This window comes from Paenibacillus lacisoli, assembly GCF_030580655.1.
GTDB lineage: Bacteria > Bacillota > Bacilli > Paenibacillales > Paenibacillaceae > Paenibacillus > Paenibacillus lacisoli.
Genome location: NZ_JAUQTB010000001.1, coordinates 1 through 57,671, shown reverse-complemented (window position 1 = coordinate 57,671; position 57,671 = coordinate 1). Strand labels below are relative to the sequence as shown.

Below are 57,671 nucleotides of genomic sequence, written 5' to 3'. Positions count from 1 at the left end.
AGCATTCATTGTTATTCTGTTTTCTCTGGACCGCCGCCGCGGACTGCTGCCCATTCGTCTGCTGTTGGTCGGTATTGCTGTCGCTGCAGGAATGAGTGCGGTTACGCTTCTGCTCTCCCTTAAGCTCGATGAAGAAACATATACGTTCGCTGCCCGCTGGCTGGCCGGCAGTGTGTGGGGAAGGGACTGGATTCACGTGCTGTCTTTACTGCCATGGATCGTCATTCTGGGCGGTGTTCTCTACGGGCGTTCCCGGACACTGGATTTGTTCTCACTTGGGGACGATCTTGCAGCAAGCGTAGGCAGCTCGGTCACCCGCAACCGGCTAGTGATGCTTCTGCTTGCAGTAGGGCTATCCTGTGCCAGTGTATCGATGACAGGAAGTATAGGTTTTATCGGATTGATCGCGCCGAATATCGCCAAGCGGCTGGTAGGTCCCGCGCATCGCTATATGCTGCCTTTGTCTGCTTGTATCGGAACGATCATCCTGGTTGCAGCAGATACGATCGGACGATCGATCTTCCTGCCGAATATGATTCCTGCCGGCGTGGTTGTAGCCGCGGTCGGAGGCCCCTATTTTCTTTACCAGCTTATGCGAGTTAAGAATTGACCTGAAGTACGGAGGCAAGTTCAACATTTTGATCTAGGAGACTTAATATGAACCTTTATAATAAACGTTATTTTGTAATTTTGTCTGTACTGCTGCTGCTGATACTGTCTGCCTGCGGTCAGAGCTCCAAGGACCGTGCTTCGGACCCAAAGACAGGTGAAGCACCTGGATCGAACCAGCGGATTGCATCGCTCTCCATCCATGTTACGAATAACCTGCTGGCGCTGGGGATAAAACCTGTCGGTTCGGTCATTGGCGGCGATGTGAAGGATTTTCTTCCTCACGTGGCAGACCAGCTGCAAGGAGTCACCAAGCTCGGAGCCGCAGCCGATCCGGATATGGAGGCACTGCTCTCACTGAAACCCGATGTCATCTATATAGATTCGACATTATCGGGCACAGACAAGGAAAAATATGAGAAAATAGCTCCGGTCGTCGCCATTGATCTGGATGAAGGGACCTGGAGGGATCAGCTGCAAGAAATTGCTGTAAAGCTGGGGAAAGAGAAGGAAGCTCATCAGTTTATAAAAGACTATGATGCCAAGGCTGAGAAGGTTCAGCAGCTTATCCATGATGAGCTGGGTACGAATGCCAAAGTCATGGCGGTCCGTCTGACTGCCAAAGAGCTTCGTGTAATGAGCACCAAACGTCCCCTCGGACCGATTTTGTATCAGGACTTGAAGCTGAAAATGGCAAGTGGAGTGGAAAAGATCGATAACTCCAAACCGTTTGAGGTGATTTCCAAAGAGGTTTTGCCGGATTATGATGCAGATGCGATTTTCGTGATTGTCAGCAGCGGCACTAAAGCCAAAAATGCATTCGGCGATCTGGAGAACAGCGCACTTTGGAAGAACCTGAAAGCTGTGAAGCACAACCATGTCTATGTCCTTGACGGTCAGAAGTGGCTGGATTATTCGGCGATCGGCCAGAACTTGGCTCTGGATGATGCAGAGAAACTGTTCACCAAATAAAATAAGTTCGTGGATTACAAAAGCCCTGCAGTGTCTTTTCGCTGTCGGGCTTTTTTGTTCTGAAACAGGTCGAACGGCCTTCTGTTTGCACATTTTCATAGTCATTGCGTCTCTTTTCTGAAAAAAGGGTAAAAACTAATGAGGTTCCTGCGGGGACATAATGTTTATTACGTGTCGGAAAGGAGCAACACAACATGGGTAAATTAATTTTTGTTTCCAACCGATTGCCTGTCACCGTGAAGAAGAATGAGACGGACATCGAATATAACAAGAGCATTGGAGGACTTGCAACCGGGCTCAAAAGCTACCACGAACAAGGAAACAGCGTATGGGCAGGCTGGCCAGGAATTTCGGAGGATGTGCTGCAGGATGAGGAACAGAACACGATTTCTGCCAAGCTGCAGGATGATTACAATTGTTTGCCCATTTTCCTCTCCGAAGAAGATATCGAGCTTTATTATCATGGGTTCAGCAATGAAACCATCTGGCCGTTATTTCATTACTTTACAAGCAATACTCAATATAATCAGGATACCTGGGAAGCATATAAACGGGTGAATCAAAAGTTTTTTGATACCCTGGATGCTGTTATTGAACCGGACGATACAATATGGATTCATGATTACCAGTTAATGCTGCTGCCGCAGATGATTAGGGAAAAATACCCGAATGCGCAAATCGGTTTCTTCCTACATATTCCGTTTCCATCGTATGAGATCTTCCGTCTGCTGATCTGGCGTGAAGAGATCCTGCAAGGTCTGCTCGGCGCCAATCTCATCGGGTTTCACACCTTCGACTATGTACGCCACTTCCTGAGCAGTGTACGTCGTCTGCTGGGCATTGAGAACAATATGTACAAGCTCAATTACGAGACGCACACCGTGCGTGTCGACGCCTTCCCGATGGGGATTGATTATGACTATTTCTTCAAATCCGATCCGGAAGACAAGCTCTCCGATGAGCTGCGTGATTTCATTGCTAATACCGGGGACGTGCAGAACATTATCTCGATAGACCGTCTGGATTATACGAAAGGGATTCCTGACCGCATCAAGGCTTTCAAACGTTTCCTGAAGGAATACCCGGAGTACCACGAGAAAGTGCGCTTAAATCTCATTGTAGCTCCTTCACGCGTTGAGGTAGAGACCTATGACAATTTGAAAAAACAAATCGAGGTATTGGTCAGCCAGGTGAATGGTGAGTTTGGCACCGTCAACTGGATGCCGATCTGGTTCTTCTTCCGCTCCTTCAGCCAGGATGATCTGATTACCTTCTACCGTCACAGTGATGTCCTGCTGGTTACACCGCTGCGGGATGGAATGAACCTGGTAGCCAAAGAATATATCGCCTCCCGGAATGACTACAAGGGCATGCTGGTCATGAGTGAGACGGCCGGAGCGGCCAGTGAGCTGGGTGAGGCAGTTATCGTTAATGCCAATAATCATCGGGAGATCGCCAATGGAATCAAGGCTGCATTGGATATGCCGGATGCAGAGAAGATCGAGCGCAACAAAATGATGCATCGCCGTTTATCACGCTACAACGTTAAATTCTGGGCGGACGAATTCATTACGGCTCTCAAAAACACCGATTCCGAGCAGATCGAGGATAAACCGGTTCTGAAGCTGAATGAAGGGTCTGAACTTGAGCTGGCCTATAAACAGGCTGAACAGCGTCTGCTGCTGCTGGATTATGATGGTACACTGGTTGGCTTCAAGCCTACACCGGATCAGGCCAAACCGGATGCTGAGCTGAGAAGTCTCCTTACCGACGTAACCCGTGATCCGAACAATACAGTCGTTATTATCACCGGTCGTGACCGGGATACGATCGAGAATTGGCTGGGGGACCTGAATCTGTATATCATTGCTTCGCATGGTTTGTGGTTCCGTGAGCCGGATGGTGACTGGATCAAGACCATAAATGTAGATAATGAGTGGAAAGAAACGATACGGCACATTCTAGAAATGTATACGGACCGCATGCCAGGCTCACTGATTGAGGAGAAGGAATTCTCTTTGGCATGGCACTACAGACAATGTGAACCTGACGTTGTCGGGTTAAAACGTGACGAACTGCGCGACGCGCTTCTCTCTATTACACAGTCCATGAGTCTTGGCGTACTGGAAGGCAACAAGGTTCTTGAGGTCAAAGACGGACGGATTAACAAGGGTCAAGGTGTGCATTTGCTAACCCGTGATCATAACTACGATTTCATTCTGGGGGCAGGAGATGACCATACGGACGAGGATCTGTTCGCTGCACTTCCGGAAGAGGCATTTTCCATCAAGATCGGGTCTGCGAATACCTTGGCGAAATACCGTCTCAAATCCTTCAGAGAAATGCGTACGCTGCTCCGCCGTTTGGCGAAGGCAAGTGAGGAACAGTCCGAGACTGCAAAATAACCTTTCATTCAATGGATACAACTAGAGGAGGAATCATCATGAAAATTCGTAAAGCGATTATTCCGGCAGCGGGTATGGGAACCCGCTTCCTTCCTGCGACCAAAGCGATGCCTAAAGAAATGCTGCCGATTGTGGACAAACCTACGATCCAGTATATCGTCGAGGAAGCCGTGCAATCCGGAATTGAGGACATTATTATCGTAACAGGAAAGAGCAAACGGGCAATTGAGGATCATTTTGACAATTCCTTCGAGCTCGAGCATAACCTGGCTGAGAAGCGCAAATGGGACCTGCTGGACCAGGTGCGAGAAGCTTCCGAAATGGCGGATATTCATTACATCCGTCAAGGAGAGCCGAAGGGGCTGGGACATGCGATCTGGTGTGCCCGCAAATTCATCGGCAATGAACCTTTTGCCGTGATGCTGGGCGATGACATCGTGGAAGCAGAGGTTCCCTGTCTGAAGCAGATGACCGACGTGTTCGACAAGTATCAGTCTTCGGTGATCGGAGTTCAGCCTGTTCCTTGGGAGCAGGTATCCCGCTACGGGCTGGTCGATGGTGAAAAGCTGTCCGAACGCGCCTTCAAAGCCAGACGTTTTGTCGAGAAACCCAAGCGTGAGGATGCGCCTTCAAACATGGCCATTCTCGGACGGTATATCCTTACACCGCGGATCTTTGACATCCTTGGCGAGATGCCGGCAGGGGTAGGAGGCGAAATTCAGCTGACAGATGCCCTGGAGCAGCTGGGCCAAGAAGAAGAGATGATTGCTTACAACTTTGAGGGCCACCGTCATGATGTGGGAGAAAAGCTGGGTTTCATTGAAACGTCCATCCACTATGCACTGCAGAACGATGAGATCAAAGACGATCTTATGGCGTATCTGCAAAAGATTGTGCATCCGGCCCAATAAGCTCTCTGCGGTTTGGACAGATATTCTGAATTTAGCTCGTTTAAAGTTAACAGCCGGTACTGTTCCTGCTCATGCAGGTTCAGTACCGGCTGTTTTTTTTCGAAAACGGTTACCTGATCATTATTCGTTGACTATCCTCCGTTTGCTTCTATAATGTGATAGGGGACATGAAGTCTTGCAAAATCAGCAGCCTAGAGCGAGCAGAAAGAAACGGATAGGTGAATCGGTAGTATGGTTTTATTAGGAGCTTTGGTTAATGGAGTCTCGGTCATCGTGGGCAGTCTTCTTGGAAGAATGCTGCAAAGGATACCAGACAGTCTGAAAGATACCATCATGAAGGCTATGGGCTTGGCCATAATCATTCTTGGTATTCAGATGGGGATGAAAAGCGAGCATTATCTGCTCGTCATTATTAGTCTCGTAGTTGGAGGTATAGCTGGGGAGGTAATCGCTATAGATCATCGTCTGAACCAGCTCGGCAGCTGGATCGAATCCAAGGCGGGCAGTTCCCAAGGGAATGGTATATCACAAGGATTCGTAACAGCAACTTTAGTTTTTGTTATAGGTGCCATGGCGATTGTTGGCTCTCTTGACAGCGGAATTCGCGGCAATCATGATGTGCTGTTCACCAAATCCATTATGGACGGCGTAATTGCTGCCATTCTGGCAACGACTTTGGGAATTGGCGTACTGCTCTCCTTCGTGCCTGTTGTTCTGTATGAGGGTGGAATTGCCTTGTTTGCTACCCAAGTTCATCGCTTTGTGCCAGATGAATTGATGAACCAGTCGATTAACGAAATGACTTCGGTAGGCGGCATTATGATTTTGGGGATCGGAACTAATCTTCTGGGAATTACCCGGATTAAAATAGCTAACCTCATTCCGGCAATACTGGTAATTGTCATCATCATGTATCTGATGTAGAAATCGTGTGAATGGATAACCGCGAGAGAGCAGGGACATGATAATATCGTATGATTACATATCCCACTTGAGCAGCGAGGTGCACCATGTCCAGAAATTGCGATGCCGGTCCGGTCAAAAGTCAACTGAAACAGCAGCTGGAGCAGGTCACCCGCCAAATCCAGCATTTATCGTCAGTTATTGATCATGAAGGGGAATGTCACCTGGCTGATTTTGAACACATTGGTGATGCATACCGGAAGGCGGAATCGTTGGCCGCATCTTTTTACCTGCAGTGCTATTTGTCTGCTTTTACATCCCATTATGAAGTGTTGTCTATTTCTTTGCAGCATCTGATGGACCGGCGGCATGGTGCACTGATCGTCATCCAGAGAAAGGACCCGCTGGAGAGCCTGATCCATTCAGGTATTCCTCTTGGTGCTCTTGTTTCCTATTCTTTGCTGGAAGCCATCTTTTATCCAGGTAACCCGCTGCATGACGGTGCTATTCTCATTAAGGAAGATGTTATTGTCTCTGCAGCTAACGTGCTGCCCCTGTCTTCCCTGGTCATTCATGACAAAAAAATCGGCACCCGTCACAGAGCAGCATTGGGATTGACCGAGAAATCGGACGCTGTTGTGCTGGTTGTGTCCGAAGAGACAGGGAAAGCCTCTTTTGCCTATAAAGGTGCTCTTCATCCCATCAGTCATCTTGAGCATACGCTTCTGCCTGAAACACCCACGGTATAAAGCTACAAATAGCAGGTAACACAAAGCTCCTGAATTCAGGAGCTTTTTTGACTTTTCTTGCCGTTTACCGCCTATGCATGCATCATTAAATGGATCCCTGTCTTAGACACACCTTCTGTGCTTATGATACAATATACCCTTAGTTTTTTTGAGGGGTTGATAGAATGCAGGATTGGATTGACTACGTGATCACGCTTGGATGGACCAGAATTGGAGTGGCTGCAGGAATACTTCTCATGGGAGTCATCCTCGCTAGGGTGTTAAGCCGCTATGGCGCCGCCGTCATTCGCCACCGCTGGCTTGCACATCCAACCATATCCAGCTGGAGCTATGCTTTTGAGAAACCGGTACGTGCACTCATCATCGTGCTGAGTTTATACCTGGCCATCTATACTCTTTCGGATTCCTCATGGGCCGGACTTCGGATACTAGGGAAGTTATTCCGTTCGACGGGTGTAATCTTGATGAGCTGGGGGTTTTACCGTTTGTCGGCATCCTCGTCCCTCTTACTGGAGTCAATCAGTAGACGAATCGGGCTGGATGAATCCAGTATGCTGATCCCCTTCCTATCCAAGACGATCCGGGTTGTGATGATCATCATCTCGGTAACGGTTGTAGGAGCAGAATGGGGCTTTCAATTTAACGGGTTGATCGCAGGCATGGGTCTGGGAAGCCTGGCCGTGGCACTGGCAGCGAAGGAAACCTTAAGCAACATTCTGGCAGGCATTGTGATCATCACGGAGAAGCCATTCTCCAAAGGAGATTGGATAATGACTCCAAGTGTTGAAGGAATTGTTGAGGATATTACATTCCGCAGCTCACGGATTCGCACCTTTGCGGACTCACTTGTGACGGTGCCCAATGCTACCATTGCTGATCAGCCCATAACCAACTGGAGTAAAATGGGCAAGCGACGCATAAATTTTACCCTCCATGTTGAGTTGAAAACGGACCCGGTCCGGCTGCAGACGGCAGTAGAACGGCTGGAAGCCGCCCTGCAGGATGATCCAAGAGTGGCACCTGGACTGTTAATGGTACGGTTCAACGAATTCAGAGAAAGTGGACTGGGCATCTTTTTTTATTTTTTCACCAATACAACCGTTTGGGCCGAACACCTGACAGCCAGACAGGAGCTCAACTTCATGATTATGCGTATTCTGGATGAAGAAGGAGTCCGGCTTGCTTATCCGGCACAGCGTATCTTGATTGAAGAAGAGAAGGCATTCGTCGGTTCGGCTGTCTGAATCTGAATCATAGTAAAAAGTAACTCAAGAATGACGCCATGAAGCACACCTTTGCAGGGTGTGTTTTTTGTATGCGATAATGGATCTGGAATCATAATGAAGGAGTGTATGAACATGGAAAACATAGTGAATTGGCAAAAAGGGACGTGGACCGTTCAACCCGAGAAAGTTGAACTTACAGAAGACGGTATGATTGTCCAAGCTGCAGAAGGAAGTGACTATTGGGAGGAAACGATGTACGGCTTCAAGCACGACAATGGCCATGCCCTGTTAAGCTCATGGGAAGATAACTCAGCTGTAGAAGTGTCCTTCAAGCTGGATACGTTCACCGAATTATACGACCAGGCAGGATTAATGCTATGGAAAGGCACGCAGCAGTGGATCAAGGCAGGCATCGAGATCAATGACGGTCAGCCTAACCTGGCTGTAGTGGTTACGAACGGGTGCTCAGATTGGTCATTGTCCCCAGTACCGGACTGGAAGGGTCAGCAGGTGACCATACGGGCTTCGCAGATGAATGATGCTGTTATTATTCGTGCTGCTGGCGAGGATGGGCATTGGAGAACGATCCGTGTAGCCCGTTTTACCCGTGAGCCTGGCAGACAGGCAGGGCCTTTCACCTGCGGACCGACAAGAGCCGGACTCCGGGTCTTGTTCACCCGCTGGGTACATACGGCACCTGACAAGGATATTCATGAAGATCCTCCATTCCTCGCAACCGCTCACAAATGAGAGCGTCCTCATACATTGATAGGCGGTCGAGCGTATCTCGATTGCTTATCGATGTAAACGATGATCCATGACATTTGTCATACTCCTCACTTGACGTTTATGACTTCTGAATACGGGGTGAAACCTCTAAAATCAGAAGTAGAATCGCGTGGGAACCGGCAGATGAGCCGGAACGTCACAGTGAAGGAGAGTTCAACATGACCACCCCGAATCCGCTTCACCTCAAAAAAGAAGTTGCCCCATTCGAAAAAACGAATCTGAAATCAAGTATCATCCAGATGGTAAATACCATAGTGCCACTGATTGCACTATGGGCCGCGGCTTATTTCGCCTTGTCTGTGTCCTTTTGGCTGGCACTGCCGCTTACGATAGTTGCCGCTGGTTTTGTTATCCGCACGTTTATTATCTTCCACGATTGCTGTCACGGTTCGTTCTTCAAGAGCCGGCGCGCTAACGATATCATAGGCACATTAACAGGTGTCATTACGCTCACTCCCTATATGCAGTGGAAATACAGCCACTCTGTTCACCATGCTACCAGCAGCAATCTGGATAAACGCGGAACCGGTGATATCTGGATCATGACGGTTGACGAGTATACAGAGGCACCTTGGTACGTAAAGCTCGGTTACCGCTTTTATCGTAATCCGTTTGTATTGTTTGGTCTTGGACCGATTGCCGTCTTTCTGATTCAATACCGTTTTAATCGGAGAGGGGCCAAACGCAAGGAACGGACGAATGTGTATGTTACGAACCTCTTCATTGTTCTTCTTTATACTGCCCTTTGTCTTCTGGTAGGTTGGAAAGCATTTCTGCTCATCCAATTACCCGTCTTCTATACGGCAAGCATGCTGGGAATCTGGTTGTTCTATGTTCAGCATACCTTTGAGGATTCTTATTTTGAAAATGAGGAAGAGTGGTCTTATGTTCAGGCTGCAGTAGAAGGAAGTTCTTACTACAAGCTTCCCAAAATGCTGCAATGGATGACCGGGAATATCGGCTTTCATCATGTTCATCATTTGAGCCCTCGGGTACCGAATTATTATCTCGAGGATGCACATGAGGCGACTCCGCCGCTGCAAAAAGCGACGACGATCACCATCACTTCAAGTTTCAAAGCCATCTCATTTCGTCTGTGGGATGAGCAAACCAAATCATTTATGAGTTTTTATTCCTACAGAAAGCTGCAGAAAAACTCGCAAATCAACACGAATAGACTGAAACAGCAGCAAAAAGGTGCCTGACCCAGGTCGTTAAGAATCAGCTAAAGGAATGAAATCCATCGCTGTAGAGGATATACTGGTAGTAACGCTTTTCCCAGCTCATCAAGATGTTTGGGATAAATGAAAACCGATTTTCTCAGATGGCAAAGGTGAACGAATGAATAAATGGCAGGATATCTTTCGCAGAAACACAGGCATGAATCTGTATGTATGGCTGGTTTGTTTTATATTGCCTTTTTACTTTATCATCGGATCATTCTCCAAGGGTCATGTCGTATTCGGTGTGCTGGTCGTTATTATTTTCTTCAGTTCGAATCTGCTCTCCTTGATTTTCAAGGGGTGGCAGACCTACCTGTGGTACGGAGTGCAGATTAGCATCTCCGCTCTTATGGGTGTGTTGTTCGGATTTGTGTACTTCTCGTTGTTTCTGGCCTTCTTTATCGGGAATATTCAGAATAAAGCAGGCTTTATCACACTTTATACCGTACATCTGGTCAGTACACTAGGTATGATCTACTACAGCCTTTTTACAAATAATGAAGTCGTTATTACCCAGCTGCCATTTGTACTCATCAGTCTGATCGCAGTTATTCTGGTTCCTGTCAATACGCATAACAAAAATAAACAGGATCAGCTGCAGGGCCAGCTGGAGCATGCTAATAAGCGGATCTCCGAGCTGGTGAAGCTGGAAGAACGACAGCGGATTGCACGTGATCTGCATGACACGCTCGGCCAGAAGCTTTCTCTGATCGGCTTGAAAAGTGAATTGGCCGGCAAACTGATTACCCGGAATCCCCGCCAGGCCCAGGAAGAGATGCGCGACGTCCGGCAGACCGCACGCACAGCCCTGAAGGAAGTGCGTGAAATGGTTACTCAAATGCGCGGGACGAGGCTGGAGGACGAACTGTTCCGGGTGGAACAGATTTTGAAGGCAGCAGACATCGAATCCGTAATCGTGTGGGAGCATGAACCAAGTGATATATCACTCATGACTGAAAATGTACTGAGCATGTGCCTGAAAGAAGCCGTTACGAATGTCGTCAAGCACAGCGAGGCTACAATATGCAATATTTCGATCCGTCCCAGCCGCACCGAACTTGTCCTGCGGGTAAAAGACAATGGAATTGGCATCCATCTGCAGCAGGGAACCTATCATGGCAATGGGTTAAGGGGAATGCGGGAGCGTCTGGAATTTATCAACGGGAGTATGTCGATCAATTCTTCGCAAGGAACGGATTTAATCATTGTTGTACCGAATGCGGTACAGCGGCAGGTATAATTCAAGCTTCCGGCTTTTAAACTCACCAACAAAGGAGAGCGTGCAATGATTCGAATAATTATAGCTGAGGATCAGCGTATGCTGCTTGGTGCGCTGGCCTCACTGCTCGATCTGGAGGATGATATGGAAGTCATCGGCAGAGCGAGTAATGGCGAGGAGGCCCTGCAGCTGGTTCACAAGCATCAGCCGGACATCTGTATTATGGATATTGAAATGCCGGCCAAGAGCGGTCTGGATGCGGCGGAGGAGATGAAGGGAAACAGCAGCTGTAAAGTGATTATCCTGACGACCTTTGCCCGCAGCGGTTATTTCGAACGTGCACTTAAGGCAGGCGTCAGCGGCTATCTGTTAAAAGACAGTCCGATTGAAGAGCTGGCACAGACGATTCGCAGCGTCATGGCCGGGCGGCGCATCTATGCTTCTGAACTGGTCGATGACGGGTATGGCGAGAAGAATCCTTTGACCGAGCGGGAAAAGGAAGTCCTTGAACTCATCGCAGAAGGCAAGAATACAAAGGAAATTTCCAGTGAGCTTTTTATAACTACCGGCACGGTGCGAAACTATGTATCGGTTATTCTGGACAAGCTGAACGTGAGCAACCGGATCGAAGCCATTAAGCATTTTAAGGAAAAGGGCTGGTTTAAGTCCCATTAATCAATGGGTGCCTTAGCAAGCAACATAAACATATTATGTGTGGAAAGTGTGCGATGAAGCGTACACTTTTTTGTGTTTATGCACCCGTCCAAGCAAAAGGATCACTTACGCATACCGTGATTTGTATACGGTAGGAGGGGGATCCGATGCCAATTTCAGATCGTTATAAATTACAGCAGAGTGCACCTGTTGTGCTGGAAGGCAATAGGGAAGAAAGTGTTAATTTATCGCTTCAAGCACAGCCCGCGGCTTCGGTTGGCCAGATCCAGGGTACTGTAGCTGCGGCTAATGGTTCAAGAATTGAAGGGGCAACTGTCCAGTTATTTAATTCTCAGGGAGCACCGATCCAGCATGTGAACAGCAACCCTCAAGGTCAGTTTGTATTTCCCGATATTCAGGTGGGTTCTTATTTTATTACTGCTTCTGAACCGGGGTACCTTACGCCGCTTCGCACCCCATTAAGTGTCAGTCAGGGTCGCTCAACAACGGTGACCATTACGATGCAGACCGATACGGCTGCGACAACGGGAGCAGTTTTTGGAATCGTCCGTGACAACGCCACGAGCCAGCCCATAAATAATGCTACAGTCAACCTGTTTCAAACAAGCGGTTCAACCATTACCCAGCTCGGTTCCGTTACTTCTAACGCATCCGGACAGTATCTCTTTGCTAATCTGGCCAGCGGTACTTATTATGTTCAGTCCTCTATCTCCGGATATCTCCCTAATCAGAGTGCTCCAGTTGGCATTTCGGGAACCGAATATGCTCCGCTTGACATTAACCTGGCTGCAGATCCAAATGCCAATACAGGAACACTGAGCGGAATTATAACCGATTCATCGAGTGGTGCTGCCGTCCCTGGTGCTCTTGTCGCATTATATGCAATTAATAACGGAGTGGAAAATGTGGTTCAGATTACAAGAGCCAATGAGGGTGGCCTGTATTTGTTCGGTGACCTGGCTGCGGGCACGTATCGAGTTAAAGCTACCGTACAGGTGAATACATGATTAAACAAAGGTCTTTGCTGACCGAGAGTTCGCTTGTGCAGGTTGAGTCAGGTAAAGAACTCTGGCTTCCATTACAGCTAAAATTGAAAAATCGTGATCAACAACCAGCAGCAGTCAAACGCCGGATTCGCTTCGTGATCGGTCTGGATGTCAGGAAAAAGGGGAAGGTCTATCGTAAAAGATTGCAATTCAGTGTTTATCCGGGAGGTCCCATAGATTCTGTGTATTGGAGAAGTAAAGAAAAGACGAAAATTAGGAAGCGCAGCAGAACTCGCTGCAAACCATCGGTAGATGTTAGTCTGAGAGTCTCCATAAGAAGTCAGCGGCGTACTCGTAAAAAATGCTTCAAGGCCAGCTTGTAATTCTTAATTTTAGCCAAAAGGCGAACATCTCTGAATGATCGTCTTTTTGATGCTTTATTCTAAATATTTGATAGAGTAATGTTGCCCTTATTCACCTCATCAGCCTCAGATGCCGATATCATAGTGTGTAGAAGAGTTTTAATATACTAAATCCATATCATAAGGAAGTGAAAGATTGAAAAAATTAATAGGTACTTTTCTTCTGACAACCGCAGTTTTGCTGCCGAGTTCCTCTGCATTTGCGGCAAGTCCATTCTCAGATGTTGAGAACACCAAATATGCCTGGGCTGCAGATGCTGTTCGTTTTATGATGGAGAAAGGAGCCGTTAACGGATACGGGGATGCCTTCAGACCTGACAAGACAATTACGAAAGCAGAATTTGTACATATGTTTCATAAGCTTTTTCCGGAAATTGATTATTCGAAAGGAAAAATTTCGGAGTTTGCAGACGCACGTAGACACTGGGCCCATAACGATTTTGCTGCCGTATTTAATGGAGAATATGTCTGGCCCTTTGCTGAAAAAGTAGGCGGGATTTATCCGAATTATCAATTTTATATTCAGCCCAATAAGCCATTAACACGCTGGGATGTGATGATGATCGCTTCGATTAAGACCGATCGTGCGAATCAGACACTACATCCCGAACTTCAGGAAATTGTGAATGCCGCAGCCCAATACAAGGACATTAAAGTTCGGCCATCCAGTTACTATGATAATTTCTCCGCTTATTATCCGGTCCTTTACATCAATAAGACAGCAGCGGGATACGAATATGACGGCGATTCACAGGGGATGAAGGCGGAAGCGTTCTATACTTTAACCCGGATGGGTGTGATGACGGCTGATCATGGATATCTGCGTCCTGCAGCACTAGTGACCCGTGCAGAGGCAGTCACGATTCTGCAGCGACTGTACGAGGCGAAAGCTCAATGATTGTTTGACAAACTTAGGGTGAGATAACTCTGAAGAAATTTATCTTGCAAAACGTGCTGCTTGGCAGCACGTTTTTTCTATTTTGAATAATACAGCTTGACAAGTCGGATGAGGGAAGAATATAGTTTAAATTGTTAATCGTAAAAATTACTATTAACGAATTGTACAGCCATAAAGCTGCTTAAAATAAGGAGATGAGGATATGGATAATCAATATGCTGTACCTGTAACCGTATTGAGCGGATATTTGGGATCTGGTAAGACCACGGTGTTAAATCACATTCTCCACAATCGGGAAGGCCTTCGAGTGGCTGTCATCGTGAATGATATGAGTGAAGTCAATATCGATGCCTCACTGGTTCGAGGTGAAGGAGCACTGTCCCGCACGGAAGAGAAGCTGGTGGAGATGTCCAACGGCTGTATTTGCTGTACATTACGTGAGGATCTTTTGAGAGAAGTGCAGAACCTTGCTCAAGAAGGGCGATTTGATTATATCCTTATTGAATCCACTGGCATCAGTGAACCTGTGCCGGTAGCCCAAACCTTTACATACGCAGATGAAGAATCAGGGATTGACTTGACGGGAATTGCCAGACTGGATTGTATGGTAACCGTTGTGGATGCGAACCGCTTTTGGCATGATTTTGCTTCAGGACAATGTTTGCTGGACCGGGCAGAAGATGTGGTTGAAGAGGATCTGCGTGATGTCGTTGATCTTCTTATCGACCAAATTGAGACCTGTGACGTACTGCTGTTAAACAAATGTGATCTCGTCGAAGAAAATGAACTTCGCAAGCTTGAACGTGTACTCCGCAAGCTTCAGCCGACAGCCAAGCTGATTCGTACGGTACACGGAGAGATTCATCCTTCGGAGATATTAAACACCGGTTTGTTCGATTTTGAGCGCATCCGTTCATCCGCCGGTTGGATACAGGAGCTTAACAAAGAATCCCATACGCCTGAAACCGAGGAGTATGGTATCGGGTCCTGGGTATACCGCAGACGAAGACCCTTTCACCCGGCTCGCCTTGCAGAATTTATGAATGAATGGCCGGAAGAGGTTGTGCGTGCCAAAGGGTTCGTCTGGCTGGCTGCAGCTGGAGATATTGCTGCAACACTAAGCCAGGCAGGATCCTCCATTCAGTTCGGGCCTGCTGGTTATTGGGTAGCATCTCTGCCTAAGGCTGACCAGGAGTTGATTTTGAAGGAAGAACCCGAAGTCCTGAAGCGTTGGGACCCAGAATGGGGTGACCGGATGACTGAGATCGTCCTGATCGGGATTCAGATGGATCGTGAGCGGCTGGAGCTGTCTCTGGATCAATGTCTGCTGTCGGATGAAGAGATGCCTATGGAATGGAACCACTTTAACAATCCACTCCCATGGCCTGTTCAAACTTCATAATATAAGAGGGAGGCTAAAGGAATGGCTAAGAAATCAAAAATCGTGAAGCAAAAACAGAGACAAGCAACCGTAAGCCGTTATGCTGAGCTACGCAGGGAACTGCATGCTAAAGGGGATTATCTGGCCTTGCAGAAGCTTCCGCGTGATGCGTCACCAACCCGGCTGAAGAATCGGTGTGAACTGACAGGCCGTCCCAGAGGCTATCTGCGTAAATTCAAAATATCCCGAATCGCTTTTCGCGAGTTAGCACACCGGGGACAAATCCCTGGCATAGCCAAGGCGAGCTGGTAAATGCTTGTTTAAATGAATGGTGCGAGGATACCCTAAATGTGAATTAAGGTTGACAGAGATATGATGTCTGGATATAATAACCATAATTTCAAATCTGCAAATGTAATGATTAGAAATAGTAGAAGTTGGATGACCTTTCAGAGAGCCGCCGGTGGGTGCAAGGCGGTAGTGTCGATAACTTTGAACTCATCTATGAACAGCTGCCTGATCAGTAGGGTATGCCGGGATTCCGCCGTTACAAGGATAGATGGTGACAGCCATCGAACAAAGATTGTTTGGCAGGAATGCCAAATGAATTAGAGTGGTACCGCGGGTTCAACCTCGTCTCTATAACAGAGACGGGGTTTTTGTGTTGATTAAATTCCGGGTTTAATCAACCCCGCTTGACATAAATTTAAGTATTCATCATTTGGAGGGGAAGCGAGACATGCGTAAAATCATCGTATTGGATACAACGCTGCGAGATGGGGAACAAGTGCCGGGAGCCAAGTTGAATGTACAGCAAAAGGTGGAATTTGCCCAGCAACTGAAACGGCTGAAGGTGGATATGATTGAGGCGGGTTTTCCATCCTCCTCAAGCGGTGATTTTCAGGCTGTTCAGGAAGTGGCACGAAGTGTAGGGGACCAAATCGGAATCACAGCACTCGCCCGGGCGGTTCGCAGCGATATTGATGCCGTCTATGAGAGTGTACGCATTGCACAGCACCCTTTGATCCATATTGTGCTTGGAACTTCAAATATCCATGTTGAGAAGAAGTTGAACCGCTCACGGGATGCTGTTCTTCAGATGGGGGTAGACGCCGTAAAATATGCAAGAAACCTGCTGCCAAATGTTCAATATTCGACTGAAGATGCTTCGAGATCCGAGTTTGAATACTTGTGGTCGACGATTGAGGCCGTTGTGCGGGCAGGAGCAACGATGATCAATATTCCGGATACGGTTGGTTTTGCTGAGCCAGAAGAATTCGGAGAATTGATTCGTAAGATTAATGATCGTCTGCGCAATCTGGATGATAGCGTCATTCTCAGTGTGCACTGTCATAACGACCTGGGTATGGCCACAGCAAACACTTTAAGTGCTATTAAGAACGGGGCCCAGAAAGTCGAATGTACCATTAATGGTCTAGGTGAGCGGGCAGGCAATACATCTCTAGAGGAAGTGGTCATGGCCCTCAAAGTCAGGGAAGATCGTTATCAGTGCTCAACCCAAATCGAAACCACCGAGCTGGTGCGTACTTCCAAATTATTAACCTATCTGACAGGACTGGATGTGCAGGTAAATAAGGCGATTACCGGTGATAACGCATTTGCTCATTCCTCCGGTATTCATCAGGACGGATTGCTGAAGGATAAGAATGTATATGAGATTATGTCGCCCGCAGATGTAGGATTGGAGAGTATGGAGCTGATTCTGACTGCTCGTTCCGGACGTCATGCTTTTCGAAATGCGGTGGAACGGTTAGGTTTTTATCCGGATGACAGTCACTTTGAGCACTTGTTCGAGAAGTTTCTGGCTTTGGCAGATTTGAAAAAAGAGGTCTATGATCATGATGTCTTCTTCTTGGTCAGCGGGCAGCTTGAATGCCGGAATGCGGCTGTTCCACTTTATGAGCTCGGATCCTTCCAGGTCGTTACGAATGAGGTTCATCCCACAGCAGCCGTTGAACTGAAGAAAGCAGGTTTTTCATTAAGAGGCAGTGCTATCGGAGATGGTCCTATTGATGCCTTGTACGGCGCGATCCGGGAGCTGTCTGGTCTGGATATCACCTTACAGCATTACAAAATTAACAGCATATCAAGAGGGAAAGAAGCAATCGGCCGTGTCAATATCCAGCTGGAGTACCAGGGCAAAACGTATTCCGGACGTGCAATGGATACAGATATCATTAAGGCAAGCGCTTTGGCCTTCCTGAATGGCATGAACGCTGCATTACTGGACCAGAATGAAGAATTACAGTCGGTCAAGAGCGGTAGCGAAGCTTAAATTACAGTAGTAAATTGAACTGGAAGCCAAGAGAGCGGTTGCTTTGGCTTCCAGTTCTTCACTTCCAGATATTAGAGAATCATTATATAATGGTTGACATAGGAGGGAGCCCGCACAGCTTATTTCAAGGAACATATATTATGAGTATACATAACCGTGTCATCGAGAAAACTTGTAAAACCTTGTATAGAAACTTTCATATCTTTATCGGGAGGTTATCGGCTTATGAAAGCCCATGAAATGATGATTACCCAGGTCTATAAAGTTAAAGAAAGTGATACCGTGCAGAATGTAATTGAAAAGTTTCTTAAGTACAGGATCAGCGGGCTGCCCGTTGTGAACGAGCGTAATGAGATTACAGGTTATATTAGTGACGGAGATATTATGCGTTACATTGGAAGACATGAGGATCGCGTTATCGATTCATTGTATTATTTATATGTCATTCAAGGCGACCATGATAATTTCGAAGGACGTTTACAGAAATTGCTAAAAATGAATGTAATGATGATTGCTCAGAAAAAAGTCATCAAAATTGATTGGGACGAAGAAATTGATAAAATCGCAGCCACGCTTGGCAAAAAACATATTAAGAAGCTGCCCGTTGAAAGAAACGGCGTGTTGGTCGGTATTGTTAGCCGGGGAGATGTGATCCGATACGCATTTAAATCAATCCTGTAAAATGGATTAGAAATCGCCGGTTCAGTGGTTAAACAGCAACCTCCGGCGGTTTTCTTATATACATGTTCACAAAACCCGTATTTTGTACATATGTATTCAAATTATTATGTATAATGTTACCTTGGATTCCCTTTAGGAAAACGGCAACCAGATTGATTGGCTGCCGTTAATTCTATTTCTTATTAATTGTCGGCAAGGATTTCAACCAATTGCTCAAATTAAGGATGCAGATCGCTTCCGCACATGCAGGCAACAAGCACTTTTAAAAATGGCATCCGTTGGCTTCAGCAGTTTTGGAACAGGGATTTCTTCTACCCGAACATCACCCGCTGCGTACATTATATTTGCTTTCATACATTCACAATCTCCTACCTTTATGGAAACATTATTTTTGTTAATTAGCTCGGCTGCCCAGAAATTCACCAACAATGGTAAGCTCATATAATGCATTATTAATTTGGCTTAGTTCTTCTACAGATAGAATCACCTCCGCAGAACGTCTATTTTCAATTAGACGTTCCGGTTTACGGGTACCTGGAATTGGCACGATGTAAGGCTTTTGAGCCAACACCCAAGCAAGAGAGATTTGAGCCGCAGTGGCTTCTTTTTCTGCTGCATAACGGTTAATTAAATCAATAAGGGCTTGGTTGGCATCCATATTTTCCGGTTTGAATTGAGGTAAGAAACTTCTGTAGTCCAGTCCTTTCTCCTCACTACTTTCAAACTGAGAGTTTTTATCATATTGTCCAGACAAGTAACCATTAGCAAGCGGGCTGAAAGCCACAAACCCAATTTCCAGTTCTTCCACTGTTGGGAATGTCTCCACTTCTTTCTGTCGGCTCATCATGGAATATCTGCTTTGAATGGCGGTAACCGGGCATACGGCATGGGCTCGTCTAATTTCATCAGCATCGGCTTCAGACATGCCCCAGTGTGTAATTTTACCTTCCTTTATGAGCTCCCTTATTACGCCTGCTACTTCTTCAATTGGAACTTTTTTATCCACTCGATGCTGGTAATACAGATCAATATGATCAGTATTCAAACGTTTAAGAGAACCTTCTACCGCCTTACGGATCGTCTCTGGTCTGCTGTCCGTGAGCAATTCACCACTCTGTCCACGATCAAAGCTAACGCCGAATTTGGTAGCAATGACCACGTTATTTCGAATTTCCTTTAAGGCTTCGCCTACAAGCTCTTCATTGTCATAGGGGCCATATACTTCAGCTGTATCAAAAAAGGTGATTCCCAGATCTACTGCCTGGTGAATCAGTTTGATCATTTCGGCTTTATCTGCTGGCGGGCCATAGGCATGGCTCATGCCCATGCATCCCAGCCCAATCGAAGAAACCTCAAGGTCTCTTCCAAGCACTCTTTTTTTCACCTGAACCTACTCCTTTCTTCTTAAAATAACTGCTGTACCGGCAAATTATATTTATTCCAAGCCCTTTTTCCCATAATCGGTAAGAAACTCGACGGTTTGAGGATCATAGTGTGAGAAAAATAAGCTTTCCCCTGTATCAAGTGCAGTTACTTTTTCCATGTCTTCTGAGTTTAGCTCAAAATCAAACACATTAAAGTTTTGTTCCATTCGCTCTTTATTGACCGTTTTAGGGATGACCACTACGCCTCTTTGAATCAAAAAGCGCAAAGCGACTTGGGCAGTCGATTTGTTATATTTTGTGCCGATTTCCTGCAAGGTTGGATTTGTAAAGAAATCGTTCTTCCCTTCTGCAAAAGGTCCCCAAGATTCGATCTGGGTATTGTATTTCTTCATAATTTCTTGTGCTCTAACCTGTTGGTTAAACACATGAGTTTCGACCTGGTTGACAGCTGGAACCACTTCGCTGAACTGAGCCAAATCGATATAACGGTCCGGATAAAAGTTGCTTACGCCGATAGCTTTGATTTTACCCGCCTTATAGAGTTCTTCCATCGCACGATACGTTCCGTAATAATCATTAAACGGCTGGTGGATTAGAACTAAGTCCAGATAATCGAGCTGCAGTTTTCTCATGGATTCCTCTATGGAAGCCTTCGCTTTTTCATAGCCTGCGTTAGAGATCCAAACTTTCGTTGTAATGAAAAATTCTTCCCGAACGATACCACTTTTCTTTAATGCACGGCCTACAGCTTCCTCATTTCGGTACGCTTGTGCCGTATCAATCGAACGATAACCTACATGAATAGCATCAAGTACACACTTTTCACACTCTTCTTGATCAGGAATTTGATATACGCCATAGCCTAGAATAGGCATTTTGATGCCATTATTTAATGTTACATACTCCATTATTTATTCCTCCATTTTCATCTTTCGTTGATAAAAACCAATATTGATGTTAAGTGAATTCATTGAGGCATTACTGTGCACCTACTACCGGGTGAGGAACATATGCTTCTTCTAGGAATGAGATTTCTTCTGGAGTTAACTTTACAGATAATGCGGCTATAGATTCTTCAAGTTGAGCCATTTTTGTAACACCTACAATAGGGGCAGCAACCGACTCTTTCTGCAGCAGCCAGGCTAGTGCAATGTGGCTACGCGGCACATCGTGTTTCTCGGCAACGGATGCTACACGCTCAACAATTAGTCGATCAACATCAGCGGTCGCGTCATATTTTGATTTTTGAACTACATCAGTTTCCGACCGATTGGTGGTTTCAGACCAATCCCGAATCAGTCTCCCTGATGCCAATGGGCTGTAAGGGGTTACCGCAATTTTCTGATCCTTGCAAAGCGGCATCATTTCTCTTTCCTCTTCACGGTAGATCAGATTAAGATGATTTTGCATGGATACAAAACGTGTCCAGCCTTGTTTCTCTGCTACATGCTGCGCTTTCTGGAATTGCCAGGCATACATGGCAGATGCGCCAATATATCTTGCCTTTCCTGATTTCACGACGTCATGCAGGGCTTCCATGGTTTCTTCAATAGGAGTATCATAATCCCAGCGGTGAATAATATAGAGATCCACATAATCGGTTCCTAGTCTTTTCAAACTTTTATCGATTTCACTCATGATAGCCTTTCGAGAAAGCCCCGCCCCGTTAGGACCTTGATGCATGCGTCCCCACACCTTGGTAGCAAGAACAATTTCATCCCGATTCGCATAATCTTTCAGAGCTCGTCCAACAATTTCTTCACTTGTACCGCCAGCATATAGATTTGCTGTATCAAAAAAATTGATGCCGAGTTCAAGAGCTCTTTTGATAATCGGCCGGCTCTGCTCGTCATTTAGAACCCATTGATGCCCTCCAGGCTGTACCTCCCCAAAACTCATACAACCTAGACAAATGCGCGAAACGTCCATCCCTGTGTTGCCAAATTTAATGTATTCCATTAGTAAAACTCCATTTCCAATTATAAGTAATCTACTTGATGACTCTTATTATAAAAGTATAATTTTGGTGTTCAATTGTTAAATGTACATAATTTGTATATTAATGAATAAATATTAAATATCTGTCTAATATCTTGTGGAGATAACGGATTCAAAGACCCGCTGGACCTATCACTACAATAGATCAAACCATTCATCCTCGACCGATTCGAACCACTCTGTATCACCAGGTGTCATGGCAAGATGAACAAAACAACTATTTTTAGTTGCACCATGCCAATGTTTTACGTTAGGCGAGATATTACGACATCTCCCGTTGTGAGCAATCGGATGGATTCGCCCTCTTCCTGATATTGAATTTTCTTAATTATGGAAAAACAGCGCCATTGCTGAGATGTTCATTTTCCATATTGGATTGAGCCGTTCTATAGGGCTTTGCTTTATTGTTTTCTTGTTTATTCTCCTGAAGGAAAATCAGTGGAAGCAGCCAAGTCAATCTGTCCTTCAAAGTCAGCCACACGGGCTTTCAATGTTGAAAGAGTTACTGCCAACGCTTGAGAACCAAGGACCATTCGCATAGGAGCGGGTTCTTGGTCCACACTCTCAATGATACGTTCAGCCATACGAACCGGATCACCAGGAGCTAGGCCATTAGAAGCGTCCAACATTTTCAAAAAGCCGTGTGCGGGATTTCTATCATATTCTGACATAAGCTTAGCCACTTGCGCGCTGCCATAACGGAATTCCGTACGAGCCCCCCCTGGTTCCACCAAAGTAACTCCGATGTTAAAAGGTGCAACTTCTTGGACGACCGACTCACAAAAACCTTCTATGCCAAACTTGGTGGCATGGTACAAGGAGTTACCTGGAAAGGCCACCTGCCCGCCATAGGTAGACATCTGTATAATTCGGCCGCCGCCCTGGGTACGCAGATGAGGAAGGGAGGAACGGATGAGCTGGATGGAGCCTGTTAGGTTCGTAGCGATAATATGATCGACCTGCTCGTCGGATAATTCTTCAGCCGCTCCAAAGAGACCATACCCTGCGTTACTCACAATTACATCAATACGGCCGAACTTTTCAAAAGAACGGTCGACTAATTTCCGGATAGCCGGAACATCCGTGACATCAAGCAGTTCGCAAATAAAAGTATCCGGATACTGCTCGATCAGGCTGATGACCTTATCCCTTTTACGGACCGTTCCAATGACCTTCTCCCCCTTCTCAAGCAGCAGCCTGGTCATCTCATAGCCAAACCCGCTGCTAACCCCTGTAATTAGCCAAGTCCGTGTACTCATGCAACTTCCTCCTTATTCTGACTTTGCCGTTGCTTCATTTACACAACGAAGAGCATTCAAACTTCTCGGATATCCGATGAAGGGTAGGCATTGGGAGATGACTTCAATCAGAAACGGCTTTTCGTTTCCAAGCCTCATATTGGCCGCAGCATGGCTTGTTAACTGCGACTCACACCCTCCCTGAGCAAGCAAAAAGCAAAAAGTGATCATTTCTCTTTGCTTGTAATCGAGACCTTTGCGCGTGTAGTAATCTCCGAAGCAGTTCGCTGCCAGCCAGTGATTGATGTGACGGCTCACCTCGGGTCCGGATTTCCAAAAGTCACGCATACTTTCTCCGAATATGTCTACTTGGGCCTGAATTCCTGCTTCCAGCCGGCTTTCCATAGTTGTCGTCGCTTGTCCTTCTAAAGGCAATTTAATGCCTCGGGCAGTCAAGATCTCATTCACCGCGTGGAAAAAAGGAAAGACTCTCCCAATGCCAAGATAAGCAGCGGATTGATACACAATCTCTTTCACTTCTACCGGAGTAACGCCAAAGTTGAGCGCGGCCGGCAGAATCGCTTTAAATTCTTCAATCCCTTGACAACCAAGTAGAACCGATAGAATGGCCATCATACGCGTCCGCTCATCCAATTTGCCCTGATTGACAACCTCATCAAATGCAAAATTGTCAAAACGCTCAATAAATTCAGGATCAGTATCGAGAAATGTGGATTTATAGCCGGGGAACATTTTTTCGTGATACTGTTGCGCTGACTCTGTAAGTTTCATGGTTTATTCCTCCTTTCTGGTTTTAGTAAAATGTCGGTTTATCGCCTGAAGAATATGGTTTGCTTACTCCTAAACTTTTGCGTATTCCAAAGTCCTCCGATTCAGCTAGTCTGACTACCAAGGAAGCGATACTTTTTCGTGATATTTCTGTGCCTGTTAAGGGTTCTCCCTTTTCGGTCAGCTCATAATCGATTTCGTTTTTATTCGTAAACCAAGTACATCGTAAAATTGAATAATCGAGGTTGGATTCTTCAATCAGGTCTGCTGCTTTTCGCCAAGTTTCAATGCCGCTGCCAACCATCTGTCTATTCCATTTTCCAAACTCGCCAGGAACTTCGCCATAGATTCCTAAAATATTGATAAAAATTGCTCTTTTCACTTGCAATTCATCCATAGCCAGGATGATGTTTTGCGTTTTTCGAACGATATCAGAACCTCCCAAATTTACATAAACCACATCTTGTCCTACCATGGCTTCCTTCAATTTGGCCAAGTCGTTGACATCACCTTCAATTACACGTTCCCGATTGGCATCTGTTATTTGCAACCTGCTCGAATTACGAAGATACAAAGTTAGCTGAGCATCCGTTTCCTTTAGGAACAGGTCAATGGCTTCCCGAGCAACTTGCCCATTCGCCCCTAAAATTAAGACCCTCTTCATTTCTTTTCCACTCCTTCGTCTAAATTAACCAACTGTGGTATTGGTTATTCTCAAGAGTCCGCTCGATTACTAGTCAATTGGCCGCATATTTTATATTAATGAACAAAATCCAGTGAATTGTTAATTAAAAACTATAAGCTTTTGGGAACGGGCCACTAGGCATGACCCTCTTCCCCATTTTCGCTTACAAAGTTTCCATATCAATGACAAAGCGGTATCGCACATCACTATTCAAAACTCGTTCATATGCCTCATCTACTTGGTCAGCTCTAATAACTTCAATCATTGAAGTAACATCATGTTCTGCCGAGAAATCCAGCATTTCTTGTGTTTCTCTGATACCGCCAACGTTTGATGCTGTAATACTCCGGCGTCCTGCAAATAAGGAGAACACGTTATATTGGTCGGGCTTGTTAGGGAGACCCAGATTAACAAGTGCTCCATCTACCGTAAGAATGGATAAAAAGGCATCCACATCGATGTTTGCAGAAACGGTATTAATAATCAGATCAAATTGACCTGCCAGTTCTGTAAATGTTGCAGGATCCGTTGTCACATAATATCGCTCAGCACCGAATTTATATGCCTCCTCTTTTTTGTTCAGACTGTGACTCAGAACAGTGACTTCCGCACCCATCTTATGCGCATACTGAACGGCCAGGTGGCCAAGCCCTCCCATACCCAAAACGGCAATTCTCTTACCTGGTCCGGTATTCCAATGCTTCAAAGGTGAGTAGGTGGTAATACCTGCACAAAGCAGCGGGCTTGCTACATCCAATTTCAAGCCATCTGGGATTCGGACAACAAACTTGTCTTTTACAACGATTTTTTGGCTGTATCCACCATAAGTTAGTTCTCCGTCATAACCAACTGAGTTAAAAACCACAGTCACACCTTTTGTGCAAAATTGCTCCTCCCCTCTACGGCAGAATTCGCATTCTCCACAAGAGTCAACAAAGCATCCAACACCCACCCGATCTCCAACAGCAAATTTAGTCACATCACTACCTACAGCAGAAACAACACCTGCAATCTCATGACCGGGTACCATCGGGAACACGCCACTACCAAAATCGTTATGAGCATTGTGAATATCAGAATGGCAGATGCCGCAATATTTAATATCAATCAACACATCATCTGGTCGCAAATCTCTACGGGATATTGTCGATTGTTCAAATGGCGCCTTTGCACTTGGGACACTAAGAACGCGAGTCGTTATGTTTGTATGATGGTTACACATAAAGTTTTCACAACCCTTTCTTCGAATAGTTCGAACCCCATAAAACTGAGTTAGGTCCGTAACTTATTATTCATTTATATTTTATTGATATAACGTCTATTATTATAATGCTTTTAAATTACTTTTCTATTGTTAATTTGGACTATTTTGTACATTAATAAAATAATCAAAGCAATTTGTTTAATAACTCATATAAAATTCGAAAATCATTCAAAAGTTCTCCCTGCAATTACAAAACATTGATATTGATAAAATATCGGACGACTGTTTATAATTAATAAAAAGTACAATATTAGATCCCTTAACTGTTTACTTATGGATTTAGAAGATCTTTTTCATTAAAAGAAAGTTTGGTGAATGATTTGCCTAAGATTGATAGAAGAATTCTTAAAACACAGCAAGCCTTAAAAACAGCTATTATTACACTTATGTCTGAAAAGAATTTCGATGAGATTACGATTCAGGATATCTCAGATAAAGCTAACGTAAGTCGGGGGACGATTTATCTTCACTATTTAGATAAATATGATTTGCTTGATAAACTTATTGAAACCCATATCAACGAACTTCGAGAAAGATGTGAAGCAGCTGCAGATTTAGATTTTGTGACTGGATCTGAAATTTGGACAGAATACTTTGAAAGTAACTATTCCTTTTTCTCCATGATGCTAGCAAGTAAAGGTGCTACAAACTTCCGAAGTCGATTCCAAGATTTCCTTATTGAAGAGTTTAAAGACGAAGTGGATATTACAAAGGGAATCAATCAAGGTTTAAATAAGGATTTGGTTGTTCAATTTTTGGCTTCTTCTTATGTAGGGGTAGTTGAATGGTGGTTTACGAATCAAAGGCCTGTTACCCATCAAGAGCTAGCCAAACAGTTGGGGTCTTTGCTTGAGAGAATATGTAACTAAAAAGAAAGATCCAGTTAGAAAATAGACATTCTTATGATTTTTTTCAGCTGTATAAAAGAACGATTTAAATACGAAGCCCCAAGGAGCAGTTATTATTACTCCTTAGGGCTTCCATTTTGCTAGCCTAAAGTTCACTTTTCATTAATTGTAAAGTTCACTTTTCATTAATTGATAACCTTTCCTTGTGTATCTTAAGTGAATAAGCATTTTACCAGGCATGTTTTTTTCATCGGCCAAATTTGAAAACGTATCTGCTTACGGCTCATTAAACGCTTATTGCCTTTCCATACACAGGTTTCCAAACATCTTCTCGTTTCTCAAAATGCATTTCGAATATCATACCCCAAACATGTCTTATCCCATAAATTTTGGCATCAAGTTTTGTCTTACAAGTGAGAGTCGCTCTATTACCTTTTATCTTAAATGAGGCTTTTTGTGGCATTGTCTTGATGTATCTCATTTTTTCATTTTTTATTTGTTCAAGCCATTCTTGTTTACTTTGTTTATAACCGCCCATGTGTTCCAGTATATAATTTGTATCTATAATGATTTCCAGTGCTTCAGTGTTTTTTGAAACCATAGCATTGTCAATCTGTTGATAAATTTCAAGAAGTTCCCTTTGGTCGTCTTCTTCCATGTGTACTTTCACTCCAATAATATGGATTCTTGTGGGGAATACATGCCTTACTTCGCCACATTAAGTAAGAATAATTTCAAAGTAAAGACCACCCTTTTAGGGTGGCTTCTACTCCTTTTTTTCAATTCACAAAGATTAATTCGAATTAAGCGATTATTCGGGTTTGTTTACGCCTAAGCTATGGCGTACTTCTAATTCGGGATTAATTGCTAATTTAACAACCAGGTCCGCTACACTTTTACGTGATACAGAGGTACCTTTAAATGGTTCACCTTTTTGTGTGGTCTCATAATCAACCTCATTAGCATTGGTAAACCAGGCGGGTCTTAAAATGGTATACTCAAGATCTGAAGCCTCGATCACTTTAGCAGCGTTTCTGTAAGGATTTAGAACACTTCCGTATTTTTCACCAGGTACTTCATCATAAATGCCCATAGAACTGATGAAAATAAGACGTTTTACATTGGCTTCATGCATAGACTCTACAATATTTTCGGCCATTTTTTTCAAATCTCCTGCCAAATTAGCATATACTACGTCTTGTCCATGCATGGCTTCTGTAAGTTTGTTTAAGTCCAGTACATCTCCTTCGACGATTTGAACACGCTCAGAGGCCAGGTTTTTTAATCTTCGTGAATTTCGCAAAAAGAGGGTTAGCTTAATATCATCTTCATTAAGGAACAAATCAATCGCAATACGTGCGATCCCACCGCTTGCGCCAAGAATCAATATATTTTTCATACTATGATCTCCTTCTCTCATAAATGCATGCTAATTTTTATATTAGAACGTCATGCCTAAAACCGGATGCAGTACATATACCTCTTCAGGAGACTTATCTCTCCATAGGTTAATCTAAGCGAAACGGCAGCTACTGCATCTTCAATATGCGATATCTCCGTTGTTCCTACGATAGGTGAGGTCACTGGATTTTTTTGCAAATGCCATGCAAGTGCTACTTGAGACATAGGAACCCCACGTTTTTTTGAGATTTCTTCAACACGTTCAACAACTTGTTTATCAGAATCAGCAGTTACTGAATAAATAGCCTTGCCTATCCCGTCAACTTTAGCTCGTTCATCCATTTCTCCCCATGGTCTGGCTAATCTCCCTGCCGCCAATGGACTCCATGGCATAACTCCTATCTTGTCCTCTTTACAAAGAGGCAACATCTTTCTTCTTCACGATACAAAAGGTTGTAATGATTTTGCATGGTCACAAATTTGGTCCAACCGTTACGTTCAGCAGCCTGTTGTGCTTTAGGGAACTGCCGAGCATAGATTGTTGAAGCACCTATATAACGTGCTTTACCGGATTTCACAACATCATGAAGAGCCTCCATAGTTTCTTGAATGGGAGTATTCTCATCCCAACGGTGAATTTGGTATAGGTCCACATGATCCGTTCCAAGTCTCTTGAGACTATTATCAATTTGGCTCACAATGTGTTTTCGGGAAAGTCCGGCACTATTTGGACGATCTGAGACAGAATAAAACACTTTTGTTTTAACCAGTTTTTTTATGTCTTTTAAATAGAAATTTACTGGATGGGTTTTATTAAGATAAGGACTCGTTTCAAATAGCGTAACAGAGTTAGAAGCTGCATCTGCGATTGGAACTAATACGAGGCTTAATATATCAATTAATCCTTCATTTAAAAGGAACCATTTAAATAACCTCAACCTTCTAGCATTAAATTATCGATCTTTAATAACTTTTTTAGTTTTCCAACTACTAGACGAAAGTTTAATCGTTCTTTTCCGCCGAAAATGTAAGAAATACCTATCTTTTTATATTTATGTCCGAAAGTAAAGTGTTCCTCCATCGTAACCCTGCCACACATCCAGGCTTTACTTTCGTACCTTCCATGAATTTCTTCATATTCTTCTGTAAAATATGCTGCCCGTTCCACTTTTAAATAATCTCCAATGATTTTCCCATCCAATGAAGTGACCATGTGGCAGATAATATATGGCTTTTCCAATGTCATTTCCCCTTATTTTGAACTTCCATTAATATTTTGGGGCATCCGATTAAATGCCTCATTTCTAATTGAATCAGCTTTTTAAGGGACATTCTTTATTCCTCTGGTTTTAGTGGTCCGTAAAAATAAGAAGCTGTTGCTCCCCCGTCGATTAAAAAGTCAGAACCAGTAATGAAAGCTCCATGTGGCATCATCAGCAACTCAGCCACATTTGCAACCTCATCAGCTGTTCCTGGACGTCCAGCAGGGCACTTGGCAAACATATTTTTATAGAACTCTCCTCTTGGACCATTGAACTCGTCTATTGCCAGTGGTGTTACGATAATTCCTGGAGAAATGGAGTTGATACGAGCTTTTTTTTCTCCCCAGCGAATAGATTCATACATAACACGCTTAACATTGCAGCGTTTCGCCAGTTGATAAGCATGCAACGTATCCTGGATATTTTCTGGTTTAAGGACTTCTAAATTAAGTAGTTCTTCGGTTGGTGTCGTTGCAAGCTGCTCATCAATTTCAGTTCCTAATTGAGGCATTCTATGTCCAGACTGACTGGAAATTGTCACACCGACTCCTCCAGGAGCTATGACCTTACCAACTTCCTCTAACAATACTGCAGTTCCGTACAAATCTACCTTCAAAATCACTTCTATAGTTGCCTGACTAGGTGACACTCCGGCTGCATTGATAAAATCAGTAATTTCACCATATTTTTGACCTTCTGCAATGAAATTTAATATGGATTCTTTGGAAGAAATGTCCGTTTCGACAGGTACCGCATCAAATCCAGCTTTATTAATAATTTTCGTAGTAGCCCTAGCATTCTCTAGGTTCTTATCACCAATAATGATTTTCTTACCAAACCCGATTCTTCTAGCTATTGCCATGCCAATTTGTCCGGCACCAGTCCAAAGTACAACGTCTTTCATTGTATTGCCTCCTCATTTATATTCTAGAATTCACTCACTTTGCAGATGGTTCAATTTGATTAATCAAACCAAAACCATGCAAGTGAGGATAAAATTAGAAACATCAAAACAAGTATTTCCAAATACCATATTTTTCATTTAAGGATTCCTTGCTTTTGTTTCTGTTCACTACAGTAAAAACAGATTATCGAATGCCATTGGAATACACACTGATTTTCATATCCTGTTACAAATGATAAATAACATTGATAAATTAATGATCATATGTCTATAATTATAAAGTTGTTAAAATTCATTACAATGGTTAATTAAACTCGGTTTGTTTATTAATAAACTAATTCGTGATGTTTGTTAAAGACCTTTCAGGAAGTATAGTGAATCTCCAATCAAATTTCTTTACCGCTGAATTACAAGCAGAGATTTAAGTCGCTTCCGTTGAGCATAAGAGAGCATTTGTGTCACTTCCGTTGAACATAAAGGGACATTTGCGTTAATCTCCAAACAAAAAGGGGGAATTGTGTCACAAAAAAATGACACAATTCCCCCTCATAAATAAAAAGAAACCTTACAAAATAAGGATTTCTTAAAAGGGTTCCTTTGTGTCAATCTACACATTTAAATAATACTTTGCAAGTTCATGTTCTTGACTCAGGACATGAACTTGTACCGATTCATGTATTATGGAGTTCATTCTGGCCGGCTGTAGAATAGCTTTCCTTCTTCAAAGAATAGTGGTCCTGCTTATTCAAAATCAGTTCGGAAGCTGACGTCCTTGTTCGCTTCCAGTTCTTCGCGCAATTGAACCAACTTCTCAGACGCTCTCCGGTAAGCATCACTGCCCATGAACAATTGAGCCGGAGGGTTTGGCAACTCCGCCAGATCAATGAACACCTCTGCCGCTTTTTCAGGATCACCAAGTTGCTTTCCATCTTGCGCGACAAACTGGTTGTGCCCAGCATGAAGCTCGCTGTAATCCTCAATTTTATTGGCAGACAGAACCAGGGAATTCGCCTTATTGAACTCCGTTCTGAAGCCTCCGGGTGCTACTACCGTCACTTTGATCCCCAGAGATTTCACATCCTGGGCAAGCACCTCCGTCAATCCCATTAGTGAGAACTTTGTCGCTGCATACACGCTCCAGCCCATATGCGGAGCGAAGCCAGCGATAGACGCGATATTGAAAATGTGACCAGATCGCTGCTTCCGCATATAGGGCAGCACACTTTGAATGACATTAATTGGAGCAAATACGTTGACTTCAAAATTAGCCATGATTTCTTTCTCCGACAGTTCCTCAATCGCACCACCAATGCCATAGCCTGCATTGTTAACGGCCACATCTATTTGCCCGAAATGTTCATACGTTTTGTTCACGGAGGCCTTAATCGCATCGGCTCCGGTCAGATCAACCGCCAACGGCAGGAATTGTCCCTCTGGCACCTCACCCACGGCTTGCTTTAAATCTTCTATATTACGTGAAGTTGCAGCGACTCTATAGTTGAGCTCAATCAATTTTTTCACTAAGGACAGTCCCAGACCTTTCGAAGCCCCGGTCACATACCATACTTTATCATGTGTCATATTTTCCCCTCCTATGGATAATCATTATTGTGTTATCTGCGGTTGTCGCCGGTCTGTTGAAACAACCTTATTATGCTCCTGTCAGGCTTTATTCCGTTAGACTATTACTCGCACACTTTTGCCTATTATTCTCACCCCTCTTAACAAACACAGTTCAAAAAATTATAATGGAACACAGTTATGGGAGGGATTCACATGCTAGATGACGCTCAAAAAACATACTATAAACAATTGGAGCTTGCGCAACTCGTTGAGAAGTTCACAGGTGCAGATGGCGACCACGCTACTCTGATCCCCTCTTTGCATCTGGTTCGCGATTCCTACTCTGAGGTTCCGATATGCAGAATTCAAAAACCTTCGCTATGCATTGTTGCACAAGGCGAGAAGGTTATCATTCTCGCCGATGAGCACTACCGATACGGGGTGTCCGATTACCTCGCGGTGTCCTTGGATGTACCCATAACCGGCCGGGCCACTCAGCTCTCTCCTGAATCTCCCTACTTAGCGATTCGTCTAGATTTAGAGGCCAGCCAAATCTATCAGATCATGAAGGAGACTGAATTACTTCCCGATAGCACTAATAGATACCACAGAGGGCTATACGTAGGCAAAATGAATAATGCTCTTCTCGATGCAACAGTGAGACTAGTAGGCCTGTTAGAGACGCCGAAGGACATTCCGGCACTGGCGCCCCTCGTCATACGTGAGATTATTTACAGACTCCTTAGCGATAATCAAGGAGATGTGTTCAAGCAGATTGCTATGGCTGGAAGCAATTACGCCTCCATTGCAGAGGTGGTCGAGCGGATCAAAAGGGATTACAACCATCCGCTGCGCATCGAAGAATTAGCTGAGCAGGCGAACATGAGCTCCTCATCGTTATATCGTCACTTCAAAGAAGTGACTGCCATGACTCCGATACAGTATCAGAAGCAAATCCGATTGCAAGAAGCACGTCGTCGCCTGTTAACCGAATCTACCCACGTGGCAGATGTCGCTTTTGAGGTAGGTTACGAGAGCCATTCCCAATTTAGCCGGGAATATGCACGCCTGTTCGGCATCTCTCCAGTAAGCGATATCAAGCGGTTCAGCTAATAAGAACAAGCTTTTTCTAGACCTTCTAAGTGGCTACCCTCTTACCCAACGCATGAAGTCTCACATAATAGGGACGACGGCATCTACGATTTCAATTTCCAATACAATTCGAGATTAGCCGGACTTACAGTCGAGCATGAGGGTAGCTGATCTTCATTTCGTTTGTAGTACGTTTATTTGCCAATTCGCTCGGTTTGAATAAGTAGGGCTCGTTGAAGGATAGACAAATACTGCTAAGCTGTCTGCTGTGTTATATTCAATTTATCCTCCCGGGGAATTTATTTGGAAATTAGTTTACACAGAAATTTGGACAGCCCCGGAAAGAAACTGCATACAGCTGCTTTTCGTCCCCTGCTTTCAATTTACGTTTTCTCATGAGTTCAACACTGGGTGTAAAATTATAGGTTTCATCTGGAACAGCTAAAAGCTACCGTCTATGAACACATTCCATTGAAGTCGCGTTGCACGCTCCACACTGCCCGCTGCTGCGCAGAGACCGAGGGCGATGTTGAGCCACATCGGCAGAGAGATAGGCGAGTTGAAGGTTCCGATGTGCTGAGCTATCAAAGGTACCTGAGTGGTCAAATCGATGATCTGAGGGATGGCGAGAATCATAGGAACGATGAGCATGACTAGTGAAGTGAATCCGATCCATCGGCTCAACGACGGGTGCTCGCGATCAAGGCGAGCGCGCCTCCCTTCGGCGGAACTTTCGTCCGGGACAAGTTGTTGTACAACTCCTTCGTCGGTGACATAGTGGCAGCGTTTTAGGCCAAAAACCGTGGACGCTACTTCGATCGTTCCTCCAGCGACGGGGAAGGCCGCAGGGAGTTTAGACTCGGCATAATGTTTGCCATCAAGGTATAGATGGGCCTTGCCTTTACCATCATCCGCCAAAAACTGTTGCCAATACGAGACGTCGACGGCGAAGACCACTTGTCGGTCATCGTCAGTTGTCAACGGGAGGTAGAACAGAGCACGGGAGAGCGGCTGCCACCAGCGAAAGTCCTTTAAAGGACGCCCGTTCCCGGTTTTGACTCGTCGCGCGGCTTTACGTCGACTCCTCTTTGTGAACACTTCCACACCTTCCTTTTGTATTAAAATATAAAACCGAAGGATTAAGCCTCCCTCCACTCTTTCATTATAAGTTTTCTCTGCCTGACCCCTTTACCGGATCCGAATATCGCCCGAAGCTGCCCGTACCTTAATAATGTCGGTCGTCTCTTGAGGGGATTCGGGCGCCGTGATGTGTCCGGATGTGGTCTTTAGGTCAAAGAACCCTTTAAACTGCGGATCGGGGGACAAAGTAACATTCCCGGTACGGATGGAGATATCTAGGCTGTCCGAACGCAGTCCCGTCAGAGTAACGTTGCCGGAGACTGATTTAAACACGCCGTTTCCCGTGAACCGGTCAAACTTGATGTTGCCCGAATGCAGCGTGGTATTGGTCGAACCGTTGACATTCACAGCGGTAATGCTACCGGAAGTCGACTGCATTGTCAGGGAGCCTTTTACCCCATCCACCTTGATATCCCCCGAGTGCAATTGGATTTCCGTATCCGCCTGGATCCGCTCCGCCGTAATATTTCCGGATTTTGAAGTTAAACTCAACCGTCCTGCAGTGATAGCTTCCGCGCGCAGATTGCCGGAAGAAACGGACAAGTCGATCATTCCCGCCTTCAAGCCGGTAAAGCTGGTGTTGCCTGAGCTTGATGTAAAGCTGATCTGCTTCAGCTTGGTGTCATCCGCCAGCGCTACAATTATCCGTGTCTTGATAGACTTATAGTTGGGTGCGACTAATTTCACATCTTTCTGGAGCTGGAGATTAAGAGCATTCCCCGTGATCTCTATCTCTTTCAACTGATTAATCGTACTTTGCTGCAAATTTCCACTGATTTCCACGAAGTTGGTATCGTCGGGGCTGGCGATGAACTCCAAGTTCACGTCATATTCGCTGTTGATGACGAGCGCATTCAGCTCGTCGTGCACAAAAGTCCATTTCTGCTCGTGTGCGGGCAACTTGTCGACAACATTGAGTGGCTGACAACCTGTTCCAGCGAAGCTCAAAACGATCAACATGATTCCTATTAAACACAATTTTCTATTGTTCTTCACGATGAATTCTCCCCTTCAAGTGTCCTTTTTCATCGAGTTTGCTGAGTAGTAATAAACAAGCGGAGAAGCTCCTACTCCCTCCAAGGTTGAGTCACTACATAGCTTTTAAATCTGGACATTCATTTTTTTATTTGATCATTTTTATAATACTTTTTATTAATTTTTCACTGTATTCTTCAAGACTTAATTCGTTTTGAGGTAATGACCTAGCTCCTGCTATAGCGCCCCGAATGACAATAGCAATCACTTGAGAATCAAAGTCATCAAATTCTTTAGATTCTTTTCCTTTGTAAAGAATTTCCTTCAAGAGTGCGTCTAATTCGTCTTCTTCTTTTATTTCTGCCACATAATAAGGAACGTTGTCTAGTGTACGACCATTAAATATAATTTCAAGTAAAGCGTTGTTTTTTTCTTGATTCGTACCCTGATATGCCAAACTTGCCTCTATAAAAGTCATTAATTTCTCCATATAGGTCGTTTTCTGTTCTACTTTTTCCTTTATAAAGATTCGCTCTTGCTGAACCAAATACATTAAAGTATTTCTCATCAAATCTTCTTTACCAGAGAAATGATAAGATATAAGCCCAGTACTTATGTTTGCTTTGTTCGCTATTTTAGAAAGGCTCGTGCTGTGATATCCAATTTCTGATAAAACATCTATTGCAGCCTTCATAATTTGTTCTCTGCGTGCATCAGCTATCAAATATGGTTTGTGTTCCATTTATTCATCCACCTCTATATTATTGATTGTTTATATTTATTATTGATTGACCGTTATTTATTTTGAATGATCAATCAGTTTTATTGTAACACCTTTTTATTTCCTGTCAATATCTAGTAATCTAATCGAAACAAGTTCTTTTCCTTGTCTCAGGATACAAATTTGTACAATAAAAAAAAGCCGCTATATTGCGACTTTCAAACGGAAAATGCCTTGTCACTCGACAATTTAAGTGCAGACTCTCGGTCAGATGTTCTTTATTCGATCCCGAGTATCCCATTCTTAACCAGATAATCAATAGTAATACCGGATAACTCGTTCTCCATAGCCGTCTGGACTTTATTGTAAACTCCATCTAATAAAAACGGCATTTTACTTCCTACAGGGCAATTGGGGTTTGTTTCTCTATGAATGATAAATATATCTGGACTATCTTCCATAGTCGCACGATAAACATCTAACAACGTCATTTGATCGGCCTTTTGGGCCAGGCTTATTGCAGCATTAGTTCCAAGAGTAGATGTAATAAGACCCGCTTTAGTCAGTTTTCTCATAATTCTTCGAATCACTGCCGGATTAGCGTTTACACTCATGGCCAGTAATTCGGACGTAGTACGGCCTTCTTTATTAAATTCAAGAAAACATAAAATATGAACAGCTACCGAGAACTGTTGGCTTCTATTCCCCATTGTGCGAAGTCCCTCTTTCTTTTAAAAGCTTATTATTAGTGTATTAACTTTCAAAAAGCAAATCAAATTTATTTATATTACGCTAATTAACTTGACTTCCAAAGCATATAACTTTATGATATTATAAGTAACAGTAACTGTTACAGTTACTATTGAAGTTACTGATTATGCTGAAGGAGTGAATAATATGCAATCTCATGTTAACGGTGTCGAACTTTATCTTGACCAACAGGGACAAGGAGATACGGCTTTGGTGTTTATGCATTTTTACGGAGGGTCTTCACGAACCTGGACTAAAATTATTGACGGTCTGAAAGAAGAATACCATTGTATTGCTTATGACCACCGCGGATGGGGAAAATCAGATAAGTCGGCTGTTTCCTATACCATTAAGGATTTGGCCGACGATGCACAGGCACTGATTCAAGAGCTTGACCTTAAGCGTTATATCCTTATTGGTCATTCAATGGGTGGTAAAGCGGCACAGTTATTGGCTTCACGTAATCCCGTAGGTTTAGAGGGCTTGATCTTGGTGGCACCCTCTCCTCCAACTCCTCAAGACATGCCACAAGAAATAAGAAATGCAATGATTCATTTTTATGATCATCGTGAGGGAGCAGAAATTGCTCTTGGCAATATTACCTTGCTTCAGCTTGAAGAAAACATTCGTGAAATGGTACTCGAGGATATGCAAAATAGTGCTCCTTTGGCTCGTGCAGCGTGGCCTGAAACTGCAATGCTTGAAGATATTTCTGCAGAAGTTAAGAACATTGATGTCCCTACACTTGTTCTTGCCGGGGAATCTGACCCTGTAGATCGCTTGGAAACACTAAAAAGGGAATTGCTGCCTCGCATCCCACATGCTGAACTGCAAGTCATTCCCCTAACCGGCCATCTATCCCCCCTAGAGGCACCAAGTCATGTTTGTAAAGGAATTTCGGAATTTTTGGCCAAAATATCTTCATGACTATACTTACTTAAAGTCAGCAACCACAATAAAGAACTAGGACTTTAAAGGCTCCGCCAAAATTTTGATTTCCTAATCTGATAGGACAATCACCATTAGCAGTTACTCAATTTTATACACTATCTAGGAACATTAGCTAACAGGATAGCGACAGTCTAGGACAATACTTTATCGTCCTTAGCTGTCGCTGTTTTTCATCCGGAGTATCTTTCATTAGCAATGCCATACTGCAATGTTGAACATGGATGATCCGCCCTCTCCATTCCCTCTTGCTTGAATCAGGTGCAAATTCATATAATTAATTCCTTGGACAGACTCGGTAGAGTTCAGACTAAACTTAAGACTGCTGTTCCTTGGCATAATTCAGCCCTAAGTCATGAGCTTGGTTAAGCAGCATCTCATAATGCTTGGAATCGGAACCCAATGTCTCATATAAAAATTCGACTTTGGAATTGGGAACACCGCAATAATCTGCAATTCCCACATTAAGCAGATGAGTAATACTTTCATCATAATTACGCTTTTTCATCTGTTCTTTGGAAACACCTGCTAGACCAATCCACAAGACATGCTCATGATGAAGCTTATTCGAACCGTATGCAAACCCGTTGTTCCATACGCGGTCAATATATCCTTTGAGCATAGCTGGCAAATACCACCACCAAACTGGAAAAATAAATGTCAAGGCGTCGTTCTCTTTCAGTCGTCGTATTTCCATTTCCACCTCAGGAGAAAAGAGCTGTTCCGCTGCTGAAAAATCAGGTTCATCCTCTCCTTTAAGAACAGGGTCAAACCCAATTCCGTGTAAATCCAATATCTCATAGTCGTGGCCAGCCTCAGCAAGACCTTGTGCGAAACGATCGGCCACCTTAAAGGTAAGGGAATCTTTCCTCGGATGCGAAACAACAATTAATACTTTCATACTAGTATCTTCTCTCCTTTCTTATGATCAATGGCTGATGTTATTATAAACAATAATAAAAACAATTTGGAAGTACGCACTTTCAAGTTCTATAGGATAATTGAGGTGCCATAGGAACATGAAAGTGCCTTAGATTGGTACTCAAGAAACGAGGAATAAGAGATGACTGAAGAGAGGAAAAATAGCGTTGAAAAGAAGTACAAAGTTGGCGTGGAGGCGGCATTAGAGGTAATGGGGGGGAAATGGAAGCCTCTAATCATCTATCATTTGATGACGGGACGCAAACGGACGTCTGAGTTTCGACGGTTAATCCCCGGCATTACACAAAAAATGCTTACCACTCAACTAAGAGGCCTTGAAAAGGATCAGATTATCGCAAGAAAGGTTTATAAAGAGATCCCACCTAAAGTAGAGTATGAGTTAACTTCCTACGGCTGGGGGTTAAAGCCCGCGCTAGACCTATTATGCTATTGGGGAGAGGATCACCTGGAAAGAGTTCACGGTGACAAATCCAAGGTTTTGGAAGATTTTTAAGGCTAACTTATATTTGATCCAATCTCGTTTGACTTCTCTTTTCACAGCCTCTATTTAACGTCCTTTTTCTCAAGTCGTAGCATCGATAGCCAGGAAGCCAACAAGCCAGCGGCTCCAAGCAACAAGTGAACCTCGATCGTAGAGTTCAAGGATAGTAAAGGTCCGTTGAAGCCAGAACACACAATAAGAACCAGAATAACGGAGGAACCCATTGTCATTGTAATCGAATGCTTAAACATGCCGAAGGCCAACGGAATCAGGGCCATTGCGGCAGCTGACAAGGAGCTGACGATGTACTTCATGATCATCCCTCTTATCTGTTCCCCTGTCAGTGAATCTGAAATAAAGGGATAAACATCATTCATGGCGACGAAAATCGAACTGATCAGTATGTTAGTAAATAGGATCATGGCGAACGTAAAAAAGTAGATAATAACTAATTTGGCAGTGATGAACTTGTAGCGCTTAATTGGATATGTAAAAAGAAAGCCCAGTTTTTTATTCCTATATTCCCCAACAATCATTCTGGAGAGCAGTGCCCCGGCGAATATAATGAAGATGGCCTTGACGAAGGTATCAATTAGTGTAAACGATGCGTGAAAAGTGGAGTACACATAATCCACGGCTCCATGGTCTGTAACGCCTAGCAGGACCAAAAACAGAAGGAGCGCCAGATCTATCATGGCTGCATAACCAATATAACGAGCGAATCGTTGTTTGCGTAGTTCTAGCGAGATCAGTTTAAACAAAGTTACGATCCCCCTTCATCAAGTTCATGAAGTACTCCTCCAAAGAGTGAACTCGTTTGAAGAACGACTCAATCGCGACATCGTGTCGGACAAGATCTGCAATAAGAATCGATGGACGCACATCCTGGTCGTATATCCTTATCGTTTGCTCGTTGACCAGCTTATAATTACTTAACCCGAGCAAATGCTCTATGACGTAGACCGCCTTACGAATGTCTGTTGGACAAAGTTCGATATATTCATGGTGTTGTTCACGTATTCGTTCCATCGCGACTTCCTCAATCAGTCGTCCTCCCTGAATAACGCCCACCGTATCAGCAATCTGCTCGATCTCTCCAAGATGGTGACTTGAGATGAGCAGTGTGATCCTGTGTTCGGAGCTGAGCCTCTTGAAAAGATCGCGCAGCTCCATGATGCCAGCCGGATCCAGGCCGTTAATTGGCTCGTCCAGAATAAGCAGCTCTGGTGTCGTGATCATAGCGCGGGCGATGCCAAGGCGCTGCCTCATTCCGAAGGAAAATTCCCCAACTGGCATCCTGCCTATATCCTTCAACCCCACCTGTTCCATCATCGTACCAATAACTTTTTTATCTGAAAAACCCATATACTCACAATGGATATCCATATTGTCCCATGCAGTTAAATCATCATAGAAAAGTGGATACTCAATAATGCTCCCTATGCGTTTCAGTATCTCATACGTAGAGGGTGACAGTTTCTCTCCAAAAAGTTCAATTTCACCCTTATTCGGTTTAACTAGGTTGACTAGCATTCTCATTAACGTTGTTTTGCCTGACCTGTTGTGCCCAAGTAAACCATAGATCTCGCCCTGCCTGATGTTCATGGAGACGTCGGATACCGCCTCGATCGCCCCGTAAGTCTTTGTTAATCCAATCGTACGTGCTATATACGTCAAAGCTCTTATCTCCTTCGCTAGTTGGTATTCAGGACAACTGTGAATTCCGTCCGCTTATTGGGTATGCTATTCAATCCGATCGTGCCTCCCATACGCTCAACAAGCCGCTTGGTGATGGTAAGACCAAGTCCGCTGCCTTGGTAGAGACGATTACGCGAATCCTCAAGGGTATACATCCGTTCAAAGACCCGATGATGCTCTTGCTCTGGAATGCCTTTGCCTTTATCCCACACCTGAATGGCAACTTTTCCTGAATTTAACGCTTCGAGCGTCAACCCTAACAACTTGCCATCCGCTCCGTATTTCATTGCATTCATAATCAAGTTATCCAGAACGCGCTCCAGAGCCTCTGTATGAGCCATTACATACATGTCAACGTCTGGTATGGCTACCTCCAGCTTCATTCCCTGGCTTGTTAACAAGTCGTAGAAAGATAACAGCTTCAAGCGACAGAGTTCGCTAACATTGACTTTGCTCAGCACCATCTCGATATCGCCCGCCTCTAGTTTAGCCAGGTCAAAAAAAGAACGTACGAGATTGAGCACCTCCTGTGCTTTATCATAAATATTAGACGTCATTGCTTCTCTCTCATGTTCAGTCAATTCACGATCATGAAGAAGAATTTCACTATAGCCCAATACCACCGTTAACGGTGTTTTTAGATCATGGGAAATATTGGATAACATACGGCGGATCTCGATTTCCAGCTTGGCATAGCGTGCTCCAGCACGGTGCGAGTGATCGAGCAGTTGATTTATATTCCTCAGCAGCTGTCCTATCTGCTTATCATAGTCAAATATCAGTAATCGTTCATTCGTGCCTGTATTTATGATCGAGTTCAATTTATCGTGAATATAGGCGAGCTGGCGGCTTCGCTTGCGATAGCGCATGAGCAAAACGATTACGGCCATTCCTAGCAAAATACTTACAGCTGCAAGGCACCAGATCATGGCCAATCTGCCTCCAGCTTATACCCAAGGCCCCACAAAGTCTTAATATATTGGGGGTCAGACGGATTCGCTTCCAGCTTCTCTCGCAACCGCCGCATGTGTACGTTAATGATGTTATCGTCGCCGTAAAAAGTGTTGTTCCAGACCGATGCGTAGATTTGTGCTTTTGTATACACTCTACCCGGTTGCTTGGCGAGCAGCCTTAGGATGCCAAATTCAGTGGACGTCAACTTCACAGGCTGGCCATCTCTTTGAACATCATAGGTCTCCAAGTTGATGACGATACCTCCAACCCGTATTACTTCATCCCGTTCTAGCGAAACTGCAGCCTGTCCTAATGAAACCATATAATTGGAGCGGCGTATGACTGCTCTTACGCGAGCAGTCAGTTCAATTAGAGAGAAAGGTTTGGTTACATAATCGTCTGCACCTAATTCAAGGGCAAGTGCCTTGTCAGCTTCATTGTCTTTCGCCGACAGAATAAGGACAGGAACTAAACTCATACTCCTGATCGCCCGCAGTACCTCTAAACCACTTTTGTACGGCAGCATGAGATCCAGAATGACCAGACTGTACTTAGCAGGCTCTGCTGCGAAGAGACGCTCCGCCTCCATCCCATCATATGCATAAGTGATAAGGTATCCCTCCTTCTCCATATATGGTCCTAGCATTCTACTTATAGATTGATCATCCTCGATCAGCATAATGTGTTTACCAGACATGTCTTACCCCCGACATCATTTTGGGTTTATTAACTCATAAATTTTATGTGGTGGCAACCCGCCTGAATTCATTCTAATAGACTGTAAGCTTTTCGTAAGGTTTCATTAATAAAAAAGCAGGATTTACACTCTACAATGAAATTATATCAACTAAGATTTATATTAAGGGGAGAACAAAATGAGTTTAATTAGAAGAAAGCGTTGCTTTAAAAAATCGTTAGCAGGAGTAATGGCATTAATGATCGTATTAACAGGATGTGTTAATTCCAATTCTGCAAACAAAGATCATGAGTCCAAGCAAATGCTAGTAATTCAGCATGCCACAATCGTAGACGTGAAATCTGGGAAGTTAACTAAAGATCAGACCATTACCATTACGGATAATAAGATCAGTCACATTGGTAGCAGTGATGAAACAGACATTCCTGATTACGCGAAGGTCAGAGATGCTAAGGGACAATACGTCATTCCTGGCCTGTGGGATATGCATGTTCACCTTGAGGAGAATTACAAAAATGCCTTTCCACTCTTGCTGGCGAACGGAGTGACTGGAGTTCGAGAGATGGGGGCGGCATTCAAAAACATCGACCAGTGGAACACGAGCATACAGGCCGGTATGGTAGCCCCGCGCCTTCTCTATGCAGGTATGACCTTGAATGGAGGACCGGCCGATGATGCCCCACATATGCGATACTTAAAAACAGAGGAAGAAGCCCGGGAAGCTGTACGTCTTAATGCAGAAAAAGGAGCTAGTCATATAAAGGTATACTCCTGGTTGCCGCGTCCTCTTTTCCTGGCAGTCATGGACGAAGCCAAAAAGTTTAACTTGCCAGTAGTCGGCCATTTGCCAGTTGAAGTACGAGCCAGTGAGGCTATTCAACTAGGTTTCAAGAGTATCGAACATATGCACGGTTTGTTTATTGCTACCTCAAGCATGGAGGATGAGATTTTCAAAACGGCTGACATGAGCGATTTGCTGGGTTATTCTACAGCAGAAATAAAAGCCTCCAGTAACTATGATCCTAAAAAGGCCGAAAAGTTATTTCGTTCACTAAAAGAAAAAGGAGTCTGGCCTGTTCCTACACTTACTGCTTATTTAAATATGGCCAAAACGGAAATCGACTCACGATCCAAATACGTACCGACAGCTGTGCAAGAAAGCTGGGCTGAGATCATTCGAGCGACTCCTCCCGAGCAAACAGAATTAGTGCACGTTATTAATTCCCTGAACCCGACCATGGTCCAAAAGTTGAACGATGCGGGAGTACCCATGCTTGCGGGAACTGATTCCAGTTACGAATTGACTAACATGATTTACGGTGTTACTTTGCACGACGAACTCAAATTGCTAGTTCAAAGCGGCCTCACTCCCTTGCAAGCCTTACAGACCGCAACATTGAACCCTGCGAAATATTTAAAAAGAGAGCAGGATCTAGGAACTGTGGAAGTAGGGAAGCTTGCCGATCTCGTGCTGCTTAACAAAAACCCGCTGGAGGACATAAATAATACAACAACTATCTCCGCGGTGGTCTTAGACGGGAAGTTGATGGAAAAGCAGACTTTGGACCAAGCAGTCAAAACATACCCAGTAGTAAAGGTTGCTGATATTAAAGTCAAACCGACAGATCCTAATGCAGCCTCCAACAAAATAATTCTTCACAATCATTAGTATTACCGGCCTTTCCGTGACTGGATAGGAAATGGAAAGATCATATTATTAGATCAAATGTTATTTAGCTACAGAAGGCAGCCGATCGTGTTCGGCTGCCTTCTTGCCTTTTATTATTGTGTACCTACTCCCGATAGCTCAATGAATAAAGGTCCCTCAACTTTGGCTGATTGTACGTCACTTTAATTGATGTTAAACTCTTCGGCACCCTTACTGCCGGAACTCATTCGCATCTTCAGCAACAACACCATCATGATAGCAATGGCGACTCCAGCGATCCCTACCCATGTGATCGAAGACAAGGATACCCGGTTGACCATAATACCCCCGATTCCAGCTCCCGCAGCCATCGATAATTGCATCATGGATTGGTTCAGACTTAGCATGATACCAGAATAATTCGGCTCAATTTGAACCAGATTGAATTGCTGCGTTGGTCCGGATGACCAAGCTGCAAACGACCATAAGATTAGGAGGATAACAATCGGCTGCCATGAGTGCGTATAGGTAACTGTCAGAGAGAGCAGCAGCAGTGTTACAACGTGCAAGAGCATTCCTCCGGACAAAGTTGGGAATACTCCCCATCGATCCGTACTGAATCCGCCGAATTTGGATCCGACCAGGCTAGCGATGCCGAACGCCAATAGCACTCCGCTCAGCATTCCTTCTTGTAAACCGGCAACATCAAGTAGATACGGCGAAAGATAGGTGTAGGCAATTGAGTATCCGCCGAGCCAGAAAAAGGTGATGGCAAGTCCTAGCGCTACGTTTCCGTTTTTCAGGAAGTTAAGCTGCTTTGACAACGGAACTGGCTTATCCCCTTGAACCTGAGGGATGGCCGCAAGCAGAACGAACACAGCCGCCAGACCCGCCAGTGCCAAGATACCAAAAACACTCTTCCATCCAAATTGTGCTGCAGCAATACGTCCAAGAGGCACGCCGATAATTAAGGAAGCCGTGAATCCCATCACCACAGTGGCAATCGCGCTGGCTTGTTTACCTGGGGCTGCGATTTTCGCGGCAATGTCCAAAGCAGTTACCACGACCATTCCTGCTCCTATAGCCATGATGACTCGAGCTGAGACAAACGACGAGTAACCAGGAGAAACGAATGATAACAAATTCCCAACTACGAAGATGCCTAGCGCCATAATTAAGAGTTTTTTTCGATCCGTCTTTGCTGTCAACGCCATGAGTATAGGGGTACCTATAGCATATACAAAGGAAAAAATGGTGACCAACTGCCCTGCAGATGCAACAGAAATGTGCATGGAATCCGCAATCTTATCCAAGATACCGGAAATAACGTACTCCGATGTGCCTACCAAAAAAGTAACCAAAGCTAAGAAATAGACTTTCCATGTGTTAGACAAGGTTTCACTTCCCTTATATAATTATTCGTTGTTAGTAAAAGGATCCATCGCTTTAAACAATTACATATCTAGATATGTCGATATGAAGTGCGAATAAAAAACTGAATACGTCTAAAGTATTCAGCTTATATTAGAGATTCAGCTTGAAATAAGCAGCCAACTCTTTGATCTTCTCTTCATTTCGTTTGTAGTACGTATATTTGCCAATTCGCTCGGTTTGAATAAGTCCGGCTCGTTGAAGGATAGACAAATACTGCGAAGCCGTCGACTGTGTCATATTCAACTTATCCGTGACTTGACTAACGCACACCCCGATTTTCCTCATATCCACTCCTTCATGGGGCACAAAATGGTTTTCGGGCTCCTTGAGCCACTGTAAAATTTGCAACCTCGACTCATTAGACAATGCTTTGAACACTTCAATTGGATCCATACCCATATTATATTCACATTTTCCGATATGTCAATTATTGTGATTGGTTAAACCATTTAGTTTCGTGTAAATTCAGCAGGTGTATGAGTTTACCTTTCTTCGCGTAAGTTGTTCCATAACCATGTATAAACAACAGCGTCAAAAATTCAATTTTTTCAGATTGTCTGCAACCAGCTCTTCACCACGGCTCTATTTCGATACAATTTCCTCCTGGACCCGAACCCATTCCGTTTGACACCACTTACATAAATTGTCCTTTCCTTCGTATTGCGGATGATCAAATAACGAGCAAATTCGAATATTTTCTTTAGAGCGTCGATTGTTTTATTAATTAACTTTCCTTGAACAAGTCCGGTCATTTCAGAATAACATTTTTCTTTGAAGCACCATTTCTATACATCAAGATTTCTTGGCGGTTCACATGATGCGCCGTATCTTTTGGAATGCCATTGAGGATAAATCAATAGCAGAGCATGCGTTAATACAGAGTGAGCTCGAATGGGTCATTGTAAGGGCATCCGTGCTTCAACCTAAGGTACTTTAAAATATACAGCGGGCCCATTAGCTCGTATAAATCCTCTCGGAGCACTTCCCTTTGCAGACTGTGCCGACTGCCCAGTACGGTCTGCGGCTCATGAGCCTGAGTGGATCAGGCAAATTGTTAATGTTGGACGTTGACATCGGTTTCATACATCAATCGAAATGTTTCAATTATCACTCCGTGTTTTATGTAAAGAAGCGTCATCAACTCACCATCACGGCACTTCTTCCTGCAATATGGTGACCAACGGTCAATCAGCTATCTTCACCCTACCTCACCGCGTTAGATATGTATACTCTTAAAGCTTAGATCATTAATCGGTAACAAGCAGCCTAGCTGTTAACATTCAGTAACCGATAAAATAGGCATCCTGCTAAGGTTTTAAAAAATCTTTCAAACACACCTGAGTCGTTCTTCCATCATTTTAGCGTAATGAAATTTCTTAGCGTGGTGAAATTTCGCATCTATAATCGCAATCAAAAAGGAAGGGCATCTGCCTCTCCTTTTTAATATTCATTCCATTCTAAATCACCGATCACGAAATATTAATCCAGAAGGCTGTAAATCTGAATGCTCTTCACTTTGGCATCCTTGATATGAAACGACATCACATCCACATAATTGGATGGCTCGAAACGGAAGTCATCCTCCTCATCAGGGGCTCCATCCCCAAGCAGTTTACCCTCAGGGTAGGCGTTTTTGAGTGTATCCAGGCTGTCTCCTGCTTTAACGTTTCGCACTGTCGCGTACTTAGGATCTGTCATTTCGATATGAAAGATGGAGTCTTGTTTCCCGTCCGGTATACTGATTGTTTTGATCTCAAGGCCAGGATACGTATAAACCTTTTCTGTAAAACCAATTAACGTATCCATGTTTGTTCCATCGTCGGCACTGTACGTATGTGATTTCAGATTATCCGGTTTGCCCAGCATCTGTTCGATCTGATCTTCATTCGCTGTATCCGAAATCGCAATGGTGTGCTTATTATAGACAAAAGCAAGCTCCTTCAGCACCACATTGCCTTGCTTCTCTATCGAACCTTCCTTAATAGCTTCAGCACGCTGTCCTTCCGAATCTTCTGAAGCAGGCGCAGTAGAATTGGATTCACCTTTGGCCTGTTGGTCGGGCGTGTTTTTTTCAGATGAGTTCTGCGCTGCTTCTGGCGGCTTGGCACCCTTGGACTGACAGCCCGTCAGTGCCATCGTTAGTAAAATACTCAGCAGGATAGCTGCTGCAGCTTTGTTTATCATTTTCATCATGATCCCTCCATAATTGTGTGATTTCTTCTTATGAAGTGATTGTATAAAAAGCATTTGTTCGTCTCATAACAGAATTGTATCGATCTTGTAACGTTAACTATTACGCGTGCTTACGCACGGGGTAATACAATCGTAACGGTCGTTCCTTCCCAGATTTCACTTTCCATGTCGATATATCCATTAAACCGCTCTACAATCTCTTTGCATATCGAAAGTCCAAGACCAGAACCATTCGCTGTGCTTGCATTTTTCGCCCGGTAAAACCGTTCCTGTACTCTCTCTAACTCATCGCCCGCGATACCGATCCCTTGATCACAGATCCGTATAACTACCTCGCTTGGCGTATGTTCCAGCTTCAATTCGATTAGCGATGGACTGCTTGAATATTTGATGGCATTGTCCACAAGGTTAGCGATCGCATGGGACATGAGCATAGGATTCACGCAGGCGTAGATTTTCGTCAGAAGCATCTCCCCCGCTACCGCCTCTCTGAACCTAATCTCGATTCCTTTACTTTTGGCCTTGGCACCCACGCTCGCTGTGACTTGCTGAATCAGATCGTTCATTTCCGTCTTTTCGACTTCCAGTTCGTTAGAACCAGCCTTGTCGAATCGGGATAGCAGCAACAGTTCATGAATCAAGCGCGTCAGCCGATCCGATTCCTGCAGCAGATGAGCATAGATTTTTTGCAGCTCCTTGTTCTCGTTCTCCCCTTCAACCAAGTATTGAGAGAAACCACGAATGGCTGCCAAGGGTGTTTTTAACTCGTGAGATACGTTGGAGACAAATTGTTTCTGGTACTGAATGTAATCATGAAGCTGACGCCCCATGGAATCGAGCCCATCTGCCAGCATGCCCAGCTCATCCTTCCGGTTCAGATGAACTCTCCGAAACTCCTGTCTGGAGAAACTTTGCGCAGCGCCAAGCAATAGCTTAATCGGCTTGGTTGTGCTGCGGGCAATCCACAGACTGGATAACGTAATCAGTACAATAAATCCGCCTGCACCCGCAAACAGAATATAACGGATTTGATCCATGATCCGATAAAAGTAAGAAATGTCCTCCACGAACTCATACACATAAGCGTTTTGGTAATATTGATCCTGAATGGGAGTGGCAAAATAAAGCAGATGATCTTCCGTAACGGTGTAGGCATAACTGCCGCTCAAGGCCTTTTCAATATTTTTTTCAAAAATAAGAGGTTTGCCATTATTAATGATGATGCCATCCACAGCGAGGCCCAGAAACTGCTTGGAGCTGTCATAGATACGTACTTCCTTGCCTGAAGCTTTCAGCTTCTCCAGAGCAAGGCTGACGATTTCTTTTGTCTGCGGCTCTCCTGTCGATGATCTGTACTGTGCTAACACCTCACGGAAGGACAATTCAGACAGATCCGCCTTCTCCATCATCTGTTTTTCAATAGTAATGAAGCTGTAGTAATCGATGGCTTTATTCACCGCAAAAATGATGATCCCAAAGGACAGCACGGAAAAAAATAAATAATTCAGCAGTAACCGGGTCGCATACTTCAGGCTTCTCCACCTCCAAGTTGATAGCCAAATCCATAGATCGTCCTGACATACTTCGGTTCGTCCACGTTATCCTCCAGCTTCTTCCGTAATCGCATGATAGTCATATCCACACTGCGGCTGTCTCCCATAAAATCATATCCCCAACCGATCTGCAGCAGCTCATCCCGGGTAAAAATTTTGTCAGGCCTTTTAAGTAACGTTTTCAGAATTTTAAACTCTTTGGCCGTTAAAGTTACGGGTACACCGTTTTTCAGCACCCTTCGGCTTTCCAGATCAAAGTCCAGCTCTTCATGAATGATGCGTGTAGATTTCACTTCTGTTCCTTCGCTGGATTCCTCCCTGCTCTCGTTTCTTCTCAGAATCACCTTGATCCGAGCGAGCAATTCACGATTGTCAAAGGGTTTGGTCATGTAATCTTCCGCCCCTAGTTCTAGTCCGAGCACCTTATCGATGACCTCATTTTTGGCAGAAAGCATGATCACAGGAACGGCACGTTTCCCGGTGATTTCCTTGCACAGATCATATCCGGAGCAGTCCGGCAGCATCAAGTCAAGCACCACCAGGTCCGGCCCAAAAGCATCCAGCAGCTGCAGGGCAGCTTTACCGTTCTCGGCCGATTGAACGACGTAGTTTTCTCTTCTCAGTACGAGCTCAATTAAATCTCTGATTGCGACTTCATCGTCAATGACAAGTATTTTCTTCACTGTGCACCCCTTCTCGCCTTGTTTCCCAGCTTTAATCATCAATTACCCTCATCATATATCCGTTTACAAGCATGATACGCAATCTATTATTCTGGCAAAAAAAAGAAAACGGATAGGTGTTTCATTTCTAGTCGGTTTGTTTTATTTTATCAACAGCTGGCATTCTGAAATATTACAAGATGGACTAGTACATACTAAGGAAAAGTTGGCTAAAGCTTACATAAAGGAGGTCTCTTCATGGTATTTACAATAACAATTATCATCGTTGCACTGTTTGCAATATGGGGAGCCTTTGCTCCTGATCAGCTGGCGAGCGTGGCTAACATTGCCTACAACTTCTCTATTCAGAATTTTGGCTGGTTTTATTTGCTGGCGACATTGTTCTTCCTGATCTTCGCTTTCTATCTGGCGTTCAGCCGATTTGGTGTTATCAGGCTGGGGGATGACGATGATGAACCGGAATATTCTACGATTTCCTGGCTGTCCATGCTCTTTAGCGCGGGTATGGGCATTGGACTGGTTTTCTGGGGCGTGGCTGAACCGCTGTCTCACTTTTTGTCTGCTCCAGAGGGAGCACAAGCCGGTACAACACAGGCAGCCAGGCTTTCAATGCGGTATTCCTTTTTCCATTGGGGACTGCATCCTTGGGCGATCTATACGGTCATCGGTTTAGCGCTTGCTTACTTCCAATTCCGGAAAGGCTATAAAGGGCTCATCAGTTCCACTTTTATTCCTCTGATCGGTGAGCGTCTTGCTGCAGGATGGCTCGGCAAAATCATTGATATTCTGGCAGTTATAGCGACCATCTTCGGTGTAGCTACTTCCCTTGGACTGGGTGCACTTCAGATCGGCGGAGGTCTCAATTACTTATTCGGAATTCCTAACTCGACGTTGTCGCAGATTGTAATTATCTCAATTGTAACTGTACTGTTTTTGATCTCGGCAACCACTGGGCTGGATAAAGGTATTAAGATTCTGAGCAACACCAACCTCGTTATAGCAGTGCTATTGATGCTGTTTGTATTGGTGACTGGCCCGACTTCTTTTATATTTGACACATTCACGACGACCTTGGGCAGTTACATGCAAAATATTATTAACATGAGCTTGAGATTGACGCCTTTTTCAAGAGAAACCTGGATAGGAGCATGGACGTTATTCTACTGGGCATGGTGGATCGCGTGGGCTCCTTTTGTCGGGACCTTTATCGCAAGGGTATCCAGAGGGAGAACCATCAAGGAATTTGTCATTTACGTCATGATTATTCCGAGCCTGTTCGGATTTATCTGGTTCTCGGTCTTTGGCGGAACAGGACTTCATCTGGAAATGTTCAATGCTGCCCATCTGGCGGAAGCCGTTAAGGAAGATACGACAACCGCTCTATTCCTTACACTGGAGCAGCTGCCTTTGGGCACGATTATAGCGTTTATCGCTACACTACTGATCATGACCTTCTTTATTACGTCGGCTGATTCGGCTACCTTTGTGCTGGGCATGCTGACTTCAGATGGCAAGCTGGATCCGAGTACAAGAGTGAAATTAACCTGGGGAATCATGCAGTCATCGATTGCGGTAGTACTGCTGATCAGCGGGGGATTGAACGGCCTCCAGACGGCCTCCATAGTTGCCGCACTGCCGTTCGCTGTTGTCCTCATCGTTATGTGTGTGTCCCTGCTAAAGGCACTGCAGGCTGAGGACAGAGAGCGCCGGCAGAAGGAAAAACGGCAGCGCCAAAAGTTGAAACGACTGCTGGAGGAACAAGAAAACTCACAAAGTGAAGTTCCCGGCACGTAATGTATATTTGATCTTTATGGAGATGGTACCTGCCTTCAGGCGGGTGCCCTTTTTTCTATTTTCCAATTATCTTAACGCTGTTACTGGATTAGTTCTCCCACATTTTTAGAGCAATCGAATTACCCAAGCAACAAGCACTGGCTTCCCGTCGTTGTCCTTTATCATTTCTATTGTTAGGCTTACGCGTTGTCACATTCCAGACTACTGAAAAATCGCTCCACCAAAACATCACCATATATCTTCTTCATATGAACCGTGTTAAAAATATATTGTTCCACATGCTCAAGCTTGCGCAGACCGCGTAGTAGTACTTTCCGATCATCGTCAGATAGATTGGGGGCGTCGTCTATCTTCGTCAAAGCCTTTTTCACGCGTGCGGATACCTGTTCGACATACACATGGTTTTTAGATTTTGGCGGAATACATTGCGTCAGGTCGCAGCCCACAAAACGAACACCGTCAAGGATGCAGTTTTCAAAATTAGCGATGAGCTTTTGCTTGCCATTTCCCTCGAACGTAATATCCACTAGCTTGCCGGTAAAGGAGCAATTGACGATATTCGCCGCTTGTAGAATCCGGTCATTGAATCCACATTTATCAAAAGTACAGTCGATAAACGCAGCATTCTCCAAGGTCATCCCTCTCATATCACAGGAGGAGAATTCGCAATTGTTAAATACAGCTTCGTCCCTGGCAATGCCAACAGAGCGCAAGTCGGAACGAATAAATGTACAATGATCAATCGTACTACCGGCAAAAAATCTCGCATTCGTAAGATCGCAGCTATCAAAAACAAGATGATGCAGGTTGCAGCTGGAAAATATAGGTGAACCAACATTCGAGTTGATTATGGTTGTTCCACTTATCGTTTCGTGTTCATACCTGACAATATCTGAAAATGATTCGTTGTCTACGGACATACCAGACTCAAGTCTTCTCATATCTATCACCTTATCCTTTCTTTCAGAATCTTTTACAATGATGATCCCCTTATTTTGGTTTCTAACCTGATTCTACATCCATTCATGGATTTGATTGCTTATAAATAGAATCTCGTTCTCATAGTGGGCCAAGTGTCCCTCATCAATCATTTTTTGAAAAGCAACATTTCCTTCGGCAGCACCATTTCTTAACTTATCGCACATTGTAGTCAATCTTTGAATGATCCACTTCGGCAGATCATCAGAGACGGGAGTTCCGTATGATTCAAAAAACAATTGAATACGTCGGCAGCGCTCTATAGCGTGGAGATCTGCTTGGTACTCAACCGTTCTTCCTGAAGAATAGTCAGGCGAGAAACTGCTAAGCGAGACCGATGTACCTCACCCTTCTTATTTTGTTGGTTCTTTCATTTTCTTCATTATAGAACACTGAAATTTCTTTAGAAATTCTTTAGAATTTTCCTCCTTAATTCCTCAGATGTTTTTATTACTATGTTCATATCCAAACTATGAATGCGAATTTTAGATAAAAAGCTCATTCTTATTCAGCTAGTAAAATAATAGGTTGCCTATGGCTATTTAATTAGCCTCCTCTCTTTTTGCTTCGCTTGCTAACGGCCATTTCGGTTTCCTATTACAGGAAGACTTTTTAAGACATATAGGGGGAACATAAATGACGATCAAGGAAAATCTGCTTTTTCTGCAAGGATTCTTTAAACATCCCAAACGGGTCGGTAACATCATACCCAGCTCTACATTTCTGTCGGCAAAAATGGTTCAGCCTATCCCTTGGCATGAAGTTAAGACTGTGGCAGAACTAGGGTCAGGAACAGGTGCCATTACCAGGTACATTCAAGCACAGCTAACTGGGCCAACGAAAGTATTCTTGTTTGAAAGAGACAAGCACATGAGATTCAGCCTGAAATATGAGTTTCCAGAGTATATCTTGCATTCGAACGCCTCTTACCTGGTAAAAAAGCTGAAACAAGAAGGTATTCGTCAGCTGGATTGTATTATCTGCGGATTGCCATTTTTTAATTTTTCGAGTGAAATGCGAGAGTACTTTCTCCATCAAATACGCACGGCACTCAAACCAGGAGGAACCTTCATTGCTTATCAATACTCCCTTCAAATGAAAAGGCACTTCGCTAAAGATTTTATAATCGAAAATATCGATTTTGTACCATTTAACTTCCCCCCTGCATTTGTATATACCTGCCGCAAAAGGGAGACGCTCTAATTAAAATGACTCTTCAGCCGATTTCATTATACAATTACACTAGCCTCTCTACGCTCAGCCTGTATCTCAAAGAAAGAGGAGACATTGATGAATAATATACTAGTTGTAGATGATGATTCAGAGATTCGAGATGTTATACACGTATATCTACGAAACGAAGGTTTTAAAGTTATTGAGGCTGCAGATGGTCTTGAAGCTCTAGAAATATTAAAAGTAATCTCCGTTCAGCTCATTATCCTGGATGTCATGATGCCGCGGATGGATGGTATTCAGGCCTGTCTGAAAATAAGGGAAATCTCTAGCACGCCCATCATTATGCTGTCGGCCAAGGAAGAAGACATTGATAAAATTACGGGCCTTACGACCGGAGCGGACGATTACATGGTTAAGCCATTTAATCCTTTAGAATTGCTTGCACGAGTCAAAGCTCAGCTGCGGCGGCAATCATTAATGGGTAAGGAAGACTCCCGCTCCTTGATCATCAATAAAGATCTCATTATTGATAAGAGCAAGCATTCGGCTACGTTGAAGGGCAACTCAATTTCTCTCACCCCCCTTGAGTTCTCCATCTTAGAGCTGCTAGCAAGCCATCCTGGACAAGTATTCAGCTCGGAGAAGATCTATGAGAGCGTGTGGAAAGAGCCGTATGGATATTCAGACAATACCGTTATGGTTCATATCCGTAATTTACGGGAAAAGATTGAGGACCTTCCAAGACAGCCGCAGTATATCAAAACGGTTTGGGGAGTTGGCTACAAAATTGAAGAATAAGCTTTCGAGGTTAAAAAGAAAAACAAACATTCAGCTGTATATGCTATTCATGTTTATTGTCAGCATCCCTGTTTCATGGCTTCTGACATCCCTGATTCGTTATGTCTTAATGAAAGTAGAACAATATACTGGATTGCGCACTCCTTTTCTTGTAAATGTTATTATCCTATTCGGTTCGTATATTTTATCTTTTTTTGTTCTGACAAGGCGAGTTGTAACGGATTTGAGGACCATGGAACGGGGACTTGAAATTATTTCTGAAGGCAATCTGAACCATCGAGTGTCCCTCAAGCGGAAGGATGAACTTGGCAGGGTCGCCTTGAACATCAACTTGATGGCCGAACGCTTACAGAAGCAGATGGCAAAGTAACGTGAAATCGAACAATCCAAGATGGAATTAATCACGGGTATCTCTCACGACTTACGCACGCCATTAACAAGTATTATTGGTTATATTGAACTTTTAAAAAGCAATTCCTTTCAGAATGAAGAAGAATATCAGCGCTTTGTACAAAATGCTTATCATCGAGCAGTTCATTTAAAAGAAATGCTCGATGATTTATTTGAGTATACCCGTTTGACTTCTAATGAGACCCTCTTAAAGCTGCAGAGGATTGATATATCCCAACTTCTTAATCAATTACTTTTTGAATTCGAACCCATTGCGAACGAAAATAATATTTTAATTGAGAAAAGGATTAAAGATTCTCCTGTTATAGCTCTTGTAGATAGTGAAAAAATGGTTAGGGCCATTGATAATCTGCTCATGAATGCCCTGAAGTATTCTATAAAGCCAGGAACAGTTCAAGTTATTATGAAAACAAATGAGAAGCAACTTATGATACAGGTCGAAAATAAAGGGAATCCCCTTACACCTGAGCAAGTAAGCAAAATTTTTGAACGTTTTTATAAAGTTGACCATTCACGGACTAGCGAAGGCATTCAGAGCGGAGCTGGACTAGGTCTTTCTATTGCTAGAAATATTGTCGAGCTGCATGGAGGAAACTTGGATTTTAACCATGTTGACAACTCCTTCCAATTCACGTTTTCACTCCCTCTATCTTAAGAATTTCTTAGGAGTATTCCTCTGAAGTTCTTAAGATCTTATCTCTAAGATGGATATATCTTAAAGTCCATAAGGAGTTGGAAACTTGAATTATTCGTCATCTACTAAATCAGCATGGATCTCCCTGCTCTGGCTTGCAGCAGTTCCCCTATTAAATATTTTCTATGGTGTGTTAAATCGGCTTAAAGATCATGTCTATAGTTTTGCCATAAGCCTTGATCAGATGCTGCCGTTCGTCCCATTTTTTATCATCTTCTATGCATTATGGTACCCGTTTGTTACTGCTGCCTTAATAGCACTAGCATTTAAAAATAGAAATGTCTATTTTCAAACGCTGATCGGGCTCTGCGGCGGCCTAGTGATTTCCTATATCTGCTTCGCTCTTTTTCAGTCAACCATTGAACGCCCGAACATTGCGAATGAAAAAGGTCTTCTTTACTGGATGGTCGACTTCATCTACAGCACGGATCGTCCCTATAACTGCTTTCCAAGCATTCATGTGCTATCCAGCTACTTGATCCTCAGAGGAACAAGTGTATTTGGATCGATGAAATGGGCGATAGCTTCTATGATCTCCACTCTTATTATTGTGTCTACCTTACTAGTGAAGCAGCACGTACTCGTTGATGTTGCAGGTGGCATTCTAGTCGGGGAGGTATGCTTCCGTCTGGCCGGCGTAGTGCTTCATTTGAGCTCGTCTCGCGGTCAAAATAAGCCCAAGCCAATATGACCTTTATACATTTCCCAATAGCGAGTACTACACTGGTTTGTTGTATTTAGGTTATATTGAAGCATTCTACTGCTTCTCATATCACGATTCTGCTGCATCATTCATAATTAAAGTTTCCTTCAAGTCTTGCCAACTCTCATGTAGGCAAGGCTTTTTTGATGCAGACGGATACTTGCTGTAATCTTTAGACTTTCTTCAGAAATATACTCATAAGTTCTTTAGTTTTTTTCATTATGCTTACTCTATCAATAAGAGATGAGGTCAAGAAATGAATACGATCATAGAGCTGTTTGATCATTATGGTTATCTGATTTTTTATCTTGCCTTCTCGCTGGGGCCCTTTGGTATTCCGGTGCCCAATGAAATCACCATTATTAGTGGTGCTATTTTGAGTAGTACCGGTGTCATTGATCCATGGATCACCTACTTATGTATTCTCTCGGGATTACTAACGGCTATTACTGTGGCCTATGTTGCAGGAAACTTATCCGGGCCAAAGTTAAAACAAAAATTTCAACATCGTAAGCACTTCAATAAGGCTGAGTCGATTCTAAATACTCGCGGCAATGAGGCCATATGTATCGGTTTATTCATTCCAGTCGTGCGATATGTACTTCCCTTGGTCATTGGGCTGAGCGGCCAAGATTTCAGAAGATTTGCTATCATTTCATACGCTTCTGCCTTCCTGTGGACGATAACGTATTTTGCGGCAGGTAGTTACTTGGGTTACCCCCTTCTGACCAAGCTTCAATTTTTAGCTGGCAATTTGCTTGATATCCTATAACCCACTTGGAGGAAACTAAAATGAGTTCCAATGAATATATGTTATTTTTGAAAAGCTTTCTTCGTAACCCTAAGAACGTAGGAAGTATCATACCCAGCTCCCGATTTCTAGCTCGAAAAATGGTGGATCAAGCACCTTGGCCAGAGATGGAAGCTGTCGCCGAGCTCGGATCAGGTACAGGTGCCATCACACGTTTTATTTATAACCAGGTTCAAGATTCGACTAAAGTGTTATTATTTGAGATGGACGAGACGATGAGAACGAATCTCCAGGCCTCTTATTCAACTCATTCCAACTTCTCCTGCTACCCCAATGCCACGCAATTAGTGAAGAATATGAAGTGGGAAGGCATTCAGCAGTTGGACTGTATTTTTAGCGGGTTGCCTTTCTTTAACTTTGAACTCGAATTTAGGGAAATATTAGTAGACCAAATTTATAAGGCACTCAAGCCTGGAGGATTATTCATCGCATTTCAATATTCACTTCAAATGAAAAAGGCACTCTCCAAATATTTTACTATTGAGAAAATAGACTGGGTGCCTTTAAATACCCCGCCTGCATTCGTTTATGTTTGTCGTAAAAAGGAAACGATGTAAACCTGGCGTATTATGTCCGCTAACTATCAACAGTCAGTCAATAAAATACAATAAGCCGCCAAAGCCTGATATTATCCCCTTTAAGTAGACAGTGTGTAAAAAGCGCACTAATGTTTACTTGGAGGGGATTTTTCATGGGCGAAATACGGAAGACATAT

57 protein-coding genes, 2 pseudogenes and 1 other annotated feature (1 of these 60 running past the window's edge) are annotated in these 57,671 nt (G+C 43.9%); of the genes and pseudogenes, 30 read left to right on the top strand and 29 right to left on the bottom strand.

The features are described from left to right. From Q5741_RS00290 to Q5741_RS00210, 17 genes are all read left to right on the top strand, one after another. A protein-coding gene (locus Q5741_RS00290) for a FecCD family ABC transporter permease (RefSeq protein ID WP_407074309.1) crosses the window boundary here: on the top strand, window positions 1-610 show its 3' portion. It extends 410 nt beyond the left edge of the window; 610 of the gene's 1,020 nt are visible here — the last part of the coding sequence; its start codon lies beyond the left edge, outside the window; its stop codon occupies window positions 608-610. A 47-nt stretch (window positions 611-657) separates the two neighbouring features. Next, a complete protein-coding gene (locus Q5741_RS00285; RefSeq protein ID WP_305022043.1) occupies window positions 658-1,581 on the top strand; it encodes an iron-hydroxamate ABC transporter substrate-binding protein in 924 nt (307 codons plus the stop codon). Between the two features lie 194 nt (window positions 1,582-1,775). Further along, complete coding sequence (locus Q5741_RS00280) at window positions 1,776-3,986, top strand: bifunctional alpha,alpha-trehalose-phosphate synthase (UDP-forming)/trehalose-phosphatase (protein WP_305022042.1); 2,211 nt, start codon at window positions 1,776-1,778, stop codon at window positions 3,984-3,986. 38 nt (window positions 3,987-4,024) lie between these two features. After that, a complete protein-coding gene (gene galU / locus Q5741_RS00275; RefSeq protein ID WP_305022041.1) occupies window positions 4,025-4,897 on the top strand; it encodes a UTP--glucose-1-phosphate uridylyltransferase GalU in 873 nt (290 codons plus the stop codon). Between the two features lie 231 nt (window positions 4,898-5,128). Continuing rightward, the gene (locus Q5741_RS00270; RefSeq protein WP_305022040.1) at window positions 5,129-5,821 is read left to right on the top strand and encodes a DUF554 domain-containing protein; all 693 of its coding nucleotides are present in this window, start codon (window positions 5,129-5,131) and stop codon (window positions 5,819-5,821) included. Between the two features lie 86 nt (window positions 5,822-5,907). Then, on the top strand, window positions 5,908-6,549 hold the full coding sequence (cdaS, locus tag Q5741_RS00265; RefSeq protein WP_305022039.1) for a sporulation-specific diadenylate cyclase CdaS: 642 nt from the start codon (window positions 5,908-5,910) through the stop codon (window positions 6,547-6,549). Between the two features lie 164 nt (window positions 6,550-6,713). Beyond that, the gene (locus Q5741_RS00260; RefSeq protein WP_305022038.1) at window positions 6,714-7,793 is read left to right on the top strand and encodes a mechanosensitive ion channel family protein; all 1,080 of its coding nucleotides are present in this window, start codon (window positions 6,714-6,716) and stop codon (window positions 7,791-7,793) included. A 114-nt stretch (window positions 7,794-7,907) separates the two neighbouring features. Continuing rightward, entirely contained in the window at window positions 7,908-8,525 is a 618-nt protein-coding gene (locus Q5741_RS00255) for a DUF1349 domain-containing protein (protein ID WP_305022037.1), read from the top strand. 197 nt (window positions 8,526-8,722) lie between these two features. Beyond that, window positions 8,723-9,769 (top strand): fatty acid desaturase, encoded by a 1,047-nt coding sequence (locus tag Q5741_RS00250; protein WP_305022036.1) that lies wholly within the window; start codon window positions 8,723-8,725, stop codon window positions 9,767-9,769. Between the two features lie 136 nt (window positions 9,770-9,905). Then, window positions 9,906-11,027: a sensor histidine kinase gene (locus Q5741_RS00245; protein ID WP_305022035.1), complete on the top strand. Its 1,122-nt coding sequence runs from the start codon at window positions 9,906-9,908 to the stop codon at window positions 11,025-11,027. Window positions 11,028-11,072: 45 nt separating this feature from the next. Next, on the top strand, window positions 11,073-11,681 hold the full coding sequence (locus tag Q5741_RS00240; protein WP_305022034.1) for a response regulator transcription factor: 609 nt from the start codon (window positions 11,073-11,075) through the stop codon (window positions 11,679-11,681). Between the two features lie 146 nt (window positions 11,682-11,827). Continuing rightward, complete coding sequence (locus tag Q5741_RS00235; RefSeq protein WP_305022033.1) at window positions 11,828-12,688, top strand: MSCRAMM family protein; 861 nt, start codon at window positions 11,828-11,830, stop codon at window positions 12,686-12,688. Between the two features lie 537 nt (window positions 12,689-13,225). Further along, complete coding sequence (locus Q5741_RS00230; RefSeq protein WP_305022032.1) at window positions 13,226-13,987, top strand: S-layer homology domain-containing protein; 762 nt, start codon at window positions 13,226-13,228, stop codon at window positions 13,985-13,987. Between the two features lie 202 nt (window positions 13,988-14,189). Continuing rightward, window positions 14,190-15,389: a GTP-binding protein gene (locus tag Q5741_RS00225; RefSeq protein WP_305022031.1), complete on the top strand. Its 1,200-nt coding sequence runs from the start codon at window positions 14,190-14,192 to the stop codon at window positions 15,387-15,389. A gap of 21 nt (window positions 15,390-15,410) precedes the next feature. Next, entirely contained in the window at window positions 15,411-15,680 is a 270-nt protein-coding gene (gene rpsN / locus Q5741_RS00220) for a 30S ribosomal protein S14 (RefSeq protein WP_305022030.1), read from the top strand. 96 nt (window positions 15,681-15,776) lie between these two features. Next, window positions 15,777-16,012, top strand: a binding site (T-box leader). A 95-nt stretch (window positions 16,013-16,107) separates the two neighbouring features. Then, window positions 16,108-17,664: a 2-isopropylmalate synthase gene (locus Q5741_RS00215; RefSeq protein WP_305022029.1), complete on the top strand. Its 1,557-nt coding sequence runs from the start codon at window positions 16,108-16,110 to the stop codon at window positions 17,662-17,664. A gap of 225 nt (window positions 17,665-17,889) precedes the next feature. After that, window positions 17,890-18,345, top strand: coding sequence for a CBS domain-containing protein (locus tag Q5741_RS00210; RefSeq protein WP_305022028.1), 456 nt, complete (start codon window positions 17,890-17,892; stop codon window positions 18,343-18,345). Window positions 18,346-18,739: 394 nt separating this feature from the next. On the opposite strand, the gene Q5741_RS00205 is transcribed toward Q5741_RS00210, so the two are convergent. From Q5741_RS00205 to Q5741_RS00175, 7 genes are all read right to left on the bottom strand, one after another. Beyond that, on the bottom strand, window positions 18,740-19,729 hold the full coding sequence (locus Q5741_RS00205) for an aldo/keto reductase (protein WP_305022027.1): 990 nt from the start codon (window positions 19,727-19,729) through the stop codon (window positions 18,740-18,742). A gap of 51 nt (window positions 19,730-19,780) precedes the next feature. Continuing rightward, window positions 19,781-20,638, bottom strand: a complete 858-nt coding sequence (locus tag Q5741_RS00200; RefSeq protein WP_305022026.1) for an aldo/keto reductase — start codon at window positions 20,636-20,638, stop codon at window positions 19,781-19,783. 70 nt (window positions 20,639-20,708) lie between these two features. Continuing rightward, entirely contained in the window at window positions 20,709-21,689 is a 981-nt protein-coding gene (locus tag Q5741_RS00195) for an aldo/keto reductase (RefSeq protein WP_305022025.1), read from the bottom strand. Between the two features lie 455 nt (window positions 21,690-22,144). Beyond that, entirely contained in the window at window positions 22,145-22,987 is an 843-nt protein-coding gene (locus Q5741_RS00190; RefSeq protein ID WP_305022024.1) for an SDR family oxidoreductase, read from the bottom strand. A 12-nt stretch (window positions 22,988-22,999) separates the two neighbouring features. Beyond that, window positions 23,000-23,758 (bottom strand): carboxymuconolactone decarboxylase family protein, encoded by a 759-nt coding sequence (locus Q5741_RS00185; protein ID WP_305022023.1) that lies wholly within the window; start codon window positions 23,756-23,758, stop codon window positions 23,000-23,002. Between the two features lie 22 nt (window positions 23,759-23,780). Then, a complete protein-coding gene (locus tag Q5741_RS00180; protein ID WP_305022022.1) occupies window positions 23,781-24,419 on the bottom strand; it encodes an SDR family oxidoreductase in 639 nt (212 codons plus the stop codon). A gap of 184 nt (window positions 24,420-24,603) precedes the next feature. Next, window positions 24,604-25,662 (bottom strand): NAD(P)-dependent alcohol dehydrogenase, encoded by a 1,059-nt coding sequence (locus Q5741_RS00175; RefSeq protein WP_305022021.1) that lies wholly within the window; start codon window positions 25,660-25,662, stop codon window positions 24,604-24,606. A 362-nt stretch (window positions 25,663-26,024) separates the two neighbouring features. Here Q5741_RS00175 and Q5741_RS00170 point away from each other — a divergent pair, with 362 nt between their 5' ends. Further along, window positions 26,025-26,573, top strand: a complete 549-nt coding sequence (locus Q5741_RS00170; protein ID WP_305022695.1) for a TetR/AcrR family transcriptional regulator — start codon at window positions 26,025-26,027, stop codon at window positions 26,571-26,573. A 265-nt stretch (window positions 26,574-26,838) separates the two neighbouring features. Here Q5741_RS00170 and Q5741_RS00165 read toward each other — a convergent pair whose 3' ends face one another. From Q5741_RS00165 to Q5741_RS00140, 6 genes and pseudogenes are all read right to left on the bottom strand, one after another. Beyond that, window positions 26,839-27,210: a nuclear transport factor 2 family protein gene (locus tag Q5741_RS00165; protein WP_305022020.1), complete on the bottom strand. Its 372-nt coding sequence runs from the start codon at window positions 27,208-27,210 to the stop codon at window positions 26,839-26,841. A gap of 153 nt (window positions 27,211-27,363) precedes the next feature. Next, complete coding sequence (locus Q5741_RS00160) at window positions 27,364-27,951, bottom strand: SDR family oxidoreductase (RefSeq protein ID WP_305022019.1); 588 nt, start codon at window positions 27,949-27,951, stop codon at window positions 27,364-27,366. A gap of 42 nt (window positions 27,952-27,993) precedes the next feature. Continuing rightward, window positions 27,994-28,723: pseudogene (locus Q5741_RS00155) on the bottom strand (aldo/keto reductase); the annotation flags it as partial. A 164-nt stretch (window positions 28,724-28,887) separates the two neighbouring features. Then, window positions 28,888-29,193 carry a hypothetical protein gene (locus Q5741_RS00150; RefSeq protein WP_305022018.1) on the bottom strand — a complete coding sequence of 102 codons (306 nt, stop codon included), beginning with the start codon at window positions 29,191-29,193 and terminating at the stop codon, window positions 28,888-28,890. A 95-nt stretch (window positions 29,194-29,288) separates the two neighbouring features. Further along, complete coding sequence (locus tag Q5741_RS00145) at window positions 29,289-30,119, bottom strand: SDR family oxidoreductase (RefSeq protein ID WP_305022017.1); 831 nt, start codon at window positions 30,117-30,119, stop codon at window positions 29,289-29,291. 741 nt (window positions 30,120-30,860) lie between these two features. After that, window positions 30,861-31,700, bottom strand: coding sequence for an SDR family NAD(P)-dependent oxidoreductase (locus Q5741_RS00140; protein ID WP_305022016.1), 840 nt, complete (start codon window positions 31,698-31,700; stop codon window positions 30,861-30,863). A 195-nt stretch (window positions 31,701-31,895) separates the two neighbouring features. Here Q5741_RS00140 and Q5741_RS00135 point away from each other — a divergent pair, with 195 nt between their 5' ends. After that, a complete protein-coding gene (locus Q5741_RS00135; RefSeq protein ID WP_305022015.1) occupies window positions 31,896-32,795 on the top strand; it encodes an AraC family transcriptional regulator in 900 nt (299 codons plus the stop codon). Window positions 32,796-32,971: 176 nt separating this feature from the next. On the opposite strand, the pseudogene Q5741_RS00130 reads toward Q5741_RS00135, so the two are convergent. From Q5741_RS00130 to Q5741_RS00110, 5 genes and pseudogenes are all read right to left on the bottom strand, one after another. After that, window positions 32,972-33,061: pseudogene (locus tag Q5741_RS00130) on the bottom strand (transcriptional regulator); the annotation flags it as partial. Between the two features lie 154 nt (window positions 33,062-33,215). Continuing rightward, window positions 33,216-33,755 carry a hypothetical protein gene (locus Q5741_RS00125; protein WP_305022014.1) on the bottom strand — a complete coding sequence of 180 codons (540 nt, stop codon included), beginning with the start codon at window positions 33,753-33,755 and terminating at the stop codon, window positions 33,216-33,218. Between the two features lie 207 nt (window positions 33,756-33,962). Continuing rightward, on the bottom strand, window positions 33,963-34,910 hold the full coding sequence (locus Q5741_RS00120; RefSeq protein ID WP_305022013.1) for a DUF4097 family beta strand repeat-containing protein: 948 nt from the start codon (window positions 34,908-34,910) through the stop codon (window positions 33,963-33,965). A gap of 127 nt (window positions 34,911-35,037) precedes the next feature. Continuing rightward, window positions 35,038-35,631: a TetR/AcrR family transcriptional regulator gene (locus tag Q5741_RS00115; protein WP_305022012.1), complete on the bottom strand. Its 594-nt coding sequence runs from the start codon at window positions 35,629-35,631 to the stop codon at window positions 35,038-35,040. A gap of 257 nt (window positions 35,632-35,888) precedes the next feature. Then, window positions 35,889-36,320: an Rrf2 family transcriptional regulator gene (locus Q5741_RS00110; RefSeq protein WP_305022011.1), complete on the bottom strand. Its 432-nt coding sequence runs from the start codon at window positions 36,318-36,320 to the stop codon at window positions 35,889-35,891. A gap of 187 nt (window positions 36,321-36,507) precedes the next feature. On the opposite strand from Q5741_RS00110, the gene Q5741_RS00105 reads away from it, so the two are divergent. Continuing rightward, window positions 36,508-37,287 (top strand): alpha/beta fold hydrolase, encoded by a 780-nt coding sequence (locus tag Q5741_RS00105; RefSeq protein ID WP_305022010.1) that lies wholly within the window; start codon window positions 36,508-36,510, stop codon window positions 37,285-37,287. A gap of 337 nt (window positions 37,288-37,624) precedes the next feature. Here Q5741_RS00105 and Q5741_RS00100 read toward each other — a convergent pair whose 3' ends face one another. Further along, window positions 37,625-38,209, bottom strand: a complete 585-nt coding sequence (locus Q5741_RS00100) for an NAD(P)H oxidoreductase (RefSeq protein ID WP_305022009.1) — start codon at window positions 38,207-38,209, stop codon at window positions 37,625-37,627. A gap of 162 nt (window positions 38,210-38,371) precedes the next feature. On the opposite strand from Q5741_RS00100, the gene Q5741_RS00095 reads away from it, so the two are divergent. Next, window positions 38,372-38,743 (top strand): winged helix-turn-helix transcriptional regulator, encoded by a 372-nt coding sequence (locus Q5741_RS00095; RefSeq protein WP_305022008.1) that lies wholly within the window; start codon window positions 38,372-38,374, stop codon window positions 38,741-38,743. A gap of 50 nt (window positions 38,744-38,793) precedes the next feature. Here Q5741_RS00095 and Q5741_RS00090 read toward each other — a convergent pair whose 3' ends face one another. Genes Q5741_RS00090 through Q5741_RS00075 form a run of 4 tightly spaced genes read right to left on the bottom strand, consistent with a single transcriptional unit; the run spans window position 38,794 to window position 42,080 of the window. Beyond that, window positions 38,794-39,492 (bottom strand): hypothetical protein, encoded by a 699-nt coding sequence (locus Q5741_RS00090; protein WP_305022007.1) that lies wholly within the window; start codon window positions 39,490-39,492, stop codon window positions 38,794-38,796. Next, the gene (locus tag Q5741_RS00085) at window positions 39,485-40,408 is read right to left on the bottom strand and encodes an ATP-binding cassette domain-containing protein (protein WP_305022006.1); all 924 of its coding nucleotides are present in this window, start codon (window positions 40,406-40,408) and stop codon (window positions 39,485-39,487) included. Before Q5741_RS00085 ends, Q5741_RS00090 begins: the two co-directional genes overlap by 8 nt. A gap of 17 nt (window positions 40,409-40,425) precedes the next feature. Then, on the bottom strand, window positions 40,426-41,358 hold the full coding sequence (locus Q5741_RS00080) for a sensor histidine kinase (RefSeq protein ID WP_305022005.1): 933 nt from the start codon (window positions 41,356-41,358) through the stop codon (window positions 40,426-40,428). Next, a complete protein-coding gene (locus tag Q5741_RS00075; RefSeq protein ID WP_305022004.1) occupies window positions 41,355-42,080 on the bottom strand; it encodes a response regulator transcription factor in 726 nt (241 codons plus the stop codon). The genes Q5741_RS00080 and Q5741_RS00075 overlap by 4 nt, the downstream gene beginning before the upstream one ends. 178 nt (window positions 42,081-42,258) lie before the next feature. On the opposite strand from Q5741_RS00075, the gene Q5741_RS00070 reads away from it, so the two are divergent. Then, window positions 42,259-43,749, top strand: coding sequence for an amidohydrolase family protein (locus Q5741_RS00070; protein WP_305022003.1), 1,491 nt, complete (start codon window positions 42,259-42,261; stop codon window positions 43,747-43,749). 182 nt (window positions 43,750-43,931) lie between these two features. Here the strand turns inward: Q5741_RS00070 and Q5741_RS00065 are convergent, their stop codons facing one another. The 5 genes from Q5741_RS00065 to Q5741_RS00045 all read right to left on the bottom strand — a co-directional run bounded on the left by Q5741_RS00065 (window position 43,932) and on the right by Q5741_RS00045 (window position 49,591). Next, on the bottom strand, window positions 43,932-45,122 hold the full coding sequence (locus Q5741_RS00065) for an MFS transporter (protein WP_305022002.1): 1,191 nt from the start codon (window positions 45,120-45,122) through the stop codon (window positions 43,932-43,934). Between the two features lie 130 nt (window positions 45,123-45,252). Next, the gene (locus Q5741_RS00060; RefSeq protein ID WP_305022694.1) at window positions 45,253-45,555 is read right to left on the bottom strand and encodes an ArsR/SmtB family transcription factor; all 303 of its coding nucleotides are present in this window, start codon (window positions 45,553-45,555) and stop codon (window positions 45,253-45,255) included. A gap of 1,086 nt (window positions 45,556-46,641) precedes the next feature. After that, entirely contained in the window at window positions 46,642-47,352 is a 711-nt protein-coding gene (locus tag Q5741_RS00055; RefSeq protein ID WP_305022001.1) for a hypothetical protein, read from the bottom strand. A 113-nt stretch (window positions 47,353-47,465) separates the two neighbouring features. Then, window positions 47,466-48,812 (bottom strand): sensor histidine kinase, encoded by a 1,347-nt coding sequence (locus tag Q5741_RS00050; RefSeq protein WP_305022000.1) that lies wholly within the window; start codon window positions 48,810-48,812, stop codon window positions 47,466-47,468. 71 nt (window positions 48,813-48,883) lie between these two features. Continuing rightward, complete coding sequence (locus Q5741_RS00045; protein ID WP_305021999.1) at window positions 48,884-49,591, bottom strand: response regulator transcription factor; 708 nt, start codon at window positions 49,589-49,591, stop codon at window positions 48,884-48,886. A gap of 237 nt (window positions 49,592-49,828) precedes the next feature. Between Q5741_RS00045 and Q5741_RS00040 the strand changes: the two genes are divergently transcribed. After that, window positions 49,829-51,385: a glycine betaine uptake BCCT transporter gene (locus tag Q5741_RS00040; RefSeq protein ID WP_305021998.1), complete on the top strand. Its 1,557-nt coding sequence runs from the start codon at window positions 49,829-49,831 to the stop codon at window positions 51,383-51,385. Between the two features lie 179 nt (window positions 51,386-51,564). On the opposite strand, the gene Q5741_RS00035 is transcribed toward Q5741_RS00040, so the two are convergent. After that, window positions 51,565-52,326, bottom strand: a complete 762-nt coding sequence (locus tag Q5741_RS00035; RefSeq protein ID WP_305021997.1) for a pentapeptide repeat-containing protein — start codon at window positions 52,324-52,326, stop codon at window positions 51,565-51,567. 673 nt (window positions 52,327-52,999) lie between these two features. On the opposite strand from Q5741_RS00035, the gene Q5741_RS00030 reads away from it, so the two are divergent. From Q5741_RS00030 to Q5741_RS00005, 7 genes are all read left to right on the top strand, one after another. Continuing rightward, a complete protein-coding gene (locus tag Q5741_RS00030) occupies window positions 53,000-53,566 on the top strand; it encodes a class I SAM-dependent methyltransferase (RefSeq protein ID WP_305021996.1) in 567 nt (188 codons plus the stop codon). 87 nt (window positions 53,567-53,653) lie between these two features. Next, window positions 53,654-54,337, top strand: coding sequence for a response regulator transcription factor (locus Q5741_RS00025; protein WP_305021995.1), 684 nt, complete (start codon window positions 53,654-53,656; stop codon window positions 54,335-54,337). Between the two features lie 49 nt (window positions 54,338-54,386). Then, entirely contained in the window at window positions 54,387-54,707 is a 321-nt protein-coding gene (locus tag Q5741_RS21585; RefSeq protein WP_345784141.1) for a HAMP domain-containing protein, read from the top strand. Window positions 54,708-54,728: 21 nt separating this feature from the next. After that, window positions 54,729-55,403, top strand: a complete 675-nt coding sequence (locus Q5741_RS00020; RefSeq protein WP_345784140.1) for a sensor histidine kinase — start codon at window positions 54,729-54,731, stop codon at window positions 55,401-55,403. An 85-nt stretch (window positions 55,404-55,488) separates the two neighbouring features. After that, the gene (locus tag Q5741_RS00015; RefSeq protein ID WP_305021994.1) at window positions 55,489-56,133 is read left to right on the top strand and encodes a phosphatase PAP2 family protein; all 645 of its coding nucleotides are present in this window, start codon (window positions 55,489-55,491) and stop codon (window positions 56,131-56,133) included. Between the two features lie 268 nt (window positions 56,134-56,401). Continuing rightward, complete coding sequence (locus Q5741_RS00010; RefSeq protein ID WP_305021993.1) at window positions 56,402-56,917, top strand: DedA family protein; 516 nt, start codon at window positions 56,402-56,404, stop codon at window positions 56,915-56,917. A gap of 20 nt (window positions 56,918-56,937) precedes the next feature. Beyond that, complete coding sequence (locus Q5741_RS00005) at window positions 56,938-57,513, top strand: class I SAM-dependent methyltransferase (protein WP_305021992.1); 576 nt, start codon at window positions 56,938-56,940, stop codon at window positions 57,511-57,513. Window positions 57,514-57,671: the final 158 nt, after the last annotated feature.

Coding starts and splice junctions, on each gene's coding strand:
- Q5741_RS00250 (WP_305022036.1), top strand. CDS start 8,723: ATGACCACCCCGAATCCGCTTCACCTCAAAAAAGAAGTTGCCCCATTC.
- Q5741_RS00110 (WP_305022011.1), bottom strand. CDS start 36,320: ATGGGGAATAGAAGCCAACAGTTCTCGGTAGCTGTTCATATTTTATGT.
- Q5741_RS00195 (WP_305022025.1), bottom strand. CDS start 21,689: ATGGAATACATTAAATTTGGCAACACAGGGATGGACGTTTCGCGCATT.
- Q5741_RS21585 (WP_345784141.1), top strand. CDS start 54,387: ATGTTTATTGTCAGCATCCCTGTTTCATGGCTTCTGACATCCCTGATT.
- Q5741_RS00190 (WP_305022024.1), bottom strand. CDS start 22,987: ATGAGTACACGGACTTGGCTAATTACAGGGGTTAGCAGCGGGTTTGGC.
- galU (WP_305022041.1), top strand. CDS start 4,025: ATGAAAATTCGTAAAGCGATTATTCCGGCAGCGGGTATGGGAACCCGC.
- Q5741_RS00100 (WP_305022009.1), bottom strand. CDS start 38,209: ATGAAAGTATTAATTGTTGTTTCGCATCCGAGGAAAGATTCCCTTACC.
- Q5741_RS00105 (WP_305022010.1), top strand. CDS start 36,508: ATGCAATCTCATGTTAACGGTGTCGAACTTTATCTTGACCAACAGGGA.
- Q5741_RS00285 (WP_305022043.1), top strand. CDS start 658: ATGAACCTTTATAATAAACGTTATTTTGTAATTTTGTCTGTACTGCTG.
- Q5741_RS00245 (WP_305022035.1), top strand. CDS start 9,906: ATGAATAAATGGCAGGATATCTTTCGCAGAAACACAGGCATGAATCTG.
- Q5741_RS00115 (WP_305022012.1), bottom strand. CDS start 35,631: ATGGAACACAAACCATATTTGATAGCTGATGCACGCAGAGAACAAATT.
- Q5741_RS00075 (WP_305022004.1), bottom strand. CDS start 42,080: ATGTCTGGTAAACACATTATGCTGATCGAGGATGATCAATCTATAAGT.
- Q5741_RS00215 (WP_305022029.1), top strand. CDS start 16,108: ATGCGTAAAATCATCGTATTGGATACAACGCTGCGAGATGGGGAACAA.
- Q5741_RS00055 (WP_305022001.1), bottom strand. CDS start 47,352: ATGAAAATGATAAACAAAGCTGCAGCAGCTATCCTGCTGAGTATTTTA.
- Q5741_RS00025 (WP_305021995.1), top strand. CDS start 53,654: ATGAATAATATACTAGTTGTAGATGATGATTCAGAGATTCGAGATGTT.
- Q5741_RS00240 (WP_305022034.1), top strand. CDS start 11,073: ATGATTCGAATAATTATAGCTGAGGATCAGCGTATGCTGCTTGGTGCG.
- cdaS (WP_305022039.1), top strand. CDS start 5,908: ATGTCCAGAAATTGCGATGCCGGTCCGGTCAAAAGTCAACTGAAACAG.
- Q5741_RS00210 (WP_305022028.1), top strand. CDS start 17,890: ATGAAAGCCCATGAAATGATGATTACCCAGGTCTATAAAGTTAAAGAA.
- Q5741_RS00005 (WP_305021992.1), top strand. CDS start 56,938: ATGAGTTCCAATGAATATATGTTATTTTTGAAAAGCTTTCTTCGTAAC.
- Q5741_RS00020 (WP_345784140.1), top strand. CDS start 54,729: ATGGAATTAATCACGGGTATCTCTCACGACTTACGCACGCCATTAACA.
- Q5741_RS00225 (WP_305022031.1), top strand. CDS start 14,190: ATGGATAATCAATATGCTGTACCTGTAACCGTATTGAGCGGATATTTG.
- Q5741_RS00165 (WP_305022020.1), bottom strand. CDS start 27,210: ATGGAAGAAGACGACCAAAGGGAACTTCTTGAAATTTATCAACAGATT.
- Q5741_RS00180 (WP_305022022.1), bottom strand. CDS start 24,419: ATGAAGAGGGTCTTAATTTTAGGGGCGAATGGGCAAGTTGCTCGGGAA.
- Q5741_RS00255 (WP_305022037.1), top strand. CDS start 7,908: ATGGAAAACATAGTGAATTGGCAAAAAGGGACGTGGACCGTTCAACCC.
- Q5741_RS00030 (WP_305021996.1), top strand. CDS start 53,000: ATGACGATCAAGGAAAATCTGCTTTTTCTGCAAGGATTCTTTAAACAT.
- Q5741_RS00260 (WP_305022038.1), top strand. CDS start 6,714: ATGCAGGATTGGATTGACTACGTGATCACGCTTGGATGGACCAGAATT.
- Q5741_RS00035 (WP_305021997.1), bottom strand. CDS start 52,326: ATGAGAAGACTTGAGTCTGGTATGTCCGTAGACAACGAATCATTTTCA.
- Q5741_RS00280 (WP_305022042.1), top strand. CDS start 1,776: ATGGGTAAATTAATTTTTGTTTCCAACCGATTGCCTGTCACCGTGAAG.
- Q5741_RS00095 (WP_305022008.1), top strand. CDS start 38,372: ATGACTGAAGAGAGGAAAAATAGCGTTGAAAAGAAGTACAAAGTTGGC.
- Q5741_RS00175 (WP_305022021.1), bottom strand. CDS start 25,662: ATGTGTAACCATCATACAAACATAACGACTCGCGTTCTTAGTGTCCCA.
- Q5741_RS00080 (WP_305022005.1), bottom strand. CDS start 41,358: ATGATCTGGTGCCTTGCAGCTGTAAGTATTTTGCTAGGAATGGCCGTA.
- Q5741_RS00145 (WP_305022017.1), bottom strand. CDS start 30,119: ATGAAAGACGTTGTACTTTGGACTGGTGCCGGACAAATTGGCATGGCA.
- Q5741_RS00160 (WP_305022019.1), bottom strand. CDS start 27,951: ATGAAAAATATATTGATTCTTGGCGCAAGCGGTGGGATCGCACGTATT.
- Q5741_RS00270 (WP_305022040.1), top strand. CDS start 5,129: ATGGTTTTATTAGGAGCTTTGGTTAATGGAGTCTCGGTCATCGTGGGC.
- Q5741_RS00235 (WP_305022033.1), top strand. CDS start 11,828: ATGCCAATTTCAGATCGTTATAAATTACAGCAGAGTGCACCTGTTGTG.
- Q5741_RS00060 (WP_305022694.1), bottom strand. CDS start 45,555: ATGGATCCAATTGAAGTGTTCAAAGCATTGTCTAATGAGTCGAGGTTG.
- Q5741_RS00040 (WP_305021998.1), top strand. CDS start 49,829: ATGGTATTTACAATAACAATTATCATCGTTGCACTGTTTGCAATATGG.
- Q5741_RS00185 (WP_305022023.1), bottom strand. CDS start 23,758: ATGAAACTTACAGAGTCAGCGCAACAGTATCACGAAAAAATGTTCCCC.
- Q5741_RS00070 (WP_305022003.1), top strand. CDS start 42,259: ATGAGTTTAATTAGAAGAAAGCGTTGCTTTAAAAAATCGTTAGCAGGA.
- rpsN (WP_305022030.1), top strand. CDS start 15,411: ATGGCTAAGAAATCAAAAATCGTGAAGCAAAAACAGAGACAAGCAACC.
- Q5741_RS00200 (WP_305022026.1), bottom strand. CDS start 20,638: ATGGAGTATGTAACATTAAATAATGGCATCAAAATGCCTATTCTAGGC.
- Q5741_RS00135 (WP_305022015.1), top strand. CDS start 31,896: ATGCTAGATGACGCTCAAAAAACATACTATAAACAATTGGAGCTTGCG.
- Q5741_RS00140 (WP_305022016.1), bottom strand. CDS start 31,700: ATGACACATGATAAAGTATGGTATGTGACCGGGGCTTCGAAAGGTCTG.
- Q5741_RS00010 (WP_305021993.1), top strand. CDS start 56,402: ATGAATACGATCATAGAGCTGTTTGATCATTATGGTTATCTGATTTTT.